Annotated in this window: 46 protein-coding genes and 3 rRNA genes; 19 read left to right on the forward strand and 30 right to left on the reverse strand. The window is 36.9% G+C overall.

Features of this window, described 5'->3' with window-relative positions; all coding sequences use genetic code 11:
* The 21 genes from ACZYRN_RS17995 to ACZYRN_RS18095 all read right to left on the reverse strand — a co-directional run.
* Positions 1 to 110, reverse strand: a 16S ribosomal RNA gene (locus ACZYRN_RS17995); the annotation flags it as partial.
* 582 nt (positions 111 to 692) lie between these two features.
* Positions 693 to 1,244 carry a recombinase family protein gene (locus ACZYRN_RS18000; protein WP_488912982.1) on the reverse strand — a complete coding sequence of 184 codons (552 nt, stop codon included), beginning with the start codon at positions 1,242 to 1,244 and terminating at the stop codon, positions 693 to 695.
* A 542-nt stretch (positions 1,245 to 1,786) separates the two neighbouring features.
* On the reverse strand, positions 1,787 to 3,193 hold the full coding sequence (locus tag ACZYRN_RS18005) for a purine-cytosine permease family protein (protein ID WP_488912983.1): 1,407 nt from the start codon (positions 3,191 to 3,193) through the stop codon (positions 1,787 to 1,789).
* Between the two features lie 220 nt (positions 3,194 to 3,413).
* Positions 3,414 to 4,172, reverse strand: coding sequence for a hypothetical protein (locus ACZYRN_RS18010; protein ID WP_488912984.1), 759 nt, complete (start codon positions 4,170 to 4,172; stop codon positions 3,414 to 3,416).
* Positions 4,173 to 4,491: 319 nt separating this feature from the next.
* The gene (locus ACZYRN_RS18015; protein ID WP_488913025.1) at positions 4,492 to 4,923 is read right to left on the reverse strand and encodes a cupin domain-containing protein; all 432 of its coding nucleotides are present in this window, start codon (positions 4,921 to 4,923) and stop codon (positions 4,492 to 4,494) included.
* A 248-nt stretch (positions 4,924 to 5,171) separates the two neighbouring features.
* Complete coding sequence (locus tag ACZYRN_RS18020) at positions 5,172 to 6,608, reverse strand: PTS transporter subunit EIIC (protein WP_488912985.1); 1,437 nt, start codon at positions 6,606 to 6,608, stop codon at positions 5,172 to 5,174.
* Positions 6,609 to 6,865: 257 nt separating this feature from the next.
* Complete coding sequence (locus ACZYRN_RS18025; protein WP_488912986.1) at positions 6,866 to 9,058, reverse strand: BglG family transcription antiterminator; 2,193 nt, start codon at positions 9,056 to 9,058, stop codon at positions 6,866 to 6,868.
* Between the two features lie 206 nt (positions 9,059 to 9,264).
* Positions 9,265 to 10,284 carry an ABC transporter substrate-binding protein gene (locus ACZYRN_RS18030; RefSeq protein ID WP_488912987.1) on the reverse strand — a complete coding sequence of 340 codons (1,020 nt, stop codon included), beginning with the start codon at positions 10,282 to 10,284 and terminating at the stop codon, positions 9,265 to 9,267.
* Positions 10,285 to 10,721: 437 nt separating this feature from the next.
* The gene (locus ACZYRN_RS18035) at positions 10,722 to 11,123 is read right to left on the reverse strand and encodes a hypothetical protein (RefSeq protein WP_488912988.1); all 402 of its coding nucleotides are present in this window, start codon (positions 11,121 to 11,123) and stop codon (positions 10,722 to 10,724) included.
* Between the two features lie 134 nt (positions 11,124 to 11,257).
* A complete protein-coding gene (locus ACZYRN_RS18040) occupies positions 11,258 to 12,010 on the reverse strand; it encodes an IclR family transcriptional regulator (protein ID WP_488912989.1) in 753 nt (250 codons plus the stop codon).
* Between the two features lie 184 nt (positions 12,011 to 12,194).
* Positions 12,195 to 12,752: a 6-phospho-3-hexuloisomerase gene (gene hxlB, locus ACZYRN_RS18045; protein WP_488912990.1), complete on the reverse strand. Its 558-nt coding sequence runs from the start codon at positions 12,750 to 12,752 to the stop codon at positions 12,195 to 12,197.
* 4 nt (positions 12,753 to 12,756) lie between these two features.
* Positions 12,757 to 13,395 carry a 3-hexulose-6-phosphate synthase gene (gene hxlA / locus ACZYRN_RS18050; protein ID WP_488912991.1) on the reverse strand — a complete coding sequence of 213 codons (639 nt, stop codon included), beginning with the start codon at positions 13,393 to 13,395 and terminating at the stop codon, positions 12,757 to 12,759.
* 255 nt (positions 13,396 to 13,650) lie between these two features.
* Positions 13,651 to 14,025 (reverse strand): winged helix-turn-helix transcriptional regulator, encoded by a 375-nt coding sequence (locus tag ACZYRN_RS18055; RefSeq protein ID WP_488912992.1) that lies wholly within the window; start codon positions 14,023 to 14,025, stop codon positions 13,651 to 13,653.
* Positions 14,026 to 14,328: 303 nt separating this feature from the next.
* Positions 14,329 to 14,778: a Fur family transcriptional regulator gene (locus tag ACZYRN_RS18060; RefSeq protein ID WP_488912993.1), complete on the reverse strand. Its 450-nt coding sequence runs from the start codon at positions 14,776 to 14,778 to the stop codon at positions 14,329 to 14,331.
* A 122-nt stretch (positions 14,779 to 14,900) separates the two neighbouring features.
* On the reverse strand, positions 14,901 to 16,361 hold the full coding sequence (gene katA, locus ACZYRN_RS18065; protein ID WP_488912994.1) for a catalase KatA: 1,461 nt from the start codon (positions 16,359 to 16,361) through the stop codon (positions 14,901 to 14,903).
* Positions 16,362 to 16,828: 467 nt separating this feature from the next.
* Positions 16,829 to 18,202, reverse strand: coding sequence for an ethanolamine permease (gene eat, locus ACZYRN_RS18070; RefSeq protein ID WP_488912995.1), 1,374 nt, complete (start codon positions 18,200 to 18,202; stop codon positions 16,829 to 16,831).
* Positions 18,203 to 18,413: 211 nt separating this feature from the next.
* A complete protein-coding gene (locus ACZYRN_RS18075; RefSeq protein WP_488912996.1) occupies positions 18,414 to 20,006 on the reverse strand; it encodes a trimethylamine N-oxide permease in 1,593 nt (530 codons plus the stop codon).
* 20 nt (positions 20,007 to 20,026) lie between these two features.
* Positions 20,027 to 20,599 (reverse strand): hypothetical protein, encoded by a 573-nt coding sequence (locus ACZYRN_RS18080; protein ID WP_488912997.1) that lies wholly within the window; start codon positions 20,597 to 20,599, stop codon positions 20,027 to 20,029.
* Between the two features lie 124 nt (positions 20,600 to 20,723).
* Positions 20,724 to 22,661, reverse strand: coding sequence for a primary-amine oxidase (locus ACZYRN_RS18085; RefSeq protein ID WP_488912998.1), 1,938 nt, complete (start codon positions 22,659 to 22,661; stop codon positions 20,724 to 20,726).
* A 384-nt stretch (positions 22,662 to 23,045) separates the two neighbouring features.
* Positions 23,046 to 23,621, reverse strand: a complete 576-nt coding sequence (locus ACZYRN_RS18090; RefSeq protein ID WP_488912999.1) for a DeoR family transcriptional regulator — start codon at positions 23,619 to 23,621, stop codon at positions 23,046 to 23,048.
* 1,015 nt (positions 23,622 to 24,636) lie between these two features.
* On the reverse strand, positions 24,637 to 25,869 hold the full coding sequence (locus tag ACZYRN_RS18095) for a replication initiation protein (RefSeq protein ID WP_488913000.1): 1,233 nt from the start codon (positions 25,867 to 25,869) through the stop codon (positions 24,637 to 24,639).
* Positions 25,870 to 26,535: 666 nt separating this feature from the next.
* On the opposite strand from ACZYRN_RS18095, the gene ACZYRN_RS18100 reads away from it, so the two are divergent.
* The 4 genes from ACZYRN_RS18100 (at position 26,536) to ACZYRN_RS18115 (ending at position 29,762) form a co-directional block, all read left to right on the forward strand.
* Entirely contained in the window at positions 26,536 to 27,303 is a 768-nt protein-coding gene (locus ACZYRN_RS18100) for a ParA family protein (RefSeq protein ID WP_488913001.1), read from the forward strand.
* Positions 27,287 to 27,541 (forward strand): hypothetical protein, encoded by a 255-nt coding sequence (locus tag ACZYRN_RS18105; protein WP_488913002.1) that lies wholly within the window; start codon positions 27,287 to 27,289, stop codon positions 27,539 to 27,541. The genes ACZYRN_RS18100 and ACZYRN_RS18105 overlap by 17 nt, the downstream gene beginning before the upstream one ends.
* Positions 27,542 to 28,263: 722 nt before the next feature.
* Entirely contained in the window at positions 28,264 to 29,139 is an 876-nt protein-coding gene (locus tag ACZYRN_RS18110; protein ID WP_488913003.1) for a transcriptional regulator, read from the forward strand.
* Between the two features lie 371 nt (positions 29,140 to 29,510).
* Entirely contained in the window at positions 29,511 to 29,762 is a 252-nt protein-coding gene (locus ACZYRN_RS18115; protein ID WP_488913004.1) for an RNA chaperone Hfq, read from the forward strand.
* Positions 29,763 to 31,095: 1,333 nt separating this feature from the next.
* Here ACZYRN_RS18115 and hxlB (ACZYRN_RS18120) read toward each other — a convergent pair.
* The 5 genes from hxlB (ACZYRN_RS18120) to ACZYRN_RS18140 all read right to left on the reverse strand — a co-directional run bounded on the left by hxlB (ACZYRN_RS18120) (position 31,096) and on the right by ACZYRN_RS18140 (position 34,848).
* Positions 31,096 to 31,653, reverse strand: a complete 558-nt coding sequence (gene hxlB / locus ACZYRN_RS18120; protein ID WP_488912990.1) for a 6-phospho-3-hexuloisomerase — start codon at positions 31,651 to 31,653, stop codon at positions 31,096 to 31,098.
* A gap of 4 nt (positions 31,654 to 31,657) precedes the next feature.
* Positions 31,658 to 32,296, reverse strand: coding sequence for a 3-hexulose-6-phosphate synthase (gene hxlA / locus ACZYRN_RS18125; RefSeq protein WP_488913005.1), 639 nt, complete (start codon positions 32,294 to 32,296; stop codon positions 31,658 to 31,660).
* 402 nt (positions 32,297 to 32,698) lie between these two features.
* Positions 32,699 to 33,046: a winged helix-turn-helix transcriptional regulator gene (locus ACZYRN_RS18130; RefSeq protein ID WP_094777157.1), complete on the reverse strand. Its 348-nt coding sequence runs from the start codon at positions 33,044 to 33,046 to the stop codon at positions 32,699 to 32,701.
* A gap of 507 nt (positions 33,047 to 33,553) precedes the next feature.
* On the reverse strand, positions 33,554 to 34,219 hold the full coding sequence (gene rpe / locus ACZYRN_RS18135) for a ribulose-phosphate 3-epimerase (protein ID WP_488913006.1): 666 nt from the start codon (positions 34,217 to 34,219) through the stop codon (positions 33,554 to 33,556).
* Positions 34,220 to 34,437: 218 nt separating this feature from the next.
* Entirely contained in the window at positions 34,438 to 34,848 is a 411-nt protein-coding gene (locus ACZYRN_RS18140) for a cupin domain-containing protein (protein ID WP_488913007.1), read from the reverse strand.
* Positions 34,849 to 35,338: 490 nt separating this feature from the next.
* Here ACZYRN_RS18140 and glpX point away from each other — a divergent pair, with 490 nt between their 5' ends.
* From glpX to ACZYRN_RS18180, 8 genes are all read left to right on the forward strand, one after another.
* Entirely contained in the window at positions 35,339 to 36,316 is a 978-nt protein-coding gene (glpX, locus tag ACZYRN_RS18145) for a class II fructose-bisphosphatase (protein ID WP_488913008.1), read from the forward strand.
* A 52-nt stretch (positions 36,317 to 36,368) separates the two neighbouring features.
* Entirely contained in the window at positions 36,369 to 37,232 is an 864-nt protein-coding gene (fba, locus tag ACZYRN_RS18150) for a class II fructose-1,6-bisphosphate aldolase (RefSeq protein WP_488913009.1), read from the forward strand.
* Positions 37,233 to 37,270: 38 nt separating this feature from the next.
* Entirely contained in the window at positions 37,271 to 39,274 is a 2,004-nt protein-coding gene (gene tkt / locus ACZYRN_RS18155) for a transketolase (protein WP_488913010.1), read from the forward strand.
* 269 nt (positions 39,275 to 39,543) lie between these two features.
* On the forward strand, positions 39,544 to 40,503 hold the full coding sequence (gene pfkA, locus ACZYRN_RS18160) for a 6-phosphofructokinase (protein ID WP_488913011.1): 960 nt from the start codon (positions 39,544 to 39,546) through the stop codon (positions 40,501 to 40,503).
* A gap of 97 nt (positions 40,504 to 40,600) precedes the next feature.
* A complete protein-coding gene (gene rpiB / locus ACZYRN_RS18165; protein ID WP_488913012.1) occupies positions 40,601 to 41,047 on the forward strand; it encodes a ribose 5-phosphate isomerase B in 447 nt (148 codons plus the stop codon).
* Between the two features lie 267 nt (positions 41,048 to 41,314).
* Entirely contained in the window at positions 41,315 to 41,986 is a 672-nt protein-coding gene (locus ACZYRN_RS18170) for a GNAT family N-acetyltransferase (protein WP_488913013.1), read from the forward strand.
* An 18-nt stretch (positions 41,987 to 42,004) separates the two neighbouring features.
* Positions 42,005 to 42,676 carry a GNAT family N-acetyltransferase gene (locus tag ACZYRN_RS18175; RefSeq protein WP_488913014.1) on the forward strand — a complete coding sequence of 224 codons (672 nt, stop codon included), beginning with the start codon at positions 42,005 to 42,007 and terminating at the stop codon, positions 42,674 to 42,676.
* A 109-nt stretch (positions 42,677 to 42,785) separates the two neighbouring features.
* A complete protein-coding gene (locus ACZYRN_RS18180; protein ID WP_488913015.1) occupies positions 42,786 to 42,929 on the forward strand; it encodes a GapA-binding peptide SR1P in 144 nt (47 codons plus the stop codon).
* Between the two features lie 156 nt (positions 42,930 to 43,085).
* On the opposite strand, the gene gnd is transcribed toward ACZYRN_RS18180, so the two are convergent.
* Together gnd and zwf are read right to left on the reverse strand one after the other, a co-directional pair.
* Positions 43,086 to 44,006: a phosphogluconate dehydrogenase (NAD(+)-dependent, decarboxylating) gene (gene gnd / locus ACZYRN_RS18185; protein ID WP_488913016.1), complete on the reverse strand. Its 921-nt coding sequence runs from the start codon at positions 44,004 to 44,006 to the stop codon at positions 43,086 to 43,088.
* 84 nt (positions 44,007 to 44,090) lie between these two features.
* Positions 44,091 to 45,605 carry a glucose-6-phosphate dehydrogenase gene (zwf, locus tag ACZYRN_RS18190; protein WP_488913017.1) on the reverse strand — a complete coding sequence of 505 codons (1,515 nt, stop codon included), beginning with the start codon at positions 45,603 to 45,605 and terminating at the stop codon, positions 44,091 to 44,093.
* 215 nt (positions 45,606 to 45,820) lie between these two features.
* Here zwf and hxlR point away from each other — a divergent pair, with 215 nt between their 5' ends.
* The 7 genes from hxlR (at position 45,821) to ACZYRN_RS18225 (ending at position 51,406) form a co-directional block, all read left to right on the forward strand.
* On the forward strand, positions 45,821 to 46,183 hold the full coding sequence (gene hxlR, locus ACZYRN_RS18195; protein ID WP_488913018.1) for a transcriptional activator HxlR: 363 nt from the start codon (positions 45,821 to 45,823) through the stop codon (positions 46,181 to 46,183).
* Positions 46,184 to 46,395: 212 nt separating this feature from the next.
* Complete coding sequence (gene hxlA, locus ACZYRN_RS18200) at positions 46,396 to 47,037, forward strand: 3-hexulose-6-phosphate synthase (protein WP_488913019.1); 642 nt, start codon at positions 46,396 to 46,398, stop codon at positions 47,035 to 47,037.
* A 57-nt stretch (positions 47,038 to 47,094) separates the two neighbouring features.
* Complete coding sequence (locus ACZYRN_RS18205; protein WP_488913020.1) at positions 47,095 to 47,517, forward strand: hypothetical protein; 423 nt, start codon at positions 47,095 to 47,097, stop codon at positions 47,515 to 47,517.
* Between the two features lie 164 nt (positions 47,518 to 47,681).
* Positions 47,682 to 48,680 carry a heme-dependent oxidative N-demethylase family protein gene (locus ACZYRN_RS18210; protein ID WP_488913021.1) on the forward strand — a complete coding sequence of 333 codons (999 nt, stop codon included), beginning with the start codon at positions 47,682 to 47,684 and terminating at the stop codon, positions 48,678 to 48,680.
* A 16-nt stretch (positions 48,681 to 48,696) separates the two neighbouring features.
* Positions 48,697 to 49,497 (forward strand): dimethylamine monooxygenase subunit DmmA family protein, encoded by an 801-nt coding sequence (locus ACZYRN_RS18215; protein WP_488913022.1) that lies wholly within the window; start codon positions 48,697 to 48,699, stop codon positions 49,495 to 49,497.
* 31 nt (positions 49,498 to 49,528) lie between these two features.
* Entirely contained in the window at positions 49,529 to 50,512 is a 984-nt protein-coding gene (locus ACZYRN_RS18220) for a PDR/VanB family oxidoreductase (protein WP_488913023.1), read from the forward strand.
* Positions 50,513 to 50,596: 84 nt separating this feature from the next.
* A complete protein-coding gene (locus ACZYRN_RS18225; protein ID WP_488913024.1) occupies positions 50,597 to 51,406 on the forward strand; it encodes a helix-turn-helix domain-containing protein in 810 nt (269 codons plus the stop codon).
* Positions 51,407 to 52,981: 1,575 nt separating this feature from the next.
* Here ACZYRN_RS18225 and rrf read toward each other — a convergent pair.
* Positions 52,982 to 53,097 (reverse strand): 5S ribosomal RNA (gene rrf / locus ACZYRN_RS18230).
* A gap of 129 nt (positions 53,098 to 53,226) precedes the next feature.
* Positions 53,227 to 53,350, reverse strand: a 23S ribosomal RNA gene (locus ACZYRN_RS18235); the annotation flags it as partial.

Genomic DNA, 53,350 nt, shown 5'->3' on the forward strand with positions numbered 1-53,350 from the left:
CCCGTCCGCCGCTAACTTGAACAGAGCAAGCTCTGTCAAGTCCGCTCGACTTGCATGTATTAGGCACGCCGCCAGCGTTCGTCCTGAGCCAGGATCAAACTCTCCAAAAAGTGTTTGACTTGCTCATAAATAAAACATGTTAAAAATTAACGTTGGCGTTTATTTTGTTCAGTTTTCAAAGATCAATTTCCTTAACCGTCATTACGACAGCTAATTAATCATATCATTTCGTGTTTTAAAAGTCAATAACTTTTTAAAAATTACTATTCTTCAAAAGTATTTATCGTTTAAACACTTTATCTAGTAGAGTAAATATCGCTGTTACTTATCAGCGGATAAACAATATAACATCTTTCAAGTGACGAAGTCAATAGTATTTGAAAAAAGTATTATTTACCAATAGTTTATACTTTATTCAAAAAATATATGAAGATGTCTAATAAGCGACAAAAATAATTGTAACACTTTTTAAGATGAAAAATCAATAAAAACTTTTTTTATTTTCTTCTCACCTTCACTTGCCCTTCAACATCATGAAATGAATCCATTTTTATATCATATAAAATACATGTTTTATGAAAGATAGAGCATCTACTTATTTAGCAAATGCTCCTTTTTTAACGTGTTTCTTCTATTATATATGCTGTTAAAGAAGATGGTTCATTTCCCACAGACATCAACCCTTCGATTCACTATTTTTCTAAATAACGATAAATCGTCGTGCGAGACACGCCCCATTTTTCTGCCACATCCTTAATGGGTGTGCCACTTTCAATCAGTGATTTCATCATTTCAATATCTTTTCCGCCAAACTTCTCGGGGCGACCACCCAAACGACCACGTGCTCTTGCTGCTGCTCGTCCTGCAGCAGAACGTTCCTCGATTAAATTACGCTCAAATTCAGCGAAGGCTGCAAACAGATGAAACATCAATTGGCCTGTTGCGTTGCTTTTATCCATGGTTACATTTTCTTGCAAGCTATGAAAGGCAACCCCACGCTCATTCAGTGTGTTCACAATCTGAATCAAATCCTGCATGTTGCGTCCAAGCCGATCCAATCGCCAAACAACAATCGTATCTCCTTCACGTGCATACTCCAATGCTTCCTCCAAACCAGGGCGTTCTCTTTTCGTGCCACTTATTTTATCACGGAAGATCTTTTCACAGCCATGTTTTGTTAGAGCATCCATTTGTAAATCCAAATTTTGTAAGCCTGTTGAAACGCGCGCATAACCAATTAACACCAAATCACTCTTTCTGTCTTTTTTCTTTACATTCATTGTAACATAAGTTAAAAATTAATTGGTTTTTGAACACAGAATAGTGAACAGGGTTTTATTACAGACTTTCTATAAAGAAATGTCCTTTTGAACAGACCAAAAGGCGTGTTCAGAAAAGGACGAGTTTCGGAACAGAGAAAGCAATGTACAATCTAAAATCGAACAAATAAAAAAGATCCGTGAAAGTAAAGTGTATACCTTTACTGATGCTTTATTTCAAGAAATCGTTCGGAATCCGAATCTTCCATAATCGCAACCGTTATTTGAAAACTTCAAGTGTAAATTAACCATCGAAATTAATTCAAAACGATTGAAAAATTTTGCTTTTCCAATAATAGGTTACACTCTTTCAGTTGAATACTTATAAGAATATTGAATTGGATACCATGTAAGATGAAGAAGCATATGGACAATAATAGCTCCCGATATTCCATTAATAACAAAAGCCGCCTTAAGAGATTCCTCTCTTAAGACGGCCTTTTCCTATGTTGATGAATTTTATTTACTTAAGCAATATATTCTTCAGCCGGAACATCTTTCGCTTCTTCTCTAACATAATATTTCCCTTTTGTTGCCACAGCCATAATAATTGTAACCACAAACGCTATGATAAAGGAGAAGAATGCAGATGTATTTTCTAAAAATGCACCCATGTATCCGAATCCCGCAACGGAACCTAATACACTGGCTACGATGAAAGCGACAACGCCTACCGGATTCCATCCGTACAAATTCGATTGTCGGTATTCATAATAAGTAGGACCGATCTTTAATAGTTTTTTAACAACGAACGCATCACTGATTAAGATGGCGGCCCATGCCATAAGAAAGATCCCTTGTGCGATCAGCACACCACTTAAATGATCTAATATTCCGCCTAGCATTAAAGCGATGGACGTTACACCTGATACAACAACCCAAAACGGTCTTCCTGGTTTAAATTTAAAAACATTCTCAAAAAAGTTTGACAGAGACAATGAACCACTATATAAGTTTGTAATATTGATACGAACCTGTGTTAGAATCGTAAAGAACACACCACCGACGCCTAGTAGTTGAACCATATAAACTCCTGGATTCCCTTCGTTCATGCGAACACCAAACCATATCCCTATAAGCCCCATGATGAAGAAACAAAGGATTTGTGGGAAAAATCCGATAATATACTTCCCAACTTTAACGTCCTCTTTTTTAAGAAATCTCGCGTAATCTGATGCGAGCAATGCCATCAAACCTAACAATCCATTTTGCATACCTATGCAAAGAAGAAGAGCCGTCCCGCCAAATTGAACACCTTCTGGCATAAAGCTTAAAAAGTTCCCTGCGTACGCTGGCGTTTTGATGAAAGATACGACTAGAGCAATCACCAACATAATAATAAATATAGGCAATGTCCATTTTTGTATTTTGTCCAATTGCTTAATCCCAAACCAGTTTAACGGAATAACAACGGATCCAAAGAAAATGATTAACGCCCACATTGGAATGAACGGTAAAAACTCATTCACGGCATAGACCATAAGAATCCCTTCAAATGCACAATACATAATGAAGTTTGACGCATAAATAAGGGAAGTTAACGAAGCGCCAATAAAGCCAAATCCGCCGCCCCTAGATAATAAGTTTACATTCATTCCTGTTTTTGCGGATAAATAAATAATAATTGTACTGATTATTCCGGCAACAACTGCTGCATAAATTCCTGATACTAACGCGTTCATTGCACCAAATTGGATGGCCATAACGCTTCCCATTTGAAAAAAGAAAATGGCAGTAGATATACCCAAAGCAATGTTTGCAACGCTTAGTAAGCCCATATTTCTTTTTTCAGGAGGTACTTTACTTAAAGAATAATCATCTTTCATTAAATCTTTTTCACTGAGACCATCTTGATTGATTTGAACTCCAGCCATGTTATTCATCTCCTTGTCATGTCTTAAGCAACAAAAGTGGCATCTTTTATTTGACTTAAGTTTATATTTTCAATATTGATGGTGAGAAAGCCCCATCATTTTTAGCTTTAAATTATTTTAATATTCATAATCTTCAGATAAAAATAACGGATAAAAGTGTACTGATCTCTACGTGCATTGATTGATTTCATCCTCTTCATTTGAAGATAAGACCGGCAAATTACACTTCCATTTCTTCTTCCATCTCAAGCAAAGCAAAGTAGCTTCGTGTCGTTTCGCCTGGTTCAGTGTTCTCCGTAAGCATATGCAAAGCCTCTACAACACCAATTTGGCGGTATGTTTCCGTAACACGACCGTTCACTTTAAGAGATTCGCGTCTTTCCTGCAGCTGATTCCGTACTTCTTTAGGGAGTTCTTCTGACATCTTGAGAGTGTCCAGAACATTTTTTTCGGCTGCTTCACAACTTGTGATCTTCACATCACTATCTTCGACACGGCCGGTCGGAGAATAAGCCAAAGCACTGACAATACGATGTTTAGCAGCGTTTAACGTTTCTCTTAAAAAAATAGGGTGCGAAGGGGCAATGTCTTCAACGAGCAGACGGGTAATGCCCCGATCGTTAATCGCTTCCAAAATTTGTTCCGGATCATCTTCTGCTATCAACACTTCTTTATGCGGCGGCCAAATGTCCATCCAATAATGCGTCATATGTTTTTTGCCAACATGAAAGACAAAGAATTCTGGATAAATAAACTGCTGACCTGGCTCGGGGCCAAGATTCGGGCGAAAAAAGTCATAAAATCTTGTAAGCGCTGACATTAATAAGGCGCTTGCACCCATTCCGCCGCCTGTTTCTCTTACCACGACCCCAATCCGATCGTATTCGTTAAATCCAGGAAAAATATCTTCTAACAGTGCTTTCTGACCATTCAGCTCAAAATCAAAATCTTGATAACTCATCGCATTGACCGTATGCATTATTTGATAACCCCTTTCGTTTTAATGAATAATATGAACACATAAATGAAGTATCTCTATTTTTAGATAGGGAAGGTAATATGGCTTCATGTCTTTAGTTTATAAATTATTTGCTGCACTAAATGTGGCTTAGATTCACTTCACCATATATATAGGAAGCGTTTTCTTTTGAGGTTTGATAATTGATTGAATGATTTCTTGTAACCATATTCAAAGTTTTCCGACTTTTAAAGAGAGAAGTAACCCGTTTGCACAGCGCTTTCATTTGTGCAAACGGGAACATCTATGATTTGACTTTTAAACCATGTTAAACTATTAATTATGCAAATGTAGGTTCTGGCAATCTATGTGCCACATAAACTGCTGTACCATCGCTCTCACCGTGGAAAGTAACCGTTGTGCCAGGGTTGATGATTACAACATCTCCTGCTTCTGCTGTAAAACTATTTCCTTGGTCATCGCTTAAAACAAATTTCCCAGTAACAACTGTTTTAATTTCTAAGAAATCATATTTAAAATCAAAGCCTTTTTCAGCTTCTTGCATTGCATATAATCCTAGTGTTGCTGCATTGTCGTTTGCAGTAACTGGAACATCAAGGATCTGGCTTCTCACTTCTGGAATACCTAATATCGTATTCAATTCTTTCATGTCATAATTTCCAACTTTAATTAATTGCAAACCTGGTTTTTGACTTAAGTACGTATAATTGTCTTTAGTTGCTGCTCTGCTCATTTTCTTCACTCCAATAATTTTTATTAGTTTTATCTGAATCTTTTATCTAATTTGATTCTAGCATTATTAAAAGACGTTTACTTGCCCCAGTTCCTTAAGTTTTGTCGCATTCGCCGTGCGACAAAACTGGTGATGGTGCTGATTCTAATGCGAAGACAAAAGGGTATACTTAGAAAATAGCACCTGTATTACTTTTTAACTTATATTAGACCATGCTGTTTCTAAATAACGTATGTCCGAATTTAACTCATTTTGGATATCGGCTATCATACAATATGGTTTATATGCTCCACCAGCTCATCATAACCTTCCATATCTGTGAAAGATCTGAGGGGATAGCAGGCTTTATTAGGTACCATTTTTTGTACGACAGAAAGGAACTTCTGGTGGCAAACAATGAGGTCTGCATATTCAGGAATATCGCTAATAGAGGCATTTCCAACTTCTATAGTCAAATTTGCTTGTTTGAGCTTCTTTTTTAACATCGCAGCTCCCATTGCACTTGACCCCATTCCTGCTTCACAAATAAAAAAGATGTTTTCAATCTTATCTATGTTGGAAAATGCTGAAATAATTTCCGTCTCTCCTCTTTCTTTGTTCATAGAAGGATCAGTCACTTTATCCATCACCTCTTTTTTGAATGGTTTTTCATCTTTCTCTACACGTTGAAATTGTACATATTGACTATTTTCCTGTAAAAGAGGAGAATCCGGCACTCGTTTTAAAAGAAGCATACTGCAAAAAAAGGTGGCAATGGCTGAAAGCAATATACCTAAAATGATGAAGAGCATATCCTCTTTTGGCGCCAAACCGATAAACAAGAAGATGCTGGCTGGCGATGGAATAGCGACAAGACCGACATCAAACATTTGGAATGTAAACACCCCAACCATGCCACCTACAATAAGTGGAATAATTAAAAGTGGATTCATTAAAACATAAGGGAAATAAACTTCCTGTACACCACCAAAAAAATGGATAAAAATAGCTAGTTTTGCACCCTTCCTTTGTTCAATCCCCATTTTCAACCAACAAGCGAGAAGAATACCTAGTCCTGGACCTGGGTTTGCTCCTAACACGAAAAAAATAGATTTACCAAGTTCCTCTGCTTGCTGAACCCCAAGGGATCCTAATACACCAAAATTGATAATATTATTTAAAAATAGTACTTTTGCGGGTTCAATGATTGTGGCCGTTAGCGGGAGCCAACCTGAGTAAATAATGATTTCTAATAGCTTTGTGAGCCACTCCACGACAGCAGAAAATGTTTGTCCAACATAAAAAAAACATAAAATCGTGAGCACAGTAGCAATCATCGCAGCTAAGACATTATTAATGAGCAATTCATATCCAACACCGGGTAATTTCTTTTTTACAATATGATCAAGCTTTTTTATCAGCCAACCTGTTAAAGGTCCGATAATCATGGCCCCTAAGATGGCCGGAGTAGAACTTGATAGTATTAACCCATATGTCACAACGGAAGCTACAACAGCTCCCCGCTGTCCCCCTATTAATCGCCCGCCTGTATAACCTAATAAGATAGGCAAAAGAATGTTATTAATAGGATTCAACAAGAGTAAAATTCTGTCATTATACCACCACCCATAAACCCCAAAGACTCCTTGAATGATTCCTGCGACTATAATGACCGCAATATTTTGGTAAACGATGGCGCTCAACAATTGGCCTAGTTTCTTCATTATTTTCGCGCAGGAAGACCTCTGCTTCAAACACATCACAGGCAACGCCCTGTGTTAAGCAGAGGAGGAATGGCGCTTTCGCTAGCCAATATATCTTCTGCACTTCCTCCTTTCCGTCATAGAATGGGCAGAGGAGAAAACCGTTGAATGACTGATGTAAACCATTAGGTCAGTAAGGGTACTCCTTTGTTTGTTGACAGCCTTAGATAGGTGCCAAAAGCGTTCATACTATCGAGAAGTCACAAGCCTCCGCTTTACTATTCATTCGATTTTAAATGGCGGGGAGTTGAACTTCCCTGAATCTCCTTTAAGGATCGCGCTGCTTTCTTTTCATAGGCGTTCGATAATACAGCTTCCAATGAACTTTTCACGACATCAGCTGTAGATTCTATTAATACGTGAACAAACGATTCTTCTATTAACATAGAACTGATTTCACTTATCATTTCTATGTGCTCTTTTGGCGCCTCCTTAGGTGTCGCCAATAAGAGTATCGTATTAATAAACGGTTGTTCTTCCTCATCAGCAAAAGGCCATAACATAGGTTCCTTCATTCGAAAAACGACAACAAGCAAGTTATTTACTCCTTCTGACTTAGCGTGAACCATCGCTAAATCATCTATTACAAACCCTCCTTGCTGCTCACGTTCTTCAAGATCTTTGGAAAGCTTCTCAAAATCACTTACTTCCTCAATATCTTTAATCCCACTAAGAATGCTAGGTATCGTAACAGGAGTTCGTACATAAACGTCATTATAGACTTTGAGATTACGCAAAATTTGAATCATCCCTTCCCCATATTTTGCAAGGGACATGACGGAAGATGATTTCCCGTTAGTATTTTGTACACTCTTTTGAATTGGCTTTGATTTATTCACTTTGAAAAGGGCATTTTGAATTCTTGATAGATCTTCTTGTTTGAGAAACGGGCTTACAATGACAACATTTTTATTTTTCACAAAAGGAAGATTTATTGTCGAGATCAAAATATCCACTTCCCCTTTTTCCTGCAGACCTCCTTCAAGCTCATTCATCGAGACAACTGCTTCTACTTTCAGATTCGGCATTTCAGTACGTAGCCTTGAAGCTAGATATGTTGATGTTCCAAGTCCACTAGAACATACAACAATGGCTTTATACTCGCTTTTTAACGTATCTTTCTTCCGAATAAGCGCAGCTCCGATATGCATCGCTAAATAGCCGACCTCATCGTCTGGAATAGGACTGCCTGTTCTATTTGCTAAAAGCTCACTCGCTTTCTTACAAGCAGAAAAGGTTTCCGGATACCTTGCTTTAATTTTTTCGAGCATCGGATTGTGTATTTGAAGCCCATATTTTAAACGGGTGAAAGCTGGAGCAAAGTGGGAAACTAACCCTTCAAAAAGAAGTTCATCCCCTTCGAACGATTCATCTAGATAGTATTCCATTGCACGAATAAAGCTTTGTGTCAATTCAATCCAAGTAAATTCATCCCTTTCATAGTTGTCCATTTCCTTTCTGTTAGACAGACGGGCCCCTGATAAATGTAGGGCAATATAATTTACTTCAATTTTAGGGATTGAAATGGAAAGAACGGTTTCAAGTCGTTCAACAATTTTTTCCGCAAGTGAATAGGTTAAATGATCAAATCCATAATCTTGAGATACATTAGATACATTGGATGTTTGAATAATCTCTCCACTTTTTATTCTCTCGACTGCAAGCATTAGATGAACAATTAAATTTACATAGTTTCGGTCCGTTAATTCGATATCGGTTTGCTCTTTTAAGACTTGGTGTACAACACGCTCAACATCTAGGATGTTATGAATTTGAACAAACTTGAGTAAACGATTTCGAATCATCATGCCTAACTGATCTTGCACTTCTCCCTCCTCCATTTCTGTCTTTTTGTGGAAAAGCTCAATCCATTCCTCAAACATTATATCCTTGTGAAGCAACCTGGATAACATCGTCCTCCGCTGCTTTTCCTGCCCATCGATATATACGCCAATTCCCGGCGTTCGAATAAGTGTAATCCCTCCCTTTTCAAGCCAAGTACTTACCTTGTCCAAATCAGAGCTAACGGTCCCTTCCGTAATCCCGTACTTTTTACTAAACACAAATTGCTTAATTGGTTCTTTAGAAATCAATAAATCATACGTAATCCCATCCTGTCGTTCTTCTGGAGAGTATGCGGAAAATGTTTTTGCCTGTTCTATATGTTCTTTTAACTTTTTCTTCCCTTCCTCTGATCCATTCAATTTAAAACCGTCTCCAATTTGTTTCCCTACTTTTAAATCATAGGCATCTAAGATGGATTTGAGCGCTTTCATTTCTCTCTGAATGGTTCTTGTACTTAATTTAAACATTTCAGATAACTCTTTATAAGTAATAGGTTTGTTAGCTATTAGCAGCGTCCTTAACAGCTCTTTTTGACGAGAATCTAAAATAGGAAATTGTTGTTTCACTTTGTTTATCTCCCTCCAATATAATCATTCTATTTATAGAAGGCTATCCGCTGGCAGCCAAAAGAGTGACTTCCTAATGCATTGACTATCAAAATTAGATATTAACGATAAAAAGGACTTTCCCTTAGTCCCTTAATAGTTTACCTTTACTTGTGAGACAACAGTAAATTCCAAAATTTATTGCATAAAACAACCTTATTGATGTTTTATTGAAGCTTAGCTTTCACTTTTTTACTTACATTATCGGGAACCCAAGTTGTCCATACCTCTTCATATTCCCTTAAAAACCATACAGCTGCCTCATGTGTAGTTGTATCATGTTTCTTCATGTAAGCTAAAAAGTCAGTGGTAATGGCACTGCTTATAGAATAGTTGCTTAAAAACGCAAAAACTTCTGGTACTTGTTCTGGCAGCTTGTTGTGAACAGCAATCGTTAATCTTTGTGAAGGGAACTCTGTACGGTACCCATTTAACCAATCTTTTTCATTGTATGGCGCATCTTTCAGTTCGGTAATATCATACAATCCGGCAGTCCATGTCGGTGTCCATATGTAGCCCACCCATGGCTCACCCTTCTCATAAGCATTAATGAATGTTTTATTTAATGCTGTCTGAGTAACTGATTCAGAATAATTGAATGTTTTGTATAACCCATAGTTTTTCATTTTTTCTCGAAAAACTTTATTAGCATTCCATTCTGGATTCGCCCCATAAATACGTCCTTTATTTGGATCATCCGGATCTTTGAAAATTTCCCAATACTCAGGTAAATCATGAATCGATTTCAAATTAGGGGCCATCGGTTCAATACCACGCTCGGGGTCCCCTTCAATAACATAGGCTGGAACATAAAGGCCTTGCCGCGTACTTTCTGAGTTTACAGATGCTTCTATAATATCACCATTTTCAATGGCAGATTTATATTCTATCGGGAAGCTTCCCGCCCAAATCTCCATAAAAACATCCATACTTCCCGTACTTATCGCATAAAGTGAAGCTGTTTCAGATCCCGGAATTAATTCTGTTTTATAACCATAGCCATTTTCAATAATAATTCTTGCAATCTCGTTGTGTACTCTAATACTATCCCAACCTGCATCCGCAAACTTAATTGTTCCTATCGCTCTAGTAGGTGGTACTACAGTACCGCTAGAATTGCTGCAACCTATCAGAACGAACAATGGAATAAGAATCATTGCGAAAATCAAGCTAAAAAGCTGTTTCATTGAAACATCTCTCCTTCTTCATTCTTCTATTTTATGATAGCGCTGTCATTCAATGCAATGGACGAAGAGAAAGTAATTATCCTAAATGGATTTTTTTGAATCGTAATGCTGGAGATAGAGGATCTATATCTATACACACATATAGCCTATTGGCCTGTTCTTTACAGCATTAAATCATCTACAGGATGAAGAAAGAAGAATAGCAAACAAACATTCGAAGTAACTAATAAAAATGATAATATCACAAATAAAACCAACAAATAGAATGTGAAGAGGATGAAAAATTTTGAAATATAACCCAATATATAATTTCAAGTTGTCTAGATTCATTTAAAGTGCTATGTTCACTTCTATATCCTTAAGCTTTTCAAAAAAATTAGACAGTCCGTGCCCTATGAAAATCGGACACAAACTGCCTAAATGTTCTCTCTATAATTTTATTTCATAAACGCTGGAAGAGCAGCCGCATGTTTCGAATAGATCGCTTCTCCATCACTTTCACCATCAAACACAACTGGGAAGTCTGGTGAGAACAGGATGACGTCTCCTGCTTCTGCTTCGTAACGATTGCCTTCTTTGTCACGGATGACAAATTTTCCTTTTGTTACAACTTTGTATTCTACCACATCATATAAGAAATCAAATGATTCTCCTGGCTGCATTGAAAAGAAGCCGATTGTAAGTGGATTTGATGTTTCCGTTACTGGTACATCAACGATTTTGCTGTTTACTCCTGGTTGGCCAAGGATTGTACCTACATCTAGTTTTGGAAACGTTTTGTCTAAATCTGCTGCTTTAAAGATTTGGATTCCTGGTGTTTGGCTCAATACTTTAGTCATGTTTGACACTCCTATTTACATAGTTTTTTATTTATTTTCTATGAGTTGTACTAGATTTTGAAAACGTGCTATTTCTTATCAAGAAAAACAGGAAAACTTAATGATTTGGCTTCTATAAATCCAATAATTAAAATTCAGCTAGATTTTAACCATCCTAATTCTTCAGATATGACCCCTGCAGCTTTCTTCACTTCACTCATCATGTATTTAACATGATGATCTTTGAATTTTGTTTCCGAAAAAACGATGCTGATGGATGCAACTACTTTACCCTCCCATGAAAAAATGGGGGCAGCTATACTACCAGTTCCTTTGATTGTATCTCCAAAAGAGCTGGCAATCTTCCACTTCGCAATCCGTTTTAATTCCTTTTCCAGTTTATTTACATCACTTATTTCACCTTGCTCAACAAGTGTCTGTATAATATGCTGTTTTGTATCTCTGCTTAAATGAGACAAAATAACTTTATTAGATGCACCAACACACAATGGCGTTCTCATACCGATCATATCAGTCTCTTTTGAAAGCATAGCCTTATTAAGACAGTCAACAAGAACCCCTTCACTACCTTCAGGAACAGTTAAGTACACGGATTCTCCGGTTTTCTTCACCAATTTTTCCATAGTCGGAAGTGCACTGTTTCGAACTGATAAATTATCCCGGATCGAGAGACCTAATTGCATCAAAGTTAAACCTAAACGAAACTTTTTGGTTTCATTATTCTTAAATACAAAACCATATTCAGCAAGACTTGATAGCAATCTATGCACCGTTTGAATAGGGATATCAAGTTGGCGGCTTACTTCCGTCGCACTCCACTCCTCTTTATCCTCAGTTGGCACAATGGTAGTGAGTAACGCAACAGACTTCCGAATAACCTCCGACATACCATTTCTCCTTGATCTAAGATATTTATAAGTTTTGTCTTGATTGTAAAGAATGCTTTCAAAATGGATGACTGAATGGCCTCATCTAATGTGTTTTCACTAGCTATCTAGCTTTTCCACATTACTTAAAAGGGTATCGGTCTACTAATAACGGGTATCGGTCTACTAATAACTTTCCTTCATGCTACTCTAAATTCGCGTGGCGTCCGTACATTTTATCTGAATCCATGCCTTTTTTCTCCATGAAACGAAGAATGATGGAATCATAAAACAATAACAGACTTTGCTCAAACAAAGAGCCCATTGGCTGAATCGTTTTGTTTCCTGTATCGGCACCAGACTTCGCCTGACCAGGAATTTCAATCACGATATCCGCCAAGTTGCCAATTGTCGAATTTGGAAAAATCGTCACCGCTGCCACTGTCGCACCAATGCTCTTGGCTTTTTCCGCCATCGCCACAAGGCTTTTCGTTTCACCAGATCCAGAGCCGATGATAAAGATATCACCTTCCTCTAAGTTCGGTGTCACTGTTTCCCCAACGATATACGGATCAAGGCCCATGTGCATCATGCGCATAACAAAGCATCTTGCCATAAAGCCGGAACGGCCGGCTCCTGCGACAAACACTTTTTTAGCGTCTAAAATGCCATTGACCAGCTGTTCCGCACTCTCATCCTTAATAAGGCCCGCTGTTTTTTGCAGCTCCTGCAAAACGATTTGAGTATATTCCGTCGTTTGCATAGGATTATACCGTTGCTTTTTGGATAAGTTGTTGCATTTCTGCCGCAACTGCTTTTTTGTCGTCTGCGCCTGTGATACCGCCGCCTACGATGACAAGATCCGGCTGTGCTTCAATAACACCCGGAAGCGTTTCCAATTTAATGCCGCCAGCTACTGCTGTTTTCGCGTTTTTCACGACACTTTTGATTGTTTTAAGTTGTTCAAACGGTGTTTCGCCTGCAGCTTGAAGATCGTAACCTGTATGTACACAGATGTAATCTACGCCAAGTGCGTCTACTTCTTGTGCACGTTTTGCAAGGTCTTTAATGTTGATCATGTCGATCAAGATTTCAGAACCGTGTTTTTTCGCTTCTTCTACCGCACCTTTGATTGTTGCATCATCTGTTGCGCCAAGAATCGTTACGATGCCTGCGCCTGCTTGAGAGGCTACCATTACTTCATAACCGCCTGCATCCATTACTTTCAAGTCCGCAAGAACTGTTAAGTTAGGGAATGCTTCTTTCATTTCTTTTACTGCACGAAGGCCTTCGTTAATAATAACAGGTGTGCCGATTTCAACGACATCAACGAATTGTTCTACTTCTTTCACGACTGCGATACCTTCTGGAATGTTGACAAGATCAAGTGCTAATTGTAATTTCATGGATATGTCACTCCTTCTATTAATTTGTTAGTTTTTTATTAGATTGGTACTACAGACATTATATATCCTAATTTTCAGAAAACAAAGTACGCACTTTATTATCATATAGTGTCGAAAAATATACTAAAAGGATTAAATTTGACATATCTTTTATATTTAAAACCGGTGAGCCTATAAAAATAGTGTATACGTGAGGTCTATCCCTTGTTGACATTGCTTTCAACAAATTCTAAAGGACTATAGAGCAGAATATTTTTATTGTTTTCTATTTAACACGGCCACTTTTTCTGTTTCTTGTTCCATAATACTTTCTGTATATTCCTTCCCCCATATATACATAGACTCTAAAATAGGGATGAGCGTATTTCCTCGTTCCGTAAGTGAATATTCGACTTTGGGCGGAACAACAGGATACACTTCCCGATAGACGATCAGATCTTCTTCTAACTCGCGAAGCTGGCTCACAAGCATTCTTTGAGTGATCGCAGGGATGAGCGCTTTCAATTCACCAAATCTCTTTGTTCCCTCTTTGCCCAAGTGCCATATAATCAACATCTTCCATTTACCACCAATAATGGACAATGTTAATTCTTTTTCACAGTTAAATGATTTTTCACGAATAGGACCCATTCAATATACCTCCTTATAAGCATATACCATACATAACAGTATGGTTTTTACACTATATATAAAAATATGTTTCCTTACAATCAAATTGTTCATAACTGTATGAAGGATAGGTTTTCATCAAACAAAAGATGCTCAATCAGCTATGAAAGCGGTAATTGATCCCCTTCATTAGCTAAATAAAACCTATACAACTGCTTTTCTGTCAATTAGAACGATAGATATTCTCTAACTAACCTAAACAAACACCCTGTTGTAATTAATTTACAGGGTGTGCAGCTAGGGATATGAAAGGAATCAAGTTCACTAACCTTCTTTAAAGGAAACGTTTTCATTTTTACAGTCCAAACAAGTTCCATGAATTTCAAATAAATGTTGTGTTATATGGAATCGCGACTTTTTCTGGGCATACTGCTCTACCTCTTCTAGCTTGGGATAGTAAAAATCACGTAACTGTCCGCAAGAATCACAGACTACATGGTAATGAAAAGCTGTCGTCCATTCATAACGACTTGAAGATTGTCCATAAGTAAGTTCATTAATAATTCCATATTTTTTCAAACATTTTAAGTTATTATATACAGTAGTATGTGGAAGGTTTGGAAACTGATCTTTTATTGAATTATATATTTCATCTGCTGTTGGATGGGCTTTAGTATTGGCTAAATACTCCATAATTGCTTTTCGTTGGGGTGTCATTCTTGACCCGTTTTTTTTTAAAAGCTCAAAACCTTCCTTTACACGATGTTGAGTCATTTTCAACACCTCATTACTCTTATTTTAAAATTATTATGATAGAGTAGAAAAGACCATCATAATGATGATCTTTTCATTTTTTTATTCAATTTTATCCATCGCTTTATTTCATAAAATCAAATTTAAGATTGAACTGGAACTTGTAAATTAAGAGCCTTTGCAATACGCTCACCATATTCTGGATCTGCTTTATAGAAATGACCAATTTGGCGAAGTTTAATTTCATCGCTTTCCACTGGCGCCATTGCCCCTGCAATATTCTCAACTAAACGAGCACGTTCCTCTTCACTCATAAGACGATATAGATCGCCTGCTTGTGTGTAGTGATCGTCATGACTGTAAGCATGCGTACCAGCTTCACCAGACACTTCAAATGGTGTTACATTGTCTGCAGGTGATTCCGTTGCACCACCTAAGCTATTTGGTTCGTAATATACGGAAGAACTGCCGCCATTTTTATCAAAGCGCATTTGTCCATCACGTTGATTATTATTCACTTCATTAACCGGTCGGTTAATTGGCAATGCTTGATGGTTTGCTCCTACACGGTAGCGATGCGCATCATTGTAAGCAAATAAACGACCTTGCAACATTTTGTCCGGAGATGCTTCGACGCCCGGTACAAATGTGCCAGGTGAGAATGTTGCTTGTTCCACTTCTGCAAAATAGTTTTCAGGATTACGGTCAAGCACCATCCGGCCTACTTCGATTAGTGGATAGTCTTTTTGCGACCATACTTTTGTCACATCAAACGGATCCCATTTGTATGTGTTCGCATCTTCAAGTGGCATAATTTGAACAGAAAGTTTCCATGAAGGGAAATTACCACTTTCAATAGCATGGAACAATTCTTCTGTATGATAATCTGGATTTTCGCCTGCAAGTTGTGCAGCTACTTTCGTGTCAAGGTTTTGGACGCCTTGCTCTGTTCTAAAGTGGTATTTTACCCAAACACCTTCGCCTTTCTCATTTACCCATTTAAACGTGTGGCTTCCATATCCATGCATCGTACGTAATGAAGCAGGAATACCGCGATCAGACATCAAAATGGTTACTTGATGTAAAGACTCAGGAGATAATGACCAGAAGTCCCATACAGCATTTGGATTTTTTAAATGAGTTTGCGGGTGACGTTTTTGTGTATGAATGAAATCAGGGAATTTAATCGCATCACGAATAAAGAATACAGGTGTGTTGTTCCCAACTAAATCGTAGTTTCCTTCTTCTGTGTAAAATTTAACAGAAAAACCACGCGGATCACGTACTGTATCTGCAGAGCCAAGTTCACCTGCTACTGTTGAGAAACGGATAAACATAGGTGTGCGTTTTCCAACTTCTGATAAAAAGGCTGCTTTTGTGTATTTTGTAAGATCATTTGTTACTTCGAAATAACCATGAGCACCTGCACCTTTTGCATGTACAACACGTTCAGGAACACGTTCTCTATTGAAGTGCGCCAATTTTTCTATAAGATGTACATCTTGAATCAAAGTAGGTCCGCGCGAACCAGCTGTCATAGAATTTTGATTATCTCCAACTGGAGCACCCCAATTGGTTGTAAGTTTGTTATTATTCGTACTCAATAGATTCACCTCATCGCAGAATTATCGTAATTTTTAGACTACCATTAATTTTAACAGTTATCATAAAAAAATCAATAGTATTTAATATTAAATACTATTGATTCTTTATATAGATTAGTTATACAGATATATTCTCTTTCTTCATTTCTTCTGGTGCATCTGCGTTGATACGATGTAGTAATAACCAATCGCTACAGGATAAAATGGTGTTTTATAAGGGCGTGCAAGATTAGGTTCTTTTTTACTCAGCATTTCGTGTTAGAACCAGTTTTGTCGCATTCGATATTCGACAAAACTTAAGGAACTAGAGCGAGTAAATGTCATTTAAGAATGCTAGAATCAAAAACAAGAGAAATATTCATCATATTGTAAGAAACCAATGCCCAAATGTAGCTATTAATAATAGTCATCATAAAAAAATCAATAGTATTTAAAATTAAATACTATTGATTTTTTATATAGACTAGTTATACAGATATATTCTCTTTTTCCATTTCTTCTTGTGTCATATTAGCAAATTGTTCTTCTGGTGCATCTGCGTTGATACGATGTCTTGCCCATACGTAGTAATAACCAATTGCTACAGCAAAAATGGCTATGTTAATGAAGAAGAATCTGATGTCACTGAACATGGATGAAAACAAAGCGAGTACACTAAGAATAATACAGACGATAGGTGCTACCGGATAAAATGGTGCTTTATAAGGACGGGCAAGATTAGGTTCTTTCTTACGTAGCATGATGAGTGAAATATTCATCATAATGTAAGAAACCAATGCCCCAAACGTCGCGATTAGAATTAATTTATTTGGATCAAACATTAGAACAAAGATGAAACCTAACACTCCTGGAACAACAACCGCCATATATGGTGTACGGCGTGTTTTATGCAAACGAGACAAGAAGCTAGGTAAATAGCCTGATCTTGACAAAGAGAAAACTTGGCGAGAATAAGCTAAAATCGCGCCTGCCAAACTTGAAAGCATCCCGAACAATCCAACGATAGCCAGTCCATCAACTAACCATAAATTTTCACTAATACCAGTAGAAATAGCGTAAGAGAGAGGGTTTGCCTCTGGAGACGTACCTGCAGCTCCTCCAAGACCGACAGTAACTGTAACGACAAGGAAAGCAAGAATGATAAGCGTAATAATAGCTGCCATAATTCCTCTAGGTAAATCCTTAACCGGATTACGGCATTCTTCTGCTAACATCGGTAACATTTCCATGCAAATGTATAGCCACATTGCGTAAGGAAGAGCTGCCCAAACGCCGCCAATTCCTCCTGGAATAAGACTTCCGCCGCCAAACAAATTTTCTGTTTGAACATGTGGGATCCCATAAATAGCAAAGACAATTAACATCGCAACAGCGATAGTGACAAGGGCCATTTCAACCGTTGCAAATTCTTTAACACCTAAAATGTGAAGAGCAAAGAAAAAGACGTATAGCACGGCTGCAGCGACAATAGGATTGATTGCCGGTATAAGGAAATTAACATAATAACCTGCACCTGACGTAAAAACGGCTGTTCCTACCGCGAATTCTAGTGCAACACCTACACCTGTAAGATAGCCTCCTAACGGGCCCATCGCTCTCCTTGCAAAAGCGTAACCACCGCCTGCATGGGGCATAATCGTCGCTAATTCTGCCAGCGAAAAACATAATGTCATATACAAAATACCGATAATAGCAGTAGCGATTAACATTCCGACAAAGCCTGATTCAGCAAGCCCATAGTTCCATCCAAAATAAGAGCCTGAAATAACGATCCCTACTCCTAAGCCCCATAAATGGACTGGTGTCAACACTTTTTTCAACTCTAAATTTTCGGTACTCACTCAAAAAACCCCTTTTCCCCTTAAATTTTCAAATCGACTGCATAAATTATCCAACCCTTTATTTTATAAAATAGGGATTCTTAATTACTAAAATTAAGAACCCCTATAAAATGCTCTACTTACATTGCTTTTCAACAATGTCGAATTTCTTAACAACATTACCACCAATTACAGACATCACATATGCAATGACCACGATGAAAACATTCTATTACGGATTAAAAACAGCCATTTGACTGGTAACAATGATAATGCCGATTGCGACAGCCACAGCTACATAAGGCAAAATACCGGCTTTCTTTTTATAATGTGTCACATCTAGTTCATCGCCCGCAGCATTCTCCGGAAATTGTCCTTTATCAGTGACATAATGTCTGTAAAGAAACACAGGAATAATAAATAGGGAAACGACTAAACCGGATATAAGCGTGCCTGGTCCCCAAACGATAGCACCCAGTCCTAAGAAGGCAACATTTACAAAAGCTAATACTGCATTTACGCCTATAAGCCAGCCTGGCACTTTAAATGGTCGTGGCCAGTTTGGACGGTCCATCCGGTGGATCCATCCAGAACTTAAATTGAAAAAGTTCAATATGATATAGTTTACATTTGAAATTGCAAGAATAAATGTGTAGTCAGACAATGAAAGCAAGACGATATTGAAGACCAAGTTCGTCCACATTGCTCCACTAGGCGCTCCGTTTTTATTAACACTAGACATGAATTTTGGAAGCCATCCATCCACAGACCCTTGATATAAAGTACGGGATGAACCACCCATAGAAGTCATGATAGACAAGATCGTAGACAGGATAAGCAATAGGACAATAATCGTTCCTACTACAACACCACCGCCTACCATTTGAGCCATCGCCGTACCGACTCCCATTCCACTTGCAATATCAGGATCAAGTAATCCTGCAAGTCCTAAAGCATTTTGAAAAGAGAATGGAACAATGGTGAAAACAACTAAACATAATAAACCTGAAAACATAATTGCTTTAACAGTGTCTTTCTTAGGATCTTTAAACTCACTCGTATAACAAATTGACGTTTCAAAAGCATAAGTAGACCAAGCAGCTAAAAACAAGCCCCCAAATAATAGTGTCCATCCTGCTTCATCCCAAGAAACACCAGTCGGAAGGCTAGGAATGATATTTTCCACATTAATACCTTGAGTAAATAACGGTACGAGCCCCACGATAAGTAAAGGGATAAGAGCGACTACTGCAATAATTCTTTGGATACGTGCAGCATTTACAGCACCTAAGTTTTGGATCGCATAAACAATAAAAAGGAAAGCAAGAGCTAAAACAAAAGCAAAATCAAAACGAACAGTCAGATCTGGACGAATAAAACCTAAATCCAGTAGTGTGAATCCCCAAGTAGTAATGGCCGCAGTTGGGAAAAATGTGGTTAAGACAAATCCTGAAGCTAATTTTGTTCCTAGCGCTAATACCGGTGTCCAAGCAATCCAGTTACTCCAAATGGAGATGGCAGATAATACTTTCGAATATTTCACCCACGCCATCGCGCCATATACGGATGCTCCACCAGATTTGTTCGGATACATACCTGCAATTTCAGCAAATAGGAAAGCCTGAGTTAAGCCAATCAGAATCGATACTGTCCAAACTAACCAAGAAAGATTTCCTACCGTAGCTGCAATGGCGCCAATTGAAAACAATACTAAGGCTGGTACACCACTAGCAAGCCAAAAGGCATCTTTCCAAGTCATTTCCTTTTTCAATACGGTTGGTGAGCCTGTATTTTCCATTACTTCACCCTCTTTTCGTACACCCATAGAATTTCCCCCTTAAATCATTAATGGTGTTCATGTTCATCTAGTTGGTCTTGATGAGATTCAATTGTATCCGCTTCCATATTAGAAAAAGCAAAAATTAAAATGGCTGAAATAATGGTCGTAATAATCCACGGATAAGTTCTTGGTTTAAATGTAAGGTTTTCTTGATCTTTCTTTAATTCCACATTCATCATTGCCACGATGAACAAAATACTTAAAATAAAGAGGGCATCCATATAAATGAGCATTGCTGTATAATTGCCTAGCGGTAGCATATCTCCAAGCATTGCACCCATCATTCCACCCATTATTCCTCCAGCGACACCTTCTCCAATAGCTAATAGACTGATAGGCCTTCCTGCTAGATATCCAATAATCAGGCTAAATGTCATAGCAACCATAGTAGAGTGAGCTAAATCACTTTTATAGAAAATTCCGACAATTAATCCGATAGTTAGACTGCTCCCCATACACAATACCATGACGATCATCATGCCTGTCATGTTTTCTAAATGTTTTCGTACTTGATGTATTTTTATTACACAAACACTTGTATAGAGTAAGACTATGAGAGTGCTAATAGTTAACAACATGTTTGTTCACTTCCCGTATAGTAACATGTCAGTTCATTTTCTGTACAGTAACATATTTTCCCTGTATATAAGAAGGTGAAAAGGGAATTGTAATCAATTCCCTTTTCAAACAACTTTATAGTTATTAGTGGCAGCTAGCGCCTTTGATTGCTGCTGGACGTGGAAGATCCAATGCTGGGTTTCCATCATAGAAACCATGCGGTTTCAACATGAATCCGATATAGTGAGTTGGCATTACTGGCCAATCTTCCGGACGTACAACGTGATGAACAGCCATATTGTACCAAACAACAATATCTTCATTTTCAATATTGCGGTTCTCTTTTACCCAATTATTAAGCGTGCTTCCGTTCCATTCCCCTTGGTTCGGGTATTTACCAGAAGCATACATTTGATCACGATCAAATTTCGTCACGTGTAAATGATTTTTAATAAATCCTGCACGTTTCACGATACTTGATTCATCATGTAAGAAAATTCTTGCATTTTCACCAGGTACAAGTTCAAAACCTACTGGCTCACCTACAAAGTTTTTCTTGTTAGGGTTAATGATCTTCCATGCTCTTGCTGTTTCTTGATTCATGTTACGTTGAGCTTCTAGTTCTGTTTGGAATGTTGTTGTTTCCACACCGAACGCATTTAATTGTTTATTTGTTGCAAAATCAGGTTTCGACGCTACTGTGTTCAATTCTTGAACAGAGTTTTGTGGTCCATCGATATTTACATCAATACGGTAGTTAAAGATATGTTGGTGAATCGGTGCACTGATTTGTGGTGCAACCAATGAGCCATACTTCGGTTTTTCGCCTTCTTCAAGGACACCAACATTCAAGATACCTGTTAATTTTGCTTCATGTTCAATTTTACCATCTGTATAGAAGTACCAGAAGAATCCGTAGTCATAGTTCGCTACTGTCGTGAAGAATGAAACAACTAAACGGCGTGAACGGCGTACTTCTACCTCATCTGTTCTCCAATCTGTATGTTTCCATGCAATTCCGTAATCTTCTTCATGAAGACAAATCGCATTTTTAATTCTATGAATATCACCATTACCTGTTGCCATAACAGCATCGAAGTAGTCGATATGACCGACACAGTCACAACCGCGTTCCAATGAGTTCGCTAATTGGCCAATTCCGTATTCACCAGCATCAAACGCACATTGCCAGTCATGAGCCGGATCTGTATCTCCGTAAGGAACTACCATTTCAGATAAAGCTGCACGATATAGGATCGAGCGTTTTTCTCCTTTATCATGGTAATCTACTGTGTTAAGAACAAGACCTTCCCGTGCTGTATAACCAATTCGAATGTCCCATTTTTGCCATTTAATGTTATGTCCATTAATTTCATAGCTTGGGCCTTCTGGTTGTGTAATTTCTAATGGTTTTAAATCTGTGCGTACTTGGATCGCATCAGATTGCTCCGGTTTATATGGTGCAGGTGTTGGCGCAATCGGTCTTACTCCGTAGTCTTCAATACGTACAATTTCCATTGTGCTTAAATCAACGACAGGTAGTAGACCTGAAAGAGGATATGCATAAGCATTATCGCCTTCAAATTTTCTAACAAAACACAATGCTTTTGCTAGACGTTTTCCTTCGTCTTCTTTGATACCAAAGTTACCAACAGACCAAGGGTCTACCATAACAAGACTTGGATCTGTAATGCCACGTTTTGCAAGCGCTGCATGGAAGTCAGGATGGTTTTTCACTGTTTCTTCAAGTTCAGAATACTCTTCAAAAAGGAATGAAGGTTGAACGCCTGGAACATGTGTCCATGAAATAACTTTTTCATCTGTAAGAGAGATAACACCCTCATACGTTTGGCTATCTGCTGTATCCAAAACGATCATAAAAGCTTCACGTACAACTGCGTCGCCTTCTTTGAAATTTAACACAACTGATTTTTCAGGCTCATGCAAACCAACTTGCTCAAATCGAGCTTTATCCGTTAGTCCTCTTTCTTTTCTTGCAATTGCAACCGCTTTCGTAATTTCATCTGCTGTAAGTGGCTCTAATGGATGGCCTACTTGCTTCAATGTTTCTTGAGTGCTCATGTAATATCCTCCCTTTTATCTATTGGTAGCTCTTCATACATACTATAACTAATTTATTAATCCCCAATGATTCGTTAATCTCCAGCCCCCTGCTGAAATTACCCTTTGTTAACTCGTTTAGTGAGGAACCGTTGATTTAACTAAATATTATCTAAGTCTTTATTTCATTAATTGTAAAAATCGGAACTATTCTGACTTTTTATGAGATTTTAATGGTCGATTCTTCAATTTTTTCCAAATAGTTTGCTATTTTTTTGCATGAGCCATTCTTTTATTGATTTGATCTTTACAGAACTACTCTTCCAACAAGAGGGCTTTAATCATAAATGTTCCTACTCGCAGCATGCATATGTTCTCACCATTCTGTTCGTAACTACCATTTTTCTAGCTAATTGATTGATTACAACCTTTGCCTTTCATCACTTCATTCACTTTATCAACTGCCCCATCAAATTGATAAATGTCTCCGCCAAAACCTAATTGGAATTGCTTTGCTTGTTTCATAGATTCAAAAATAAGCACTTGCGGCTGACAGTGATTAAGTTGTAAATCTGAATTAAATAAGAATGTCGCTATCTTGGCGCTGATGGTTGTCTCTTTTAAAAAGTCATAACAAATAATTTGAGAGACTTTTTGTTCTATATCTTGATATCGAAGCAGCGCACAGTGAGCACAACAAGTATGTTCTACTCTATTATTTAATTTAATGAGCTGGACAGAAAATCTAGTGTTTGAAGGCTTATTACAGTACGAACAATTTTTAGATACAACGGTATTTTCCGAAGTATACGTAACACCATTTGACGTTTTCAACACTTTTTGTTCTTCAATTAATGGCTTTAAGTCGCGATAAACCGTCATAACAGACACATCTAATCGTTTACTGATCTCAGAAATTCGTAACGTCTCTTCTTCTTCTAACCAAGTTAAAATTTGTTGCTTTCGTTCTAAGGGCAACATTTTATTCCTCCGTTCTTATTTTTAAAAATAATTGATATCCATGTTGTAAATCAACAATTTCATATATAAATCAAATAGATTAAAGGTTTATTGTTCTATATGTAGAATAGCTAAATCTGTATATAAGGCATTGTATAAAACGGAAAGAAATGTTGAACTTTAACATTTCTACAAGAATCAATTGTATTACTCGTTCTTGTACTCGAATATAGAAACAACCAGATTACCCAAATAACAAAAGAACATGAAGCAGCATCCACCTAATTATCACAGTTTCGGTTCATCTTTTTATCAAGAATTAGCCACCCACCTTCCTTCTCACTCTCATTTATCACAATTCCGGTTCATATATGTCTCTTAAAGCATATATAAAATGGATAAGTTTATCTAATTTGGTAATCAAACAATTTCTTGTTTGTTAATGTTTACATGTTTTACATTGTTTTAATTGTTTAGAAGGATAAAAACGCAGGTATATCAAGGATTCAAAACGCTTTATGATCACAGTTTCGGTTCAAACTATCACATTCAAAAAATATTAGTGATAGTAATTGCGGCCATTGGTTTAGCGGTTTGTTATAATGTATAAAACTATCACGTATTATGGAGAGAACATCCCTACAGTATCGTTCACTTTGCCTAAATGGTTCATAAATCCAGAAACAGATGAGCTGCCAGAAGATGATGATTTCCAAGAAGAAAGATACATTTTCTATAAGTTGCTCAATCTCACGGATAAAGACATTGCAGAGAGGGAAAACAAGTTAAAAAAGCATAGCAATAATTGCAGTGGACCGTGTCATTTTTAATAAAATTCAAAAACCGTGCTGTCCCTAATCAGTGAGTGTTGATTGGGGACAGCACGGTTTTGGCATACAAAAAAGCTATCTTCATTAGAGTATCTGCGTTGAAACCAATATATAAAAGCTATATATGCAACGTTTAAGTATTGTATTGAATCGTCTAAACTTATCTAAACAGAAAAATGAATATAACCAAAAACGTTATATTTACTTTATGATTTATGTATCCTCTCTAAAAGTATCCTTTTTTCTTCTTCCATTTCCTTGTCTGAACGTTCGATGTTACTTAGTTCTTCAATTTGAAGAATTTCATATAATTCATGTTTAATGTCTTCAAATTTTTGATGAGCTTGTTCATCATCTAGGGTCATCCATGTTTTTATCTCTTCAATCGATTTCCTTTTCACTAGCCATTCAGGTAAATGTTCTTTTGATTGCCTAAATTCAGAAACTAGATGAGTTAGAATGTGCTCGCTTTCTGAAACTACACCAGCTTCTTTAGTACCCGGAGTAGTTAAAACTTTTATAATGTAACCTACTGGGTTTTCTATGTCTCTTCTATACTGCATTTTCTCTAACAAATCAATTACCGTATCTTGTCCGTATTTTTCCCAGGATTCAATCATTTCATCTGTTAGCTGTATTCCCAAGCTTATTCCAAGCTTTTTTACAGTCTCAGAATAAGAATTTGGCAGTTTAAATCCTTCTAAATTTTCATGAAACAAATCCAATTGCTTCGATTTATGGTTCCTTGTAGAAAAGATAAGAAATTTAATTTTCTCAACTTTGCGGCCTTTTTTCACTTCTTCAATTTCAAAGGAAATATCCGTTTTCATCTTTAATTCTTTCTGGGCTGGGACTAACACACGTTGTTTAAAATTCCCATAGGCAGGATATATCTCTTCAGCTCCAAGCATTTTCCGGAGACTCGTTAGATGGAACGTTCTTTCTTGTAACTTTTCATACTGTTTTAAAAGTTCATATATCCGAATAGAATAAGAACTTTTTAATTTTATGATGTTTTCCAGCTTATAGCTTGTAAATTCTTTTTTTAATTCTAATAAATATGGACGTAAAAAGGGATCAAACCTTATATCTATTGCCCCTTCCGTCTCATTATAAGCAACGTAGCTTAACCAAGCAACTTGGATAACTTTCTTATCGATCCGTACTTCAAATACTTTTTGCATCAATTCTTTTGTAATCTGTCTTAATTCTGTATATTTGGGTGTCCCCTTTAATCCAAGCAAATTAGTAAATTCTTTGATAGGCAAGGTATATGTTTTAAAATCTGAATCAGCTGGACTAATGTTACTGGCGAGACACAAAATAATTTTTTGCTCCACAACACCCAGTTTATAGTTCGCCTCAATAAGCAGATTAGACTTGGTCACAAGATTATTAGGCTGTGGTTCAATCACTTCTGTTACAGGAGTAAGCAACAAAGACCCTCCCCTTTCGCTTAATCTAATTATGACAAAACTTCAACTATAACAAAAGAGTTTTTTCGTTATAGTTGAAGTTTTTTTATGACCTACCTCCCCCTCAGCACCAAATTTGTTATGTTTAACACCATTTTTGTTATACATAAACCAAATTTGTTATGTTTAACACCATTTTTGTTATAGTTATAGCACCATTTTTGTTATGGCTCGCACCATTTTTGTTATGGCTCACACCATTTTTGTTATGGCTCACACCATTTTTGTTATAGTTAAGTGGATTGAGCCCTTGGTACTACTGGCTTTTCAGCCTCCGAAAACAAGATAAAACAAGATAAAACAAGATAAAACAAAGTACTGTAAAACACACAAAAGGAGCGTGTGAGCAATAAAATAAAATGAACTTCCTTTTTCTAAAACAAACCAGTTATCATCGCTGAATAGTTTTAACATTTAATATTCACTTTTTAAATAAACACTTGGCATAATAGTTTACTTTTAGTCACATAGACAGAAATAATTCTGATTAGCTATCTTCAATTAATACAAAGAAATATTTACTATTTCCTTCCACTTAGAAAGACGCACTAATATAAAGAATAAGTTTGCAAATCAAATAGTCATACAGTAAACTGTATTTACAGTTTCATATTCAAAAGGAGGGGTAGTGTGGCACACATAATTTCTTTTGGTTTACAAAAAGGCGGCGTTGGTAAAACGACGACAACTGCTATTACCGCATTTATTTTATCTAAAACAAAAAAGGTTCTGGCCATTGATCTAGATGGTCAAGGTAACTTAACAAGGATGCTTACCGGAAAAAGAAAAAGTAGTTTTGAAAGAACGATTTATGACGCATTAAAAGCTGTAAATACAGATAACTGTATTACTGTAATTACAGATAGTCTTCATATTATAGCAGCAAACGATGATGCATCAAAGATACCTAGCCTTGTCGCAGCATCTAAAGAAAAGCAACGTCTGCATTTGCTTGAACTGTCACTTAAAAGCATTCAAGATGAATATGACTATATTTTAATTGATCTCCCTCCTGCGTTAGCTGAACAAACTCTTTTAGGACTTACTGCAAGTGATTATACTGTCACTATGCTTCAAACCGATCCATTTGCCTTCCATGCTCTAGATGATTATTTAGAAACGTGTCAGCTCGTGAAAGAAGCATATAATCCTAAACTCAAATTAGCTGGCATTTTATCGGTTTTATTAAATTCACGTGCCTCTTTAGATCAATCAATTTTAAGAAAAGTTCGTGAAGATTATGAAGAACTTGTTTTTAGCAGCGTAGTGAAAAGACAAGCAAGAATAAAAGAATTTACAATTACAGGTATATCAGATCGAACAAAAGCAGATCGAACAGCATTAACTGAATATACTCATTTTGTAGAGGAGTTGATTATGCGTGTCGAAAAAGGCTAAATTTGCCGGGCTGTTAAGCGAAGAGGAAACACCCACCACAAAAAAGAAAGAAGATGTATTAAGTGCTATATCCAGCAATACATTAATACAGGAAACTGTAAATACAGCAAAAAAAAAGAAAGCTACTTATGAATTAGATATAGAACTTCATAAAAAATTAAAATTATATGCAGCCGAAAACGAGAAAACAATGACTGAAGTTGTTGAAGCAGCCGTAAAAAAATACATGGATAACTAATTTAGCAAAAGACCAATATACAGTTATACATAAATACAGTTTTATGTAAATACAGAAAAAGTAAGCATTCACAAAAGGATTTGTAGGGTATAAAACAAAAGCGTAATAAAATGTAGTACAGGGTAGGATGGCAGGCGTGGCTATCAAGGTATCCCTGGCGTAGGTGGGGCCGGTACTGTGAACAGAAGGACGAATCTGTTCTTTTTATTGCGTAAAAAGAACATTCGATACATAAGCATGGAGGGGGGATTATAAAAACAAATACGGAATGATACTTTACTTTAAATAATTCTGTTGTTTATATGAAAGCCTCATAAGAATCATCCGATCGAACCGTTTACTTTTCGTGATCGGTTCTTTTTCATTTCCATACACAAAAAACTTATAACAACAAGAAAAATAAACCATTCATTCCAAATTTGAATTTGGAATCTCTTGTATAAATTCAGAAAGTTTGCTATAAATAGAGTTAACAAAATGAACGGAAAATAAAAAAAAGCAAAAGCGTGTTATAGAAGGATGGCAGTCCTTTATAACCGTCTACCGTGCCAAACCACGGTAAACACTTGCTTTCGCCTTCTTTACTTATATAATGTCTTATTATACGGCATTTATATGTAATTTTCAAGGGAAAGTAACTCTTTTACAGTCATGCAAAAGACGTGTTTACCGTTTTTATCCGGTAAATGCGTCTTTTTGTTTTCCTAAAAGGAGACAGAATCATGGCTGTAAGCAAACTAATATCTACCGAAGAATTTAAAAAAATGATGAACTATAAACGATACGCTGAGAATCGCAAACAGCAGCAATCAATGAAATTACGATTATTAAAAGCAGTAGAAAAAGCATATGGTGAGAGCTATTACCGTCTGAAAAAAGCGACACGCAAAGCAATCGATATGATGTGTTGGTTTTCATCTGAAAAGGGCTTTTTCTTTGCGAAAGATGGTTATTTCGCAGACCGTTATGGTGTATCTGACAAGACGATCCGAAACGTAGCTCAAAAACTGCGTAAAGCCGGTGTACTATTCACAGTCTATCGCCGTTCGAGCACACAAAATGGAAGAAGTGCACCAGTCCATCTTTTTATGGATCATCCGTATTTTTCACATTGGGAGCAGCTTCTTCATTTAAGTAATTTCCAAGCTAATTTCCAAGCTGAAAATGTTGAAACCTCTTGTCGGAGTAAGAACCAAAGCACCAAAAAAGTCTCTACCAATTATTCAGCATTATTAAAATCTTTTAAAACCTTACGTAAGCAAGAACCCGTTTTAGATTATTCTTTTACACCGTCTCATATTCCGCAAAAATTTGTAGATATGGTGAAGATGTTCTACAGAGAAGCGAAAGATATCTATCGTTTTTGGGGCAAAACAATGCAAGCTTACCGGACAAGTTATCTAAATGCACCTCTCGAAGAAATTGTATCGATTGCCTTGCAGTCGTTTAAAGAAAGTATTTTTGCTCAAAAGCAAAAACGTATTAAAGGATCGTTTGACGGCTACTTTTATGGTACGCTGCGAAACATGTTTCAAATTGAAAAACGTAAAGAGATACTAAAGAATCACCCGATTTTTTATAATTTTTTAGAAATATAATCCGTCTAATAGAAAAAATATCGTCTTTATTATCAATGGTTGAATCTCTTTTTACTGGATTAAAGATTAATGATCTTACTTCCTTGAAATCGCTAATCACAATTTGTTTAAATTATTCTGGCTAAGCCTCCTCTTAATGAAAACAAGTACCTATATGTTAGACTTGTCATTGGGGTTTCAGTATAGAACAGATCGTTAAAATGAGATAATACAGATGTTTACCTAACCATAGTCTATCTCTCGCAGCCATCTGTACAGGTTTTAGGTTGGATCACTCTATCACTTTTTTATACCTCCCTTGTATGAAGGATCCGGCAGTGTTTTTTCAATAAATTTGCTAAGGCAATTTGAAAAATAAGGAGAGAAACAAGATGACAGAAAAGCAAAAAAGTCCTGCAAAAAAGAAGTATGCACCAGCATATGAAAAACTGTACCAATTTAGGAAGGGGCAAGAAATAAAGATTGCTTTTTTAGACGGCAAAACGATTACAGGAAGTGTCTATCAATTTTCTAAATATCATATTGTTTTGGAGCTGGAAGGGAAAAATGAGCTGGTAACCGTATTTAAACATGCGATGAAATACATCATAAGCAAGAAGCCAGAAATCGCTGAAGGAGAATAAGACTGTTCTTTTTCTTGTGTTTTTTCGAGTTGTAGAAAAGGGCAATGATTCTTTTTATTCAAAGGAGATTTTTACATAGCAGCCAACTATAGGCCAAATAATAGGGAGTGTATTCTAGATTTAGAATAGAGCCGAACATCGAACTAGGATTACTTAGCTTTTACATCTGGCATCAATTCTGGACTGCTCATTAGCGATATCATGTCACATTCAGGGAACCTCACTTCTGTTTATATGAGGTCGTACCTGACATAAATCGGCATGGTACTCGATTCTAGTAGGACACTCACTACCCACTCGTATATTCAGTACTCTATATATCTCTATCAACATTACTGAAAGTTAAAACAATACTTCCCCCTCTCCTATGCTATTGCTTAAAAAAAGGCGAAATCTGTTGAAATTGATTTAATGAAAAGTGGAAAATATGAAAACTAAAGAAAAATAATGAAATGTTGAGAAAAACAGAGATGGTTTCGTTTTCATCCTCATTGTTATCGTTTACACGAGTTATGTTGCCGTTTTCATTGACTTTGCAAAAACGCTATAAAGAAACGATAATTAAGACAATACCAATGAGGAAGGGGATTACTTAAATGAAGAAAGTAATTACATCTATCACAGCTGCAATGAAAATGTACAGTAAAGGATTTACAAAAGCTTGGGAAAATGGCATTGAAATTTACACAAAATAAAATGATTTTAATGAATAGTAAATATATAAAAAGTTAGGACGGATAAAATTGATGTTAACTAACCCTAGTTATCAAAGTGATCCACCAACCGGTTCTCAAAAGTAAAAAAAGAGAATCGGTTTATTTGTGCAGAAATAGTCTTTCCACACAGTGTCAAGTATAAAAAGTTTGTATAAGTATGCATTACAAGCCAAGCGTTTTCTGCTTAGAGACGTATTCCACTACATCCACATAAAAGTGCCTTATTGCCTTGCCCCCCTCCTATTCCTAATCTAGCACGTTCGCCCCTCTATACACAGGTGTTCATACATATAAAGAGTCAACATTAAAGGAATAATCAATGAAAAAATGCTACCTCTGAAATCATTTAGTTTGTTATCATCCCAAAAATAAAGAGAATTTTTAAGGGCGGTTTGGCTGAGGCCAACGAACATTCTTCTCTCACTTACCACTGGGCTTTGCTCGTTAAGTGTTTGAATGAAGGTATCCTGTGTGAAGAACTGATATAAAAAAACAAAAAAAGATGCCATAAAGTCAATGAATATTGTCTTTAATAGCATCTTTTTGGATTAAGAGAAATGAGCGAAAAGTTGAATCTATTAATATGTTTTGCTAAGAATATGATCGATCGAGTTTATCTACTCTAAATTCGCGTGGCGTCCGTACATTTTATCTGAATCCATGCCTTTTTTCTCCATGAAACGAAGAATGATGGAATCATAAAACAATAACAGACTTTGCTCAAACAAAGAGCCCATTGGCTGAATCGTTTTGTTTCCTGTATCTGCACCAGACTTCGCCTGACCAGGAATTTCAATCACGATATCTGCCAAGTTGCCAATTGTCGAGTTTGGAAAAATCGTCACGGCTGCTACTGTCGCACCAATGCTCTTGGCTTTTTCCGCCATCGCTACAAGGCTTTTCGTTTCACCAGATCCAGAGCCGATGATAAAGATATCACCTTCCTCTAAGTTCGGTGTCACTGTTTCCCCAACGATATACGGATCAAGGCCCATGTGCATCATGCGCATAACAAAGCATCTTGCCATAAAGCCAGAACGGCCGGCCCCTGCAACAAATACTTTTTTAGCGTCTAAAATGCCGTTGACCAACTGTTCCGCACTCTCATCCTTAATAAGGCCCGCTGTTTTTTGCAGCTCCTGCAAAACGATTTGAGTATATTCTGTTGTTTGCATAGAATTATACCGTTGCTTTTTGGATAAGTTGTTGCATTTCTGCCGCAACTGCTTTTTTGTCGTCTGCGCCTGTGATACCGCCGCCTACGATAACAAGATCCGGTTGTGCTGCAATAACGCCTGGAAGTGTTTCCAATTTAATGCCGCCAGCTACTGCTGTTTTCGCGTTTTTCACGACACTTTTGATTGTGTTAAGTTGTTCGAATGGTGTTTCACCTGCAGCTTGAAGATCGTAACCTGTATGTACACAGATGTAATCTACGCCAAGTGCATCTACTTCTTGTGCACGTTGTGCAAGGTTTTTAATGTTGATCATGTCGATCAAGATTTCAGAACCGTGTTTTTTCGCTTCTTCTACCGCACCTTTAATTGTTGCATCATCTGTTGCACCAAGAATCGTTACGATGCCTGCGCCTGCTTGAGAGGCTACCATTACTTCATAACCGCCTGCATCCATTACTTTCAAGTCCGCAAGAACTGTTAAGTTAGGGAATGCTTCTTTCATTTCTTTTACTGCACGAAGGCCTTCGTTAATAATAACCGGTGTGCCGATTTCAACGACATCAACGAATTGTTCTACTTCTTTCACGACTGCGATACCTTCTGGAATGTTGACAAGATCAAGTGCTAATTGTAATTTCATGGATATGTCACTCCTTCTACTAATTTGTTAGTTTTTGATTGTTATTGGTACAAGACTCATTATAAGTCCTAATCTTCAGAAAACAAAGTACGCACTTTTATAACATATAGTGCTAAAAAATATACTTTTAGATTTGAATTAGAGAAGAATGGAGGGGGTTTTTGTAAGAAAAAGATGAATGTATTTTATATACACAAAAATGTATATACACATTTGAGGAAATAGAATTGATAAAAAAACCGTGTGTACGAGTCACTATTAATGAGTCTACACACGGTTATGAGGCATATTTAATTGGGTTAATAAAACCTTTGCCGGCTTTTTGATTACAAATAACAACATATTTACTTTTAACAAAGTTAATAATCTCCTCTAAAGTTAATATAATATGCGTTTATTTATTTACCTTGTTTTTACAGTATTGGCTGTCTCCATGTAATCTTTCCCCCAGCTATACATAGCTTCTAGAATAGGCATTAAGCTTTTGCCTTGATCCGTAAGGGAGTATTCAACTTTAGGCGGAACGACAGCATACACCTCCCGATGCACAATGAAGTTGTCTTCTAACTCACGTAATTGACTGACCAGCATTCGAGGAGAGATACCTGGCATAAGAGATCTTAGTTCATTAAAACGTTTCTTTTCTTCTTTCCCCAAATGCCACAAAATCAGCATTTTCCACTTTCCTCCTATAACAGAAAGGGTTAATTCTTTTTCACAGTTGTAAGACTTGCCACACAGCTCTATCACTCTGATCACCTCCGTTTCAAATTATACTTATATCACCATAATAACCATTTTTTGTTATATAGATAGTTCTAGAAGGATATTATATATTCTGCGTGGAGAAGTTGTACAGGTGAAAATTGAAAGTTGCAGGATAAATGGTTAAATAACCATGACTGTGTAAAATGGTGTAAATCAGATAAAGTATGACTGTTTTAGAGGAGGGAAATGAAGTTTATAGGATAACTATTTTTGAAAAATAAATAAAACATACACTGGTGATACGTATCATTTTGTAATTATGTTTATAGTTCTATAACCTTTTCCCTACCACACTGAGTAAACATTAAAACAGTATTTAATTAAAGTTATTTTCTGCATAATTATAATTTAAGAAAAAGCCAAGGCTTTTAGAAAAAAGACACTTGGCAAATTCAGCATTATGACAGAAACAGAGTATACAATTAGAATAGGACAGTGGTCTTATTGGATAGAATAACAGATCCACTGTCAACAAACATAAGGTAAAAATTAACGTGCGGCAGATTTCGCGCTATCTCTAATAGCTTGAATAGCTTGAGCACGATCTTTTTGATTATAAATAGCTGAGCCTGCGACAAGAACATTGGCGCCAGCTTCGACACAAAGTTTAGCTGTTTCAGGATTTACTCCACCGTCTATTTCAATTTCAACATCTAAGTTTTTCTCCGCTACAAGATCAGCAACTTCTCTGATTTTAGGTAAAACCGAATGAATAAACGATTGTCCGCCAAATCCAGGATTTACTGTCATGAGCAATACCATGTCAACATCTTCTATTACATGTTGAATGGTAGAGACAGGGGTATGCGGATTCAATACAACGCCCGCCTTTGTGCCTGTTGATTTGATCAGTTGAAGCGTTCTGTGCAGATGAGGACAAGCTTCTACGTGCACAGTAATAATATCAGCACCAGCTTTTGCAAATGCATCAATATATTGATCAGGGTTTTCGATCATTAAGTGTACATCTAGTGGTAAATCAGTAACAGGTCTAATCGCATCAACGATTAGTGGACCGATGGTGATATTCGGAACAAAATGTCCGTCCATAACATCGACATGGATGTAATCAGCTCCACCTAGCTCCACATCTTTTATATCTTCTCCAAGCTTTGCAAAGTCAGCTGAAAGAATAGAAGGTGCAATTTTAATCATAATTAAATCCTCCAATTTTTTTGAAAAGTAGAATCATTGATTCTCTTGTAAAGACTTGCATAACAAGCTACTACTTTAGTAATTGTAGCCTGTTTCCCCCTGAATAATGCTGTGTTAAAATATATACTCTAGATAGAGTATATATTTTACTGTGCTATACAGTATACATAACGAATCAACTAAAAGTAACGAAATATCATTTATTCGTATTTTAATAGTTACATAAACGAAGGTTCAGGCAGACGGTGTGCAATATAAAAAACTTCTCCGTCACTCTCGCCATCAAAAACCATAGGAACGTTCGGAGTGAATATAAAGACATCTCCTGCCTCAGCTAAATATTTATTGCCCTGCATATCGCGCAAGACAAATTTGCCTTTAATAACGAAATTCACTTCCAAAAACTCAAACTCAAAACCAAATTCTTCGCCTGGCTGCATGGCGAAATATCCCATAGAAAGAGCATTTTCTTTTGATGTAAGTGGAACATCTATGATTTGGCTTCTTAATCCAGGGATACCTAATTGGTCATTCAATTCTTTCATTTGAAAAGTTCCTGCTTTAATAACTTGGATCCCAGGTCCTTTGCTTAAATAACTGTAGTTTGTTTCTGTCGTTGATTCGCTCATGTTCTTCGCCCCTATATAATTATTTTAGCTTTCTTTGAAACGACTATCGTTTGGCTATTGAAATAGGAACGTTGAAAATATTGTAAAAATTCAGAGTATTATTCCTGGTTGAACTTATGCTTACATAAATAATTAAATAAATAAACCTTTTTTTCTCGAATAGTGGGATGTTTTTTGGGATTTATAAAATTAATTATTCGAAAGTTTTAACCTAAAAACGACAAATGATTGCATTTTTCATTTTTTTTTTAGAAAAACTGAAAAATAACCAGAAATCGACTTAAACCTTTAAATAACGGCGATTTCAGCTAAAATTAAATACGAATTTTCGGAAAATTTGATCAAAAGTATACTTCCTGACACTATATGTTGACAAAGTGCGTACTTACAGATGTGTAAACGACAAGATATACTGTGTATGTACAGGTGGAAACTCGATTTGAAAATGTTGTATATGATTGCAAGTAACACTTAAATAGGAGGTGACCTGATGAATAAATTAAAAAATAATGTCGTTTTTGAAAAAAATGTTCAGTCACTAGCTATGGATTTTCTCACTGTCGCACAAAAAGCAGCTATTGCTTCTTACCCTTGGATTGGAAAAGGGAACAAGATAGAGGCAGACGGTGCTGGAACTGAAGCGATGCGTAATCAAATGAACCTTATCGATATGAGTGGTTTGATTGTTATTGGTGAAGGTGAAATGGATGAAGCGCCTATGCTTTATATTGGTGAAGAGCTTGGAACGAGAAAAGGTCCAGAAGTAGACATTGCGGTTGATCCAGTTGAAGGAACAACGATGATGTCTAAAGGTCAAAATGATTCGTTAACAGTTATTGCTGTTTCCACTAAGGGTAGTTTATTACATGCACCGGATATGTATATGCATAAGATTGCAGTCGGGCCAAAAGCAAAAGGTGCTATAAACATAGATGCATCTTTAACAGAAAATATGAAGTCAGTTGCTAAAGCTTTAGGTAAAGACATAAAAGATTTAGTAGTGATGATACAAGATAGACCACGGCATGATCATTTGATTAAACAAGTATTTGATGCGGGAGCTCAAGTGAGGTTGTTTCCTGATAATGATGTTAATGGTTCCATCGCTACTGCAATTGATCACATTGAAGGTGATATATTGGTCGGTATGGGCGGTGCGCCGGAAGGGGTTATTGCTGCGACTGCATTGAAGAGTATGGGAGGAGATTTCCAAGGCAAACTTGCTCCTCAAGACCAAGAAGAATTTGATCGCTGCGTTGAAATGGGAATAACAGATCCTGAAAAAGCTTTAACACTAGATGACATTGTGAAATCTGACGATTGCTTGTTTGTCGGCACAGGAATTACCGATGGATTATTATTAAACGGCATTCAAAAACCAAATGATGGTCTAATAAAATCCCATTCATTTTTAACAGTTAGTGGTAACTCAGAAAAGTACCAGTACATTGAAGCGTATCATTCATAAAAATTGCTATATAAAAAATAAAAAAAGCGTCATATAAAAAGGAGAGAATCATATGCCATTAGTATCAATGAAAGAAATGTTAATTCAAGCGAAAGAAAAAGGATATGCTGTAGGACAATTTAATATTAATAACCTTGAGTTCACTCAAGCGATTTTACAAGCTGCACAAGAAGAAAACTCACCAGTTATTCTTGGAGTATCTGAAGGTGCTGCTCGTTACATGGGCGGTTTCAAATTAATCGTTACAATGGTAAAAGAATTAATGGAAGAATATAACGTAACAGTTCCTGTCGCTATTCATCTTGACCACGGATCTAGCCTTGAAAAATGTGTACAAGCTATTCATGCTGGATTTACATCTGTCATGATCGATGGTTCACATCATCCACTTGAAGAAAATATCGAACTTACTAAACGTGTTGTACAAATTGCACATGCTGTTGGTGTATCTGTTGAAGCAGAACTTGGTCGTATCGGCGGACAAGAAGATGATCTTAGTGTAGATGCAGCAGATGCATTTTATGCGATCCCTTCAGAGTGTGATCAATTGGTTCGTGAAACAGGCGTAGACTGTTTTGCACCTGCATTAGGTTCTGTACATGGCCCGTATAAAGGTGAACCTAACCTTGGATTTGATCGTATGAAAGAAGTAATGGAATTAACAGGTGTACCTCTTGTACTTCATGGTGGAACTGGTATCCCAACAAAAGACATTAAAAAAGCGATTTCGCTTGGATCAGCGAAAATTAACGTAAATACAGAAAGTCAAATTACGTCTACTCAAGCGGTTCGTGACGTGTTGAATAACGACGATAAAGTATACGATCCACGTAAGTTCCTCGGCCCAGCTCGCGATGCGATTAAAGAAACAGTTCGTGGCAAAATGCGTGAATTTGGTTCTTCAGGCCAAGCTTAATTAATAAAAGTAATCTATGAAGAGATAGGGGAAAAAAGATGATTGAACAAAAAGTAAATGTAGAACAGCTTTCTATTAATACGATTAGAACCCTCTCAATTGATGCAATTGAAAAAGCGAATTCTGGCCACCCAGGTATGCCAATGGGTGCTGCTCCGATGGCTCATACACTTTGGACACAGTTTATGAACTATAATCCTAGTAATCCGAATTGGTTTAACCGTGACCGTTTTACGTTATCTGCAGGTCATGGCTCAATGCTACTATACAGCTTGCTACATTTGACAGGTCATGATTTACCATTGGAAGAGTTAAAACAATTCCGTCAATGGGGCAGTAAAACACCAGGACATCCTGAATTTGGACATACGGCGGGTGTCGATGCTACAACTGGACCGCTTGGTCAAGGTGTCTCAATGGCTGTTGGGATGGCAATGGCTGAAAGACATTTAGCCGCTACGTATAATATTGATGATTTAAATGTCATTGATCATTACACATACAGCATTTGTGGTGATGGGGATCTAATGGAGGGAGTATCTGCAGAAGCAGCTTCATTGGCAGGTCACCTTCAGCTTGGCCGTTTAATTGTACTATATGATTCAAATGATATTTCACTTGATGGCAAACTTAATAAGTCATTTAGTGAAAGCGTTGAGGATCGTTTTAAAGCATACGGTTGGCAAGTACTCCGTGTTGAGGACGGAAATGATACTAAATCGATTGCAGAAGCTTTAAGTGAAGCAAAAGCGAATGAAAATCAGCCAACTTTAATTGAAGTTAAAACGGTTATCGGTTATGGTTCACCGAACAAAGGCGGCAAATCTGATTCGCATGGTTCACCTCTAGGTAAAGATGAAATAAAACTGGTAAAAGAACATTATGGATGGAATTATGAAGAAGACTTTTATATTCCGGAAGAAGTAAAATCATATTTTGCTGAACTTAAAGAAGCATCGGAAAAGAAAGAACAAGAGTGGAATGAATTGTTTGCTCGATACGAAAAACTTCATCCTGATGCTGCAAAAGAATTAAAGCTTGCAATAAGTGGAGAGCTTCCTGAAAATTGGGATGCTGCTGTTCCACAATACCGTGTAGGAGAAGACACACTTGCTACTCGTACTTCCGGCGGGGATGTATTAAATGGTCTTGCTAAAAATGTTCCTCAGTTATTTGGAGGATCAGCTGATTTATCTTCTTCAAATAAAACATTACTTAAAGGCGAAACTGATTTCAGCGCTGAAAACTATAGCGGTCGTAACATCTGGTTCGGTGTTCGCGAATTTGGAATGGGTGCTGCACTAAATGGAATGGCCCTTCACGGCGGAGTAAAAGTATTTGGAGCTACATTCTTTGTATTCTCTGATTATTTACGGCCAGCTATTCGTCTTTCAGCTTTAATGCAAGTGCCAGTAACATATGTGTTTACACATGATAGTATTGCTGTAGGGGAAGATGGTCCTACACATGAGCCAATCGAGCACTTAGCTTCTTTACGAGCAATGCCTGGACTTTCTACTATCCGTCCTGCTGAAGGAAACGAAACAGCCGCAGCTTGGAAACTTGCTGTGGAAAGTAAAAACGAGCCAACAATTCTTGTTCTTACACGTCAAGATTTGCCTACGCTTGCTGATCCTGAGACAGCATATGCAGGTGTTAGCAAAGGTGGATATGTAATTTCAGAAGCAAAAGGGAATGTTGAAGGCTTGTTAATAGCTTCTGGTTCTGAAGTTTCTTTAGCTGTTAAAGCACAAGAAGCATTGGCACAAGAAGGAATTCACGTTTCTGTTGTTAGTATGCCAAGTTGGGATCGTTTTGAAAAACAAACAGCTGAGTATAAAGAAACAGTTATTCCTAAAAATGTAACAGCGCGACTTGCGATCGAAATGGGCTCATCATTGGGCTGGAGCAAGTATGTAGGTAACGACGGAGACGTCTTAGCTATTGATCAGTTCGGCGCTTCGGCACCTTACGATAAGATCATTGAAGCATACGGCTTTACAGTTGAAAATGTTGTAGAGCGTTTTAAAAAATTACGTTAAAAGACGTTGCATCCTAAATGATTTGATGAAAGCATGAAAAGGCCAAACGATATTAACGTTTACGGCTTAGAATTCAAATTCAAAGAGCTTAATGAATAAATAAGCTAGTATGGATTTTGGGCAGACTTCACCAATAGGTGAACCTGCCCTTTTTTAAACAAAATATTAAGTAATATTTAAGCTATGGTCGTACATCTTTTAAATATGTACTTATGTTAAATCCATTATGGCAACTACATGAGATTTATATAATATGGAGGAAACTAACGATGAATAAAATTGCCATATTAACGAGTGGCGGAGATGCGCCAGGAATGAATACTGCTATTCGAGCAGTCGTTAGAAGAGGTATTTTCAAGGGTCTAGATGTTTATGGAGTGCAAAATGGCTATAAAGGGCTAATTGCAGGAGATTTTGTCCCAATGGACTTTAAAAGTGTAGGAGATATCCTTCATCGCGGAGGGACCATTTTACAAAGTACACGTTGTGATGAGTTCAGAACAGAAGAAGGCCAGAAAAAAGGCGCAGAACAATTGAAAAAGGCAGGAATATCCGGTTTAGTTGTCGTCGGTGGGGACGGTTCTTTTCAAGGGGCAACTAAGTTAAACGCTTTAGGCGTTGCGACTATTGGTATACCAGGCACCATTGACAACGACATCTCTGGAACGGATTATACAATTGGATTCGATACCGCTGTTAATACGGCTCTGGATGCGATTGATAAAATTCGTGATACTGCATCCTCTCATGAACGCACATATGTGATTGAGGTTATGGGAAGAAACGCAGGAGACATTGCTTTGTGGGCAGGTATGTGTGCTGGAGCAGAGTCTATTATTATTCCAGAAGCGATAGATGACATAGAGGATGTAATTGATCGTGTGCAAAGGGGCGCTAAGCGCGGCAAAAAGCATAGTATTATTGTTGTTGCTGAAGGTGTGGGAAAAGGTGACGAAATTGGAAAAGTGATTGAAGAGAGAACAGGATTTGAAACAAAGGTTACGATCTTAGGTCATTTTCAACGAGGTGGTTCCCCTAGCGCCTACGATCGGATGATGAGTACTCAAATGGGAGCAAAAGCTGTGGATCTACTTGTAGAAGGAACAGCAGGTGTCATGGTAGGATTAAGAAATGGACAATTGGTACATACGCCATTTGAGGAAGCTTTACAGTACAAGCGCACGCTTGATATGGCAACCTATGATTTAGCAAGAAGTCTTTCTATATAATTTATGTAAAGGCAATATGGCCGACTAGACATGAAAAAAATAGGATGAAGATTCAAATTGTAATGGACACAATTACAGTATAAGAGGAGGAAAAAAAATGAAAGTAGCAATTGCATCAGATCACGGTGGAGTAAACATTCGTCAAGAAATTATCGCCTTATTAGAAGAAATGAATATTGAATATCAGGATTTAGGGTGTGAGTGTAGTACGTCTGTTGACTATCCGGACTATGCTGTTCCAGTGGCGGAGAAAGTAGCAAGTGGTGAAGTAGACCGTGGGATTTTAATTTGCGGTACGGGTATTGGAATGAGTATTGCAGCAAACAAAGTAAAGGGAATTCGATGTGCATTAGTGCATGATATGTTTAGCGCTAAAGCAACAAGAGAGCACAATGACACCAATATGTTAGCGATGGGAGAACGTGTAATTGGTCCAGGACTAGCCCGTGCTATTGCAGAAATTTGGTTGACGACACCTTTTGAAGGCGGCAGACACGAAAATCGAGTTTGCAAAATAACAGAATATGAAAACAACCATGCGTAAACCTACTCAACTATAATTATAGATAGAGCAATTAAATAAATATAATCAAGCAATCAGACTGCTGAGTTAGTTATCAGCAGTCTCTGTTTATCTAAAAGTGAATCATTTGTATTTATAAGAGTATACTTTTTGACACTATGTAAAAAAAAAGTGTGTACTTGTTAAGTGTGTCTATATAATTAATAATTAAAACTAATAAAGAGTTTGCAGTATAAAGTTAGTCCTATCTATAAAATGATTCTATTAAACAAACAAGGGGGGGATATAGTGTATCGAAAAGAGTTTTTTGTTTTTGAACAAAATCGCCCGATTCCAGCAGTGATTCGAAATTACAACGAAGCAGATTTTAATGGGTTAATTAAGGTTCAACAAGAAAGTTTTCCTCCACCCTTTCCCCCGGAATTATGGTGGAATGTTGAACAATTGCATAATCATATTACTTTATTTCCAGAAGGAGCCTTATGTATCGAAATTGATGGTAGAATTGCAGGTTCAATGACTGGATTACTAGTTGATTTTGATCCTTCTCATCCTGAGCATACTTGGGAAGAAATAACGGACAATGGGTATATTAGAAACCATAATCCGAAGGGAAACACGCTTTACGTTGTGGATATAGGGGTCAGTCCTTTATACCGTAAGTTAGGATTAGGAAAGTGGCTAATGCAATCGATGTATGAGGTTGTTGTCGAGAAAAAAATAGATCGGCTTCTAGGAGGTGGACGAGTCCCGGGATATCATAAAAAGGTGAATGAAATGACACCTGATGAATATCTTGAAGCTGTTGTTAAAGGAGAATTGAGGGATCCGGTCATTACTTTTTTACTTCGTTGTGGCCGTACACCAGTCAAAATGGTCGAGAATTATCTTGAAGACGAAGAATCATGCAATTTTGCAGCACTTATGGAATGGAAAAATCCATTCTATTTATCAATGTAGACAGGAGAATGATAAAAAATGGAGTATTATAGAATTACGAATATAAAAGATCCTTTATTCAAACAAATGCATCAACTTATGCAAGAGGTCTTTCCTCCAGAGGAAGTATTGGAATTTTCACTGTGGGAAGAACCTTTGCAAGATCCTGGGATTCGCATCTTTGTAGCCGTTCACAGCGGGGAAGTAGTCGGAGCGACAGAGTATCGTTATTATGAAGATTTTAATGTGGCTATGACAGATTTTACAATTATCGGAAAAGATGGACTGGGTGTAGGTGCGTTTTTAGCTAGTAAGAGATTAGACGATTTAAACTCTGTAGCCAAGGATAGTGGCCAGGAACTACAAGGAATGTTTGCTGAAATTTATGATCCTTATCGTATAGGAGATCATGGATTTGGAGGAGTAAAGGCCATGAATCCTTATGTTCGCCGTGAAGTGCTGTCCCATCTTGGGTATAAACGACTTGATTTCCCTTACGTTCATCCCTCATGGAACAATGATGGGGAAGCCGTGACAGAATTAGATCTTTGCTTTATGCCTATGGACAAAAATCGAGATGAAATGCCAGCAGAGCTTATTGTAAAGTTTTTAAGACGTTATTATTCTGTTCTATCGAATAAACCAAAATCCTGGTTTACAATGGTTGAAAATTTAGAGGGACAGGAAATGATAGCGCTATCAAGAATGTAGTATGTAGTATATTAAACATACTCAATTGAATAAGCGATCTGGGCAAAACCTCTCATTGTTTGTAAAGTAACGGAATAAATATAAACAGAAAATGAAAGGGTGGGTAATAATGTCAAATTATGTAGCAAAAGGTTCTATTATTTGTAAAAATTGTGGTGAGCTTATTGACACTATGCCTACAGAAAAAGTAACTGTCTATTATTCTGACTGCAAGCAAGAGTCGTGTGAAAATCGCCAGTCACTAGAAGAATAAAAGTAACATGTCTATACAATATTAAAAAAAGATCGGCTTTTGCCCGATCTTTTTTTAATATTTGCCTATAGATTAAACATCTTATTTAATCTAAATATATTGATTAAAATATTATCTACTTGGATAAAGAGGGAAATCTATCTCAAAATCCTATACTTACACACCGCTAGTGACGCTGTCAGCCTTTTTTTCCACAGCATGACCGCCAAACTCATTACGAAGTGCAGCGACTACTTTACCTGTGAAAGTGTTATCGCCTTTCAAAGAAGTATAGCGGCTCATTAGACTAGCTGTAATAACCGGTGTTGCAACTTGTAAATTAAGTGCCTCTTCAATAGTCCATTTCCCTTCGCCTGAAGAGTGCATAACACCACGAATTCCATCTAGTTTCTCATCTTTAGAGAAGGCATCTTCAGTGAGTTCCATTAACCATGAGCGGATTACAGAACCATTATTCCATAGTTTTGCAACAGCTTCATAATCAAAATCATATTGCGATTCTGCAAGGACTTCAAACCCTTCACCAATAGCAGCCATCATACCATATTCAATGCCGTTATGTACCATTTTAGTATAGTGACCAGAACCGGCTTCTCCAGTGTAAAGATATCCGTTTTCTACTGCTGTATCACGGAAAATTGGCTCAACAATATTCCAAGCCTCTTTATCGCCACCGACCATATAGCAAGCACCATTACGAGCTCCACTCATACCACCAGAAGTACCAACGTCCAGGTAATAAACACCAGCGTCTTTAAAATCGTTATACCGGCGAATTGATTCTTTATAATGAGAGTTTCCTGCTTCAATAACAATATCTCCTTCTTGAAGCAAAGGTTTTACTTGTCCTAATACTTTATCTACAACTTGGTGAGGAACCATAATCCACAAAACGCGAGGAGACTCTAATTTACTTACAAGCTCTTGCAAATTAGTTGTCCCTTCAGCACCATAACTTACTAGTTCTTGAACAGCAGTTTCGTTTAAATCAAAACCCGCTACTTCATGTTTATTATCAATAAGGTTCATACCAAGATTTAATCCCATTTTACCTAATCCTATTAAACCAATTTTCATCCTAAGTGACCTCCTGTTAATAACTATATAAAAATAATCTTTAAAGCTGTAGTGCGAGTAGATTAATGGATTATTTAAGCGTTATTACCACCATTTAAATCCATCCTCTTCTACCAATTGATCAGAAGCTTCTGGTCCCATTGATCCTGCTTCATAAGTGTGCAAAGGAAGAGTATTTTCTTCGAATGCCTCTAATAATGGCTGAATCCAAGCCCACGAAAGCTCGACTTCTTCCCAGTGTGCAAAGAACGTGGCGTCACCGCGCAATGCATCATGTAAAATCTGTTCATAGGCTTCTGGAACCTGCTGATGGTTGGCAGAAAAATCGATAGTAACAGGCTCGATTTTCCCATTATTCAATGGGTTTTTATTATTTAATTGTAAGGAAATCGTCTCGTTTGGACTGATTTCAATGGTTAATAGGTTTGGCATAGTTTCTTCAAGTTGTTTTGAATAAAGTTCTTTTAATGGGTTCTTGAATTCAATAACAATACGGGTGGATTTTTCTTTCATCCGTTTACCAGTACGAATGTAAAACGGAACACCTTGCCAAAAAGGATCATCAATCCATACACGAGCTGCCACAAAAGTATCGTTTGTTGAAGTTTCTAGGATTCCTGGCTCTTCTTTGTAGCCGATGACAGGCGAACCTTGAATCGCTCCTGAACGGTATTGACCACGAACAATATGTGCAGCAGCATCTTTCTTAGAAACGGATCGGACAGAGGCCATTACTTTAGTTTTTTCTTGCTGAACCTCAGTTGACAGGAACCGTTTCGGTAAATGCATAGCCGTCATCATCAAAATTTGCAACATATGATTTTGGACCATATCTCGAATAGCTCCGGCTTGATCATAATACCCAGCTCGTTCTTCTACACCGACTGTTTCACTAGCTGTAATCTGAACGTTAGCAATAAATTGATTATTCCAAACGGCTTGGAGTATCGGATTAGCAATCTCCAACGTCTCTAGATTTTGGATCATTGGTTTTCCAAGATAATGATCGATACGATAAATTTCACTTTCTTCAAAGGCATTGCTCAATACGGCATTTAGCTGTTGAGCAGAGGAAAGATCATGACCGAAAGGTTTTTCAATCAAAAGCCGTTTCCATCCTTTTACTGTACCTAACCCACTTTTAGATATATTCGATGTGATGACATTAATAAATTCAGGAGCTACCGACAAATAAAACATTCGATTTTCTGGAAGGTCTAACTCTATTTCACGGCTTTGAATGAGGTCAAGCAACTTATCATAGCCGCTGCTGTCTGTGACATCTAAAGAGCTATATTGGAAGGAACGAATAAATGTTTCCAATTCCAAATCTGAGCTACCTAACTGTCTCGAAAAAGTGCGGATTGAGGCTTCCACGTGTGATTGAAAGGTTTCATTAGATAGTATTCTCCGCCCTAGACCAACGACTGAAAATGTTCGTGGCAATTTATTATCGAGATATAAATTATAAAGAGCAGGAAAAATTTTTCTTTTTGCCAAATCGCCTGTCGCACCAAATAGAACAAAGGTCATAGAGTCTACATTCATCGTCATTTTGGCAGCGCTTTCCTCGAAAGGGCTGACTGATACACTGTTCATACAATATCCCTCCTGTCAAGTTATCATGTGTATAAAAGCGTAAATAACTGAATTTACGCTGCATGAATCTAGCAAAATTTCACTTTAAAATTTGTATTTGTTTCAACATTAGTATAATATCTGAAGATTTTATTTGTAAGTACGCACTTTTTTGTTATATAGTATATAAAAGTACACTGTTATCATGTATACTCACATTAAGGGAGGAATACCGAATGAGCCCTATGCGTGAAAAGTCATTTAATTGTGAAAAAGAATTAACATTGTCTATTATTGGCGGTAAATGGAAGATGTTGATTATGTGGCACCTAGGCAAAGAAGGAACAAAGAGATTTGGTGAATTGAAAGCGCTCATCCCTGCGATCACTCAAAGAATGCTTGTGAGCCAGCTTCGCGAGTTAGAAGAAGATCTGATCGTCTATCGTGAAGTGTATCCTGTTGTTCCGCCCAAAGTCGAATATTCACTTACGGAACGAGGACATACGCTCATCCCTATTTTAGAGTCTATGTATATATGGGGGAAGGAATATACAGAAAGCGTTGTGGATCAAAAAACAGAAAAAACGGCTTCTCGCTAACAGGAAAAAACGAATTTTCTGTGCAATAAAAAATGAAAGCGCTTTTAATTAAAAAACGGTATAATTACAAAAAACGAGCAAAAAAGTCTTGACAGTATCTTTTTCGACACTATATGATAACAAAGTGCGTACTTTGTTTTCTGAAAATTAGGACTTATAATGAAACTTGTACCAATCCAAATTAAAAAATTAATAGAAGGAGTGACATATCCATGAAATTACAATTAGCACTTGATCTTGTCAACATTCCAGAAGGTATCGCAGTCGTGAAAGAAGTAGAACAATACGTTGATGTCGTTGAAATCGGCACACCGGTTATTATTAACGAAGGCCTTCGTGCAGTAAAAGAAATGAAAGAAGCATTCCCTAACTTAACCGTTCTTGCAGACTTAAAAGTAATGGACGCAGGTGGCTATGAAGTAATGGTAGCTTCTCAAGCAGGTGCAGGTATCGTAACGATTCTTGGTGCAACTGATGATGCAACAATCAAAGGTGCAGTAGAAGAAGCGAAAAAACACGGTTCTGAAATCTTGATCGACATGATCAACATTAAAGATCTAGCACAACGTGCACAAGAAGTAGACGCACTTGGCGTAGATTACATCTGTGTACATACAGGTTACGATCTTCAAGCTGCAGGTGAAACACCATTTGAACAACTTAACACAATCAAAAGTGTCGTGAAAAACGCGAAAACAGCAGTTGCAGGCGGCATTAAATTGGAAACGCTTCCGGGAGTTATTGCAGCACAACCGGATCTTGTTATCGTAGGCGGCGGTATCACAGGCGCAGACGACAAAGCAGCAGTTGCGGCAGAAATGCAACAACTCATCAAAAACGCTGTTACAGCTTAAATTTATAATTCAAGACAACCTAATAAATCAAAAACTATACAAATAGGAGTGTTAAACATGAGCCAATCAACAGAAACAAACAAAAACCAATTGAGCCAAAAACCAGGAATCCAAATCTTTAAAGCAGCAGATTTAGACAAATTGTTTCCAAAACTAGATGTAGGTACAATCATCAACCAACCAGGAGTAAACAGCAAAATTGTTGACGTACCAGTAAACACAGCATCAAATCCACTTACAATCGGCTTCTTTTCAATGCAGCCAGGAGAATCATTTGATTTCTTATACGATGTAGTAGAATACAAAGTCGTAACAAAAGGGAAATTTGTTATCCGTGACAAAGAAGGTAACCGTTACGTAGCAGAAGCAGGAGACGTTATCCTCTTCTCACCAGACTTCCCAGTTGTATTTGATGGCGAAAGTGATGGAGAAGCAATCTACACGAAACATGCAGCTGCTCTTCCAGCATTTATGCAATAAGAAGTTTAACCAAAGCTCTGAGGTTACGAGAATTACTATTTATCGTAATTAGAAAGAATATATAATGGTAATCCAATGATAAGACATTCTATAAGAAGCATTACTTATAGGGTGTCTATCGTTTTCTAAAAACACTTTATATCTCAATAGAGGAGGAAAAAAGAATGGAAAAAGCTACTTCTACCCCTATAAAAGTCACAGAAGTTCCAGATCAGCCTATATTAGAACGTTTTCCATGGCCATTTAAGTCAGACTTTCATGATTTTTCAAATAACTCCATCCCGCTTGAGCCACCGATTATGCTTGATATTACCCCTGAATACGTTGAAGAAATTAAACTGAAAAGGGAGCTTTTAGACACTAGACCCGAGCAAACATATCAATCTGCTCCTCATTCATTTGAAGCGCAATGGGAAATCTTAGAATTTACAATGGATGAAATGGCTTTAATCTATCCGCAATATTTCACCGTTCTAAAAAACGGAAATGAGTGGACGTTCCAAAACCACATACTTGGAGAAGAACAATCTTTCACTTTTGGAGATAATTCAACTTTACCGTATGAACCGTTGGACTTTATAGGCCGTCATGTTCAAGCAGACCTCATTTATCTGGCACAAAGAGACGGAGATCTTTTCTTAGATGCGGGTCAGCTTTGCTTCCCAGCCAATTGGTCTCTTAATTTTGATTTTGAGATGGACTTTATGTCTATTCATTTCCCTGTACCATCACGATTCACGACAACCGGTTTAGCCGAGAAAATTCGCAATTTCATTATGAGAATGGAACCTGGAAAACCGTGGACGCGATTTAACTGGACAGTGACTGTTGAACCAGTACTCGATTCATCTCCTGAAGCATTTGAAGACTGGGGAACAAAAAAAGATAACGTAACAAGTGAAAATGTAGGAGAATTAGTTTATTTCAGAGTAGAAGATCAAAAACTCTTTCGACTTCCGCGCAGCAACGGAATTTTATTCAGTATCCATACGCATTTAATTAAAATGGATGAATTGATAAAAAATCCTCAGTGGGCAAAGCAATTGAATAACATATTTGTTACTGTGGCAGACGATATAGCTGAATACAAAGGATTCCTTTCCTATAAAGATAAGTTAGTGGCATACTTAGAAAACAATATAAAAGAGACTACTTCAAATTAATCAAAGGGATGAGGATATGAATACAGTCAAAGGCAAAGTCATACAAGAAGAGAGAGCACTTGATCAAGGGTATGTGGCAGAAGTAGAGCTGCTAGCCGGTTCTAATACTCAAATGATTGGTATTGCAAACCAAATTATTAGCAACGGGATTACGTTTGAACTTCCTGTTTATTTAGTTGAAACGGGTAAAAAGGAAGGGACATACCGCCTTTTAATTAACACATCAGAGTATCCTAAAGAAAAAAGAGAGCAATTAGCGAAAAATCTTCAAGTTGATGAATTCCAGTTAGCCGTTGAAGAGGACCCTGACTTCAAACTTCATCATAATTGTCAAAAAATGTTAATTCTGATCGATCAATCAGCTCTTTTTGATAGTTTAGCTGATATTGATTTTCTAGCTTTAAAAAATATCGAATTTAATGTTTTTGTGAAAGCGAAAGAAAAAGATCCTGTTATGGAATATCTTCAGCAAAGACATGGTGATCATATTGTAAATATCTCCTCCTTTACAGATGAAGAGATACAATCCATTTTAGATAAACAAATAATGGGTACAAAACTGTTTATCTCTGGATCATGGTCAATGGTTCATGAGGTTAAAGAAGTTGCATATGCAGCAGGTTTTACAGATGAAGAGATCCAAACAAGAGAAATTGGTGAAAAAGAAGAAAAAGTATATTGCGTGAAATGTTATAAATTCAGCCGTAAAACAGAAAGTAATGAACTAACTTGTGAACATTGTAATACTCTTCTCGATGTTTCTGAACACTATTCAAAAACATTAGATTCGTACTTGGGCTACATTCATATTGACTGAATTTTTAGTTTAGAAAGGAGAGCTGGCAAAAATGAATACTCCTGCAGTTGAGTTAGCAAAATTGAATACTACTACTATTGATGTGGTTGTAGATAAAATCACTGTTGAATCCCCTTCTGTTAAAAGTTTTCAATTAAAAGCAGCAGACGGATCTAAACTGCCGCATTTTAGCGGAGGATCTCATATTACGACAAGGATCCAGACGGAGAAAGAGCTAATTGAACGGCATTACTCATTAACGAATGATATAGATCAAGAAGATTACTATCAAATCGCTGTCGGCCGAAATACACATTCAAAAGGTGGATCTGTATACTGGCATGACAATATAAAAGAAGGGGATCAACTAGAAATTAGTTATCCAAAAAACCATTTCCCACTTAGCTTTAGAGCGAAGCATCATGTCTTTATTGCTGCAGGAATTGGAATTACACCGTTTATCGCTATGGCGTCTAGTTTGAAAAAACAGGGTAAATCATTTGAACTGCACTATGCATCTCCATCAAAAGAATTGTGTGCATTTCATTCATTCTTGTCGTCTACTTATCCAGACGAAACTCATTTCTATTTCTCGAGAACAGATCGAAGAATGACAACAGAAGTGATGAAGAACCAACCAATCGGAACTCACGTTTATTTTTGTGGTACTGAAGGAATGGTAAGAGAATTTGCAGACGCTGCAAAATCATACGGATTTCCTGATAGCAGCATTCATTTTGAACTTTTCACACCACCAGATTTTGGTCCATTGTATGCTTTTGAAGTGAAATTGAAACAAAGCAACCAAGTCCTTCCAGTTCCTGAGGGTGAAACATTATTAGATGTTTTATTGGAAAATGGTATTAACGCACCTTATTCTTGTAAAGTAGGCGGATGTGGCAGCTGTCAAATTGATGTATTAGATGGTGAAGTTGACCATAGAGATACATTCCTGACAGATGAAGAAAAGAAAGAAGCAAAGGTTATTTTAACATGTGTTTCACGTGCAAATGGCTGCGTAACTATAGATCTATAATTTAAATTTAAAGTCTTTTAAATGATTATCTTCAAAATGGTATAACATGGTAATGATTATGCAAGATCAGAGGAGTGGAACAACATGAAAGCCCTTACTTATTTTCCTTCTCAACCTGAAGTCCAATATAAAATGGATGAATACATCGAACAGCGACCATTAAACCGTCAGATAGGAAAAGATATTGCCTTGTATTATCAATTTAAAACCCAAAAGGATACAATCAATCCATTTGCACTTATACCTGATGGTTGTTTTGACTTGCTGTTTTGTTGCTGTCCAAAAAATTCATCTATTTTCCTTTGGACTAGTCCATTAGAACGGAGAGAGCAGCAGTTGAGTTTTCAAAAAGGCTGTGAATATTTTGGAGTTAGATTCCAGCCGGAGCAAGGGCTTCTCAAATTAAATTGTTCAATGAGAGATCTCCTAGGCAAAAAAATACCTTTAGATGAAATTATGTCTGTAGATCCTTTCTTAATGGAAAAAATATTAAATGGCAGTAGCTTTGCTGAAAGAATAGAGCTATTTGAAGTATTTATTAAAAGCATAACACCTGAGACCCAATCCCAAAATATTGTAGGTTATTGTATTAATCAAATCTATTTAACTAATGGAAATATTAGTATCAATGATTTAACAGCAGACACTGGGTATTCAGATCGTTATATACGCAAAAAATTTGAAGAATCGATTGGTTTTTCACCAAAACAATTTAGTGAAATTGTTAGATTCCAAAACTCTTTGGCAATGATTTTTGAAAAAAATCATCATAACCTAGCCGATATTGTTTATGAAAATGGATATTATGATCAAGCACATTTTATTAAAGGATTTAAAAAGTTTGTTCATCTGGCTCCCACTCAGTTTATAGGCAGTCTTTATCAGCACTCGTAAGTAATCATTATTATTAAGAATGTATTAAAGTCTTTTTGCGTATAGCTATTATTCGGATAGAGAATACTACTTTTACTTTTGAAATGGTTGACCTTTTATATCAATCATATATGTTAAAATAGTTGGAATCCTGGTCTTAAAAATCTTTTTTCCAAAAAACATAATGTGGCTAATCGATGTTCCTTCAAGTTTCAATCTAGCAGTGATGCAGTTCGAATAAAGGTCAAAAATTTTTAGATTAATATTGACTTTTGCTGCTAACTCAAAACTGAAGTAATACCGATTAGCCTCAATTTTATGAGTGATAATAGCTATATATCGCTTTATTTTATATGGAGTTCTATACTATTGAATACTATATACCAGTAAGTAGTGAACAAAAAAATGGATAATACTAAGATATACCTGTATTTGTGAATAATTAAACTATAAATTTAGATAGTAATTTAGAATTTTTTAGATTATTTTTTGAATTTTGCACATAATGCAAAATTCAAAAAATAATCTAAAATTACCGCAGCTACAACTTCTATCTCCACAAACATAAGTGTAGATATACCATCGATAATTCGTTTTTGTTAATCGATTTCGTCCCTCTAGAAGAAACCTAATAGTTACATTGTATAGAGGGAAACACCTTGGCTCCATACACGTTTTATTGTTCCATAGTCTCATCTCTTTATAACGATATAACACCCGTTATATAGTAGATGCATCCAAACATTCGTACGTGATCAGTATCAATTTTAACTAACAGCTTGAAGTTCCTTGTTAATTCAGGTAAGAACCGATGGCTATTTTGAATTAAGCAGTTCTTACCCACCGATTCTTACTCAAAATAAACAGTCTTTAAAGCTTTATGACATCATTTAGAAGTTCAAGTAAAGGATTGACTCATTCTTACCTAAAAAAGCAGCTTAGAACGGCTATACAAGGCAGATAAATTTCATTATGACAGAATTGATCCAAGAAGGTAGTTTGTTGAACTCAATTCGCTAGAGAAGAAGAAATGAGGGCAACAAACAATCCTGGCAGGCGTACAAAATTGTTTGTTAATTGCTGTTTGCGCATATATGTGTTACTGTTTTGTAGCATTTTATAGAATCTAAATAATAATTAAATAACTTTATTTTAGCACCGTCCGCAAAATGGACGGTGCTATACATGCTAGAATCTTAAAATTAAATGACTTTATTGTGATTCAATAGCTACCCTCAAGAGGAATTAACATTAGTGAAATTACTAGCAGCCAAAAACGCCCCAGATTCTGAAGATCTAGGGCGTTTCAAATACAACATAATTTCCTTTATGTTGTATTTGTTTTCTTTTAAGTTACGACACACTTTATTTTGAATTTTATATATCAAACAAAGTTCAATAATAATTCCAAAGATAGCTCAGCATCTAAACTATACAAATATCTATTCATGAAAATAAGGCATACGAAACTGTATACATTTATCATCATACATGGGCTCATAAATCGTTGATTTTACAGTATTTCTTATCATACCAAGAAAGATTATGTCTACAAACCAAAAGAAAAAGAACAGTTTTCACTGTTCTTTTTTTACTGCCTGGCGGCGTCCTGCTCTCACAGGGGGAAACCCCCAACTACCATCGGCGCTGAAGAGCTTAACTGCCGTGTTCGGGATGGGAACGGGTGTGACCTCTTCGCTAATGCCACCAGACTATGTAAATAGAGAAAGAAATTATTCTTTCAAAACTAGATATTGTTCGTATAAGTAAACCGCAAACCGCGCCATACGGTTGATTCTTGTGGTCCAGCGTCAGACGCTCAAGAGCGCCCACGCTTTTTATTGGTTAAGTCCTCGATCGATTAGTATTCGTCAGCTCCATGTGTCGCCACACTTCCACCCCGAACCTATCTACCTCGTCTTCTTCAAGGGATCTTACTTACTTGCGTAATGGGAAATCTCATCT

Source organism: Domibacillus sp. F004 (assembly GCF_057814295.1).

Coding starts and splice junctions, on each gene's coding strand:
- ACZYRN_RS18005 (WP_488912983.1), bottom strand. CDS start 3,193: ATGGCTGGAGTTCAAATCAATCAAGATGGTCTCAGTGAAAAAGATTTA.
- ACZYRN_RS18010 (WP_488912984.1), bottom strand. CDS start 4,172: ATGCATACGGTCAATGCGATGAGTTATCAAGATTTTGATTTTGAGCTG.
- ACZYRN_RS18020 (WP_488912985.1), bottom strand. CDS start 6,608: ATGAAGAAACTAGGCCAATTGTTGAGCGCCATCGTTTACCAAAATATT.
- ACZYRN_RS18030 (WP_488912987.1), bottom strand. CDS start 10,284: ATGAAACAGCTTTTTAGCTTGATTTTCGCAATGATTCTTATTCCATTG.
- ACZYRN_RS18035 (WP_488912988.1), bottom strand. CDS start 11,123: ATGACTAAAGTATTGAGCCAAACACCAGGAATCCAAATCTTTAAAGCA.
- ACZYRN_RS18040 (WP_488912989.1), bottom strand. CDS start 12,010: ATGTCGGAGGTTATTCGGAAGTCTGTTGCGTTACTCACTACCATTGTG.
- hxlB (WP_488912990.1), bottom strand. CDS start 12,752: ATGCAAACGACGGAATATACTCAAATCGTTTTGCAGGAGCTGCAAAAA.
- hxlA (WP_488912991.1), bottom strand. CDS start 13,395: ATGAAATTACAATTAGCACTTGATCTTGTCAACATTCCAGAAGGTATC.
- ACZYRN_RS18055 (WP_488912992.1), bottom strand. CDS start 14,025: ATGGGTCCTATTCGTGAAAAATCATTTAACTGTGAAAAAGAATTAACA.
- ACZYRN_RS18060 (WP_488912993.1), bottom strand. CDS start 14,778: ATGACTCAACATCGTGTAAAGGAAGGTTTTGAGCTTTTAAAAAAAAAC.
- ACZYRN_RS18075 (WP_488912996.1), bottom strand. CDS start 20,006: ATGGGTGTACGAAAAGAGGGTGAAGTAATGGAAAATACAGGCTCACCA.
- ACZYRN_RS18080 (WP_488912997.1), bottom strand. CDS start 20,599: ATGTTGTTAACTATTAGCACTCTCATAGTCTTACTCTATACAAGTGTT.
- ACZYRN_RS18085 (WP_488912998.1), bottom strand. CDS start 22,661: ATGAGCACTCAAGAAACATTGAAGCAAGTAGGCCATCCATTAGAGCCA.
- ACZYRN_RS18090 (WP_488912999.1), bottom strand. CDS start 23,621: ATGTTGCCCTTAGAACGAAAGCAACAAATTTTAACTTGGTTAGAAGAA.
- ACZYRN_RS18110 (WP_488913003.1), top strand. CDS start 28,264: ATGGCTGTAAGCAAACTAATATCTACCGAAGAATTTAAAAAAATGATG.
- ACZYRN_RS18115 (WP_488913004.1), top strand. CDS start 29,511: ATGACAGAAAAGCAAAAAAGTCCTGCAAAAAAGAAGTATGCACCAGCA.
- hxlB (WP_488912990.1), bottom strand. CDS start 31,653: ATGCAAACAACAGAATATACTCAAATCGTTTTGCAGGAGCTGCAAAAA.
- hxlA (WP_488913005.1), bottom strand. CDS start 32,296: ATGAAATTACAATTAGCACTTGATCTTGTCAACATTCCAGAAGGTATC.
- rpe (WP_488913006.1), bottom strand. CDS start 34,219: ATGATTAAAATTGCACCTTCTATTCTTTCAGCTGACTTTGCAAAGCTT.
- ACZYRN_RS18140 (WP_488913007.1), bottom strand. CDS start 34,848: ATGAGCGAATCAACGACAGAAACAAACTACAGTTATTTAAGCAAAGGA.
- glpX (WP_488913008.1), top strand. CDS start 35,339: ATGAATAAATTAAAAAATAATGTCGTTTTTGAAAAAAATGTTCAGTCA.
- fba (WP_488913009.1), top strand. CDS start 36,369: ATGCCATTAGTATCAATGAAAGAAATGTTAATTCAAGCGAAAGAAAAA.
- tkt (WP_488913010.1), top strand. CDS start 37,271: ATGATTGAACAAAAAGTAAATGTAGAACAGCTTTCTATTAATACGATT.
- pfkA (WP_488913011.1), top strand. CDS start 39,544: ATGAATAAAATTGCCATATTAACGAGTGGCGGAGATGCGCCAGGAATG.
- rpiB (WP_488913012.1), top strand. CDS start 40,601: ATGAAAGTAGCAATTGCATCAGATCACGGTGGAGTAAACATTCGTCAA.
- ACZYRN_RS18175 (WP_488913014.1), top strand. CDS start 42,005: ATGGAGTATTATAGAATTACGAATATAAAAGATCCTTTATTCAAACAA.
- ACZYRN_RS18180 (WP_488913015.1), top strand. CDS start 42,786: ATGTCAAATTATGTAGCAAAAGGTTCTATTATTTGTAAAAATTGTGGT.
- gnd (WP_488913016.1), bottom strand. CDS start 44,006: ATGAAAATTGGTTTAATAGGATTAGGTAAAATGGGATTAAATCTTGGT.
- zwf (WP_488913017.1), bottom strand. CDS start 45,605: ATGAACAGTGTATCAGTCAGCCCTTTCGAGGAAAGCGCTGCCAAAATG.
- hxlR (WP_488913018.1), top strand. CDS start 45,821: ATGAGCCCTATGCGTGAAAAGTCATTTAATTGTGAAAAAGAATTAACA.
- hxlA (WP_488913019.1), top strand. CDS start 46,396: ATGAAATTACAATTAGCACTTGATCTTGTCAACATTCCAGAAGGTATC.
- ACZYRN_RS18205 (WP_488913020.1), top strand. CDS start 47,095: ATGAGCCAATCAACAGAAACAAACAAAAACCAATTGAGCCAAAAACCA.
- ACZYRN_RS18210 (WP_488913021.1), top strand. CDS start 47,682: ATGGAAAAAGCTACTTCTACCCCTATAAAAGTCACAGAAGTTCCAGAT.
- ACZYRN_RS18215 (WP_488913022.1), top strand. CDS start 48,697: ATGAATACAGTCAAAGGCAAAGTCATACAAGAAGAGAGAGCACTTGAT.
- ACZYRN_RS18220 (WP_488913023.1), top strand. CDS start 49,529: ATGAATACTCCTGCAGTTGAGTTAGCAAAATTGAATACTACTACTATT.
- ACZYRN_RS18225 (WP_488913024.1), top strand. CDS start 50,597: ATGAAAGCCCTTACTTATTTTCCTTCTCAACCTGAAGTCCAATATAAA.